Below are 56,747 nucleotides of genomic sequence, written 5' to 3'. Positions count from 1 at the left end.
AGCCGCTGGACGGCGCCCGCATGGCGCGCACGCTGCTGCGGCTGAAGGAGCGGCTGTCGCAGCCGCCCGCGGACCTGACCGGCATCGCGCGCGGCACGCCGCCGCCGCGCGTCGAGCCGCTGCGCTGGATCACCGTGCAGCTGGGCCGCGAGCTGCAGCTGATCGCCGTCGACGACATCGTCTACTTCCGCGCCGACAGCAAGTACGTCGCCGTCGTCACCGCGACGACGGAATCCTTGATCTCCATGCCGCTCAAGGACCTGATCGAGCGCCTGGACGGCGAGCACTTCTGGCAGGTTCACCGCTCCACCATCGTCAACGCGCATGCGATCAAGTCGGTGGTGCGGACGCTGAGCGGCAAGCTCAGCATCACGCTCAAACAGCGGCCGGAGACGCTGGCGGTCAGTCCCGCCCACGCCCACCGGTTCAAGCTGCTCTGAGCGTCGATCGGCCGCTCAAGCGATCGGCCGCTCAACCGGGCGACCGGTCACCCGATCACTTCAACCAGCGTTCGCCCGCTTCGCCGGGCTCGCCGCCCTGGCCGAAGAACACCAGCGCGGCCACCGAGCCGTCGGCGTTGCGCTCGACCTTGATGACGCCGATGGTGCCTTCCATGGCCAGGCTGTCCTTGCCGGTCGGCACCAGCGTGAGGATGGGACGCCCCTGGCGCAACCAACGCAGCTTGCCGTCGTGCAGCTGGAGCTCACGCTGCGCGGTGGCGTCGGCCTGCTGCTTGTAGCCGCCGGCGAAGGCTTGCAGCTGCTCGGTGCTCAGCGTCACCGGGACGATGTCCGGGTACGGCTTGCCGATGACGAAGGCCGCCAGCTTGCGCCCCGCCATGCCCAGGCTGAAGCCCGGACCGTCGGTGTTGCGCAGCAGAACCACGCTGACGCCGCTCTGCGGCAGATAGGTCAGGCCGCTGACGAAGCCGTGGATGCCGCCGCCGTGCTCCAGCTTGGGCTCGCCGCGCAGGGTTCCCACGGTGATGCCGTAGCCGTAGCCCGCCTCCTTGGCGGCACCTTCGGGCGTGATCATCTGCTGATACAGCGCGGGCGACAGCAGCTTGCCGCCGTGCAGCGCACGGTTCCAGCGCCACAGGTCCTGCGCGTCGGACACCAGCGCCCCCGCGGCCTGTGGCTGCGTCATGCTCAGCAGACCGGCCGTGGTCACCGCACCTGTTTCGCGGTCGACGCTGTAGCCCTCGACCATGCGCGGGACCAGTCGCTGCTCGCCCGGATAGACGACCTGCTGGAGGCCGGCCGGCGCCAGCACGAGCTCCTGCACCGCCTGGTGCCAGGTCTTGCCCGTGATGGCCTCGATCACCGCGCCGACCAGCACGTAGCCGGAGTTGTTGTAGGCGAAGCGCTCGCCGGGCGGGAAGTCGACCGGCAGGTCCTTGAACTCGGCGATCAGCGCTTTCGTGTCCAGATCGCGGCGGATCGGGTTGTGCATGTAGCCGCGGATGCCGGTGTAGCTCTTCACGCCCGAGGTGTGGTTCAGCAGCTGGCGCAGCGTGATGCCCTCGCCCTTCGGATAGTCGGGCAGGTACTTGGACAGCGGATCGTCGAGCTTGGCGCGGCCTTGATCGATCAGCTTGAGCAGCGTCGCGGACGCGAACTGCTTGGTCACCGAGCCGATGCGGAAGCGCATGTCCGTGGCGATGGGCACGCCGAGCTCGATGCTGGCCATGCCGCGCCCGCCCTGGTAGAGCAGCTGATCGCCGCGGGCCACCAAGACCACGACGCCGGGGCCGTCGGCGGTGAGCTTCTGCTCATCGAAGATCTTCTGCACGTAGGCGCCGATGCGGGCGCTGTCGGGCAAGGCGCCGGCGGTCGGCGTGGCGGCCGAGGTCGAGGTCGAGGCCGGAGTGGTGGCCGGGGCTGGGGCCGCGGCGGTCGCGGCCGCGGTCTGCGCGCTCACCATGAGCGGAACGGCCAGCAGGCCGGCGGTGAACAGGCGACGTGTCCAGTGCGTCATCGAGTCTTCTCCCTGAGAGGTGCTGGTCGCGGCGCGGGGCCGGGGCGCTCGTGCTTGTACTGCTTCTCGTGGCCGGTGAAGGCGCGCCACAGCATGCCGCGTCGCGATGACGATCGGCGCGGCGATTGCGACGGAACGCTGTCTCGCGGCGATGAACTGCAGCAGGGTGTCCGCGTGAACTGCTACACGGCGCCGGCACGCCAGGGCGATCTCCGCGTCTTGCGCGCGTTTCGAGGGCGTCGACTTCTGGTCTCGGTCACGCGCGGCGGCTACGCTCATCCGGCATATCCAATCACAGGCATCTGCCGGAGACACACATGTCCATTCGCTCCTCGCGCGCGCTGTCGCGCCGTACCGTCGTCGGCCTGGCCGCCGCGCTCTGCGGCGCCGCCGCCCTGCCCGCCTTCGCCGACGACGCCTTCCCGTCCAAGCCGATTCGCTTCATCGTCCCCTACGCGGCCGGCGGCACGACCGATCTGGTCGCACGCACGGTGGGCGCGCACATGTCGCAGACCCTGGGCCAGACGGTGGTCATCGAGAACCGCGGCGGCGCCGGCGGCAATCTGGGCATGGACGCGGTCGCCAAGTCCGCGCCCGACGGCTACACCGTGGGCATGGGCGCGATCTCGACGAATGCGCTGAACCCGCACATCTACCGCAAGATGTCCTTCGATCCGCGCAAGGACTTCAGCGCGATCGGGCTGCTGGGCAATTCGACCATCGTGCTCGAGGTCGGTGCCGCGGTGCCGGTGAAGAACGTGGCCGAGCTGCGCGCGTGGGCGGCGAAGAATCCGGGCTCGCCGTTCGGGACGGCGGGCGCGGGGACGTCGATGCATTTGGCGGGGGTGCTGTTCGGGCAGCTGAGCCACACGGAGTGGACCCATGTGCCGTACAAGGGCAGCGCGCCACTGATCACCGATCTGGTGGGCGGTCAGATCCCGGTGGCTTTCGACAACTTGCCGGCGTCGCTGCCGCATATCCAGGCGGGCAAGCTGCGCGCGCTGGCGGTGGCGGGGTCGCAGCGCTCGCCCGCGCTGCCGGATGTGCCGACGCTGGCGGAGGCGGGGCTGCCGGGGTACTCGGTGGAGCCGTGGTTCGGCGTGTATGGGCCGGCGCATCTGCCGGCACCGGTGGTGAAGAAGCTGCAGACCGCGCTGCAGGCGGCGCTGGCGGATCCGGGGGTGAAGGAGAAGCTGGCGGCGGCGGGGTTCTCGCCGAAGTCGTCCACGGCGGCAGAGCTGGAGGCGCTGAGCGCGCGGGAGTATGAGCGGCTCGGGAAGGTGGCGAAGAGCGCGAAGATGTCGGCGGATTGAGGCGGCGGGAGGGCTCCTGGACTGCGGGAGCTCTTGGACTGCGGGAGCTCCCACCCTCTCCCCCGCCCTCTCCCGCCCCGCGGGAGAGGGAGCAAGACCTGGCCCTCGGGAGAGGGAGTAAGACCTGCTCTGCGGGAGCGGGAACAGGAGGGCTCCGCAGTCAAGCGAAGGAAGCGAGCCTCACGGCTCCCTCTCCCGCTTGCGGGAGAGGGTGGGGGAGAGGGTCTTCGGGCTCAAAGCCGCTGACTCAACGTCAGCTTGACGTTCCGTCCCGGCGCATAAACCGCCTCAGCCAGATAAGGCTGCACGCTGCGATTGAACAGGTTGTCCACGCTCAGCATCACGCGCGTGTCCGCCAGCCTGCCACGCCCCTGCCACTGCGCAAAAAGCCCGTGCAGTCCATACCCCTTGGACTTCGGCAGCGCATAAGCCACGATCTCATCGTCCGGCACCTTGTTCTGCGCCGCGACGAACTTGCCCTGCCATCCGGCCGACAGCCCCAGCCCCGGCCACTTCGCGCCCAGCACCACCACCGCCTTGGGCGCGCCGATGTCGATCAGCGGCTGATTCTTCGTTGCCCACGGATCGCGGATCGAGCCGCGATGCTCGCCGCTCATCCACGCCATCGACACGCTGCCGAAGCCGCGGCGCTGCTCGTAATGCGTCTCCAGCTCCACGCCCTGGCTGCGATAGCCCGGCAGGTTGCGATAGAACGGCATATTGGGCGGCCGCTGGGTACCCGGCTCCACGAAGATGCCGAAGCGCTTGTGGATGTTGTCGTGCACCAGGTTGCGGAAGACGGTCAAGGTCGCCGCCAGCGCGTCCCCTTGCGCGAGCCAATCGGCGCGCTCGTACTTCGCGCCGCCGCGCAGCGCGGTGACCCGCTCCTTGCGCAGACCACGGCTCGTCGCGGGCGCGCTCGACGCGGCCGACTGCACCTCGAAGAGCTCGTCGATCACCGGCGCGCGCCAGGTTCGGCCCGCATCGAGGAAGAGCGTCGTGCTCGTCGTCGCCTGCCAGCTCGCCGACAGGTGGTGCGACCAGCCGCGGTGATAGACGGCGCTGTAGTCATGACCCGCCTTGGGGTCGTTGTAGCGCGGCGCGAAGTTGGGCTGACCCGCCGTGCGGACCTCGTCGTAGCGCAGGCCCGGCGTCAGCGTGAACGCGCCCCAGCGCAGCTCGTCCTCGATCCAGCCTGACACGGTGCGCTGCTCGCCGGAGGGCATGTAGTAGGGCTGGAACCAGCCGTAGTTGTAGCTCGCGTCCGTCGTCCGCGTCTGCAGAAACATCAGCGTGTCGCGGTCATGGCGCTGCGCCTGCAGGCCCGTGGCCAGCGCGTGGCGGATGCCGCCGGTCTCGAAGCGCTCGGTGTTGCTGATGTCGACCTGCCGATCGCGGTAGCTCGCATGGCTCTCCTTGCCCAGGCTGGCGGCGAAGTCGCTGGTGATGGAGTCCGGCCGAGAGTCGTCCTGCTTGCTGGTCGACTGCGTCAGCCGCACTTGCAGATCGATCAACGGCTGCGCGCTCGGCGCCCAGGTCCACAGCAGCGCTTGCGTGCGATCGGTCTGATCGCGCCACAGCACCTTGCGCAGCCAGGCCTCGCGCTCGCCGTACTTGGCGATCTCGGCGGGCGTGGGCGCGGGCACCTCGTCGCGCTTGGCGGCGAAGGGCGACCAGGCCTTGCTGCGGCCCTCGATGTGGGACAGCGTCAGCCGCGCCTCGCCGAAGCTCAACGTCAGCTTGGCCAGCGCCGAGCGGCTGTGCGTCTCGGAGAACTCGTAGACGCTGCCGTCGGCGCGCTTCTGATCGCCGGAGTCGCGGCCGGTGACGTTCAGCAGGACCTGCCACGGGAGCGCGGTGCCCGCCTCCGAGCGCGCGAACAGGCTGCCTGAGCCGATGCGCTGGTCGTCGTTGCTGGCGTAGCCCAGCTTGACCAGACCGCCCAGGCGCTCGTCCGGACGCAGCAGGTCCTCGGCGTCCTTGCTCTCGACGCGGATGGTCCCGCCGAAGCCGCCGTTGCCGTAGCGCACCGAGTGGGCGCCCTTGTCGACGGTGATGCGCCTGATCAGCTCGGGCTCGATGAAGATCGATCCCTGCCGGTACTTCTCAAAGCCCTTGTTGGCGCCGTCCAGCTGCACGCGGATGTCCTCGACGTCGCCGAAGCCCCACATGTTCAGGCTCTGGCCGCCGGGACGGAAGGTGCCGTTCAGGTCCACGCCGGGCAGGTTGTCCAGCAGCTGCTGCACGGTCAGGGCCTGCTGGCGCTCGATCTCGTTGGGCGTGATGCTGGTCTTGCCCGGGGCGACGCTGCGCACGCCGTAGATGGTGACCTTGCCGAGGTCGGTGGCGGCGTCCTGGGCGGCCTTCGCGGCGGCGGTGCTGGCTGTCGTGCTGGCGCCGGAAGAGGCTGGGGAGGAGGCGCTCGGCGCCGAGGCCGGTGCGGCGGGCGCTGCGGGATCAGCGGCCCAGGCGGCGCCGCCGATCAAAGCGCTGAGGAGAGGAAGGAGTTGGAAGGGGCCGAAATTGACGGTTCGAGGTGTTCTATTTTCTTTATGCACGACAGGGACTTACAGCACAGATGCGAATAATTCGCAAAAAGTGTAGCAGTGCTTGTCGGGTCTGTGAACAGGACGTGAAGAAAGACCCTCTCCCCCGCCCTCTCCCGCAAGCGGGAGAGGGAGCAAGACCTGGCCCCTTACACCGCCACCATCCTGCGCATCGCTACCAGCTCCGTCGGCGGCGCGACGAAGGCGCTGAGCCGATCCGCTGTCGCGGCGACCGCGGTCGCCGTTTCCAAATTGCGACGCGAGGCTCCTTCCGAATCCAACGTCGCGCGATTGACCTCGTTGAGCGCCGTCTCCAACTGCTGCGCCGCGGTGGACTGCTGCAGCGTGGCCATGCGGATCTCGCGGCTGGCGGTGTCAGAAGCGACGACGCGCGCCGCGATCAGATCCAGCGCCGCATCGACTTCTCCGAACAACGCGGAGCTCGCCTCGACCGCCTTGAATCCCGCCTCGGTCGACATGATGGTTGCGTTGGACGAGTTGCGGATGGACTCGAGCTGCGACTTGATGTCCATCGCGTCGGTGCGCATCTTCTCGGCCAGACGCCGGATCTCTTCGGCCACGACCTGGAAGCGCTGGCCCGCGTCGCCGGCGGCGAAGGCCTCGATGGTGGCGTTGATCGCGAGGATGTTGGTGCGCTCGGCCAGCTCCTCGACGGTGGTCAGCACCGTGGCGGCGCCCTGCACTTCTCGGCCCAGCGCGGTCATGTGCTCGACGACACGGTCGATCTGCCCGCGCATCGCGCCGACGGTCTCCCGAGCGCGCAGCATCGCCTGGCTGCCGGCCTGCGCGGCCCGGGTGCTGGCAGCGGCGATCTCCTCGACCTCGGACGAGCGCTGCGCGATCTGCTTGGCCGCCGCCTGGACCTCGTGCATGGTCGACGACAGCTGGATCGCCGCGGAGGCGGTCTCCTTGGCCGCGCCCGCCTGCTGCTGCGACGAAGCGCGCAGCTCCTTGGCCTGCTGGGTGAGCTCGACCGCCGCGCCGCCGATGGTCGTCATCAGGCGGCGCTGCAAGGCGACGCCGATCCACGCCACCAGCGCGAGGCCCGCGACCACACCCCCGATGGACACGCGCTTCACGAGCCGCGTCGTGTCGGTCATCTCGGTGGTGCGTGCGTTCAGCACGGCGACCTCGGACGCTTCCAGCTCCGACAGCCGCTTGCGCAGCGTCTCCAGGCGGCGCCGGCTCTCAGCGGCCTTGGGATGGCGGGTGACCTCCTCCAGCGGCATCGTGGCGCGCTGCGCGATGCGCTCGCGGTAGATCCCGATCAGGCCGGGGACATCGTCCTCGATGTCACGGAGCACCGCGGCGCGTTCCATCCAGACCGGCGATGCGTTCAACATGGCGAGGCGATCGCGCACGTCGATCACGGCCTTCTCGAAGGGCTCGATGTAGGCGCGGTCGTTGGAGAGCAGGTAGGAACGCTGGGCGGTGTCCGCGACGGTGAGCGCCTCGCCGAAGCTGTTGAGCTCGCGCAGGGCCTGTTGGCTCTGATTGGCGCGCGTACCGGCGTGCTCCATCAGGAAGGCGCTGCGTATCGCCAAGCCCCCGACGACGCACAGGATCGCGAAAGCAAGCGCAAAGCCGATGGCCAGGCTGCGACCGTATGTCTGCATGGGACTCTCCATTCGGACACCTCCCTGACGGTGCCGGGGTCGAGGTGGACTCTAAGGGAGATACTCGCCCAATGTCCACGATCCGCCGCATCCCCCCGCCCACCGACAGCCGCCTGGCGGCGGACTACGCGGCCGCGTCGCACACCGACGCCTTCGCCATCCGCTTGAAGGACGAGGCGCCGGACGATGCGGTGGCGCTCTCCCGCGCGGTGCTGGAGCAGCCGCCCGGATGGTTCCGCGTGCTGCTGGGGATTCGCGACGCGGCGGTCAAGCCGCTCGGGCTGAAGACGAGCTCGGCGATGCGGGCCCACCTCGCGGCCAACGGCATCGCGCACGTGGGCATGTTCCGCGTGCTGTCGTCCACGCCCGAGGAAGTCGTCTTCGGGGAGCAGGACAGGCACCTGGACTTCAAGCTCTCCATCCTGATCCGGCGACCGGCCGGCGCCGCGCATCGCGAGGCGGTCGCGACCACGACGGTGCGCTGCCACAACCTGCTGGGGCGCTTCTATCTGGCGGCGATCATGCCGGGGCATGTGCTGGCGGTGAAGTCGCACCTCGCGGCGGCGGCGAGGCTGCATGGGATCCACGAACGAGGAGACGACGTCGGCCGCTGAGACCGGCCCTGCGACGGGGACGCTCCTCCGCGCGCATGGATCGTCACTGCGAACGAGCCGCCCGAGCTCGACCACTGGGACCGCTTTCCACTTCGAAGGACGGTCCGGTATGCCGGGTTCTCACGCTTCGTCGGCTCGAAGGCTGACGGCCTCGGTCGTGTTCACGACCTACAACCAGCCTGAATGGCTGCACAAGGTGCTGCTGGGTTTCGCCACACAGACCCGAAGCGACTTCGAGCTCATCGTGGCCGATGACGGCTCGGGGCCCGAGACGCGGGCCGTCGTCGAGTCCATGCGCGGCAGCTTGCGAGTGGAGGTGCAGCACCTGTGGCAAGCCGACGAAGGCTTTCGCAAATGCGCGATCCTGAACAAGGCGCTGTGCGCCGCTCGCGCCCCTTACGTGATCGTGACGGATGGCGACTGCATTCCACGCGCCGACTTCGTCGACACGCATCTGCGGCATCGCGCCCCGGGCCGCTTCCTGTCCGGCGGCTACTTCAAGCTGTCCATGTCGCTGAGCCGCGCCATCGCGCCCGCTGACATCACCTCGGGCCGCTGCTTCGAACTGGCATGGCTACGGGCGCACGGGCTGCCGAGCGATCTCCGGAGCCGGACGCGGCTCGGAATGGGGCGCTTTGGGGCCGCCGTGCTGGACCGGGTCATGCAGGCGCGCACGACCTGGAACGGTCACAACGCCTCGGGCTGGATGAAGGACCTGCGGGCCGTCAACGGCTTCGACGAGCGCATGGGATATGGCGGCGAGGACGTGGAACTCGGTGAGCGCCTGCAGCGTATCGGCGTGACCGGCAAGCGGATACGGTACCGCGCGCCGGTCCTGCACCTGGACCACCCGCGAGCCTACGACCAGCCGGAAGTCCGAGCGATCAATGAAGCGATCCGCGCCCGTGGACGTGACGAGCAGTCCATCTGGACGCCGCACGGGATCGAGAAGCGGGAGGCCTGACGCGGTCAGCCCGCTCGCCAGGCGTTGCTGCGCCTCATGCCCCCTGATGCGTGGCCCGTTCCTGTTCCTTGCGGCCCGCCGTGAGCCACAGGATCAGCGCGAACACCGCGCCCGCCACGCTGGCGATGCCGAAGAACAGCATCATCGATTCGTAGCCGGCGGGGTTCTGGGCGCTCGCGCCGGCGCGGTCGTTGAGCCAGCCGGCCACCACGTTGGCGCCGCCGATACCGGCGTTCTGCGCGACCCACATCAGGCCGATGGCCGTGCCGAAGCGCGCCGGCGCGACCAGCTTGCTGGTCAGCGGCCACATGACCGCCGGCACCAGCGAGAAGCTGATGCCAATCAGCGCCGTTGAAATCCACAGGCTGGCCGAGGTCAGCGCCATCGTCGCGATCGCGATCGGCAGCAGCAGCGCGCCGAAGGCCAGGAAAGGCGCGTAACGACCCACGCGGTCGCACAGCCAGCCGAAAGCCGGCGTGGCGAAGACCGCCGCCAGGAAGACGTAGCTGTTCATCGCGCCGGCGGCCGCGAGGTCCAGTCCGTGCACATGCTGGAAGTACTTGATCGAGAAGGTGCTGCGGAAGGCCAGGATCACCGAGTACCAGAGCACGCACAGCGCCAGCAGGTACCAGTAGCCCTTGCCGAAGTGCAGCAGGTCGCGCAGCACGAAGGGCTGGGCCTGGCGCTCGGCGGCGCCCTTGCCGGCGACGCGGCGATCGATCCACCAGTACAGCACCGCCGCCACGAAGGACGCAAAGCCCGCCGCGGCCGCGATCAGCAGCGGCGGCTGCCAGCCCGCCGCGTAGGCATGGGAGAACCAGGTCGGCGACATGTCCGAGGAGAAGGACCCCAGCCGGCCGATCGACAGCGTCAGGCCCATCGCGAAGGCGACGTTGCCGCCGACGAAGTACTGCGCCAGCACCGCCAAGGTGGCGATGCCGAAGGTCTCGGCGCCGATGCCGAACAGCAAGCGGCCCGCGGCCATGCCGGCGAAGCTGGGACTGAACGCCGTGAGCAGCGCGCCCGCGAAGCAGATGGCGGAGGTCCACACCGTGACGCGCGCGGCGCCGAAGCGGTCCACCAGCACGCCGCCGACCAGGATCAGCAGCACGTTGGGCAGGTTGTAGATCGCGTTGAGCAGACCGACCTGCGTGTCGGTGAAGCCGCGCTGGCTCTGCAGCGCGTCGGCCACCGGGCCGATCGAGTCGTAGACGTAGTAGTTGCCGTACAGCGCCGCGGCGACGAGGGCGCAGATCAGCCACGCGGTGGCGCGGCTCGGGGTCTTGTCGTTCATTCGGAACCCTTGGGATGCTCGCGGTCGTGGTCGGACCGAAGGGGCGGATTCTCGGCCAAGTGCCCCGCCCCGCCGGGCCGCCGGTCCCCGTGATTTCCCAGGATCGCCCCGCCGCGCGTGCTCGGCGTGAAGGGCGCGTGAGGGCGCGTGAGGGCGTCATTGCGGTAACCGCCGGTAAGAGCGGGCCCGACGAGCCGACATTCAGCGACGCATTCACCCTTCGGTGGGGGGCGGGTCGTCGCACATTTGCGCTATGGTCGCCGCCGTTTCCGGTGGATCGTCGCCGGCGCCAACAGGAGATCGACATGGCCATCGCGCGCTTCCCTGCTCACCTCGGCTCTTCCCTGCCTCGCGCGGGCTCGATGCTCGCGATCGCCGCGGCCGTGGGGCTCGCGGCGACGCTGCTCACCGGCTGCGGCAAGCAGGGCGCGACGCTGGGCGAAGGCAGCTCGGAGATCACGGGCTCTGCAGGCCCTGCGGGCGCGAGCAAGGCCAACCGCGAGTTGATGAAGTGCGACGCGCCGGTGGCCACGCTGGCGCTGGTCGAGAACCCGAACGGCTACACCATCACCGGCGCCAACGGCCTGCCCAACACGCCGCTGCCGCTGGTGCGCTTGCTCGCGCAGCAGAGCGGCTGCTTCCGGGTGGTGGACCGCAACTCGGGTTTGAAGGCAACGATCAAGGAACAGGAGCTCAAGGACGCCGGCGTGCTGCGCAGCGAGGGCAACACGGTGCGCAAGGGCCGCGGCTATGAAGCGCAGTACACGCTGATCCCCAGCCTCACGTTCAGCGAGCAGGACGCGGGTCGGCAAGTGGGCGGCATCCTGGGGATGATTCCGGTGCTCAACAAGCTCGTGGGCGCGGCGGAGCAGATCAAGCTCAAGGAGGCGCAGGTGGCCTTGCTGCTCACGGACAACGAGACGACCGAGCAGGTGGCCGCGGCGACGGGCTCGGTGCGGGTGACCGACCTGGGCATGGGCGGCTTGGTGCTGGGCAAGCTGGGCGGCGCCGCGGGCGCGGGCTGGGCCAACAGCAATGAGGGCAAGGTGATTGCGGCGGCTTTCCTGGATGCGCACAACCAGCTGGTCACGCAGGCGAGGATGCTGCAGGCGAAGGAACTGCCGGAGCCGGTGCCGATGAAGAAGGCGGGACCGGTGGAGAAGAAGGCGGCGGGGGCTTGAGAGGCGAAGGGGGCTTGAGCGCGGAAGACCCTCTCCCCCGCCCTCTCCCGCAAGCGGGAGAGGGAGTGACGCCGGGCACTACGCAGCCAGCCTCGACCTCGCGCCGATTGGCCCCTCTCCCGCTCGCGGGAGAGGGGTTGGGGTGAGGGTCGTTGAAGTCAGCGAGCCCGCATGACTCCCTCTCCCGCTTGCGGGAGAGGGCGGGGGAGAGGGTCTTCGGGCTCTGCCACGACGCCGCCCGACTTCAGGCCCGCTCGAAGCTCAGATACCCAAACGCCTCCGGCACATGGAAATTCGCCACCGGCGTATTCGTCGGACTCCATGACGAGAACTGCCGCGTCTCCTTGTTCCCCTCGATGCGGAACAGATTGATCCGCCACCCCTCCAGCGCCTCCCGACGCTTCGCCGCCAACGCCGGCATGGGAATGCTCAACTCCGCCATCCACAGGCGGTGATGCTCATCCCGCGACACCCGCGCCTGGCACGCATCGATCAGCCGCTTGCGCCCCTGCCCGTCCACCTCCAAGTCCATCACGAACCCATTCGGCGCCACCTCGATCTCGCGATAGCGCCGCGTCCCCACGTCCCGCGGGGCTTGGAGGAACACCTCCACCACGTCACGCTCCCACAGCGGCCAGATCGCCGTCGACGACACCTCGCGGTCGTAGACGTTGATCGCGTTGTAGCGGCTCAGGAAGCGCAGATGCAGCATGCCGTCGCCGTGCAGCATCTGCACCCGCGTCGACTGCGTCCCCTTCAGCGGCTGCCCCCGCCAGTCATGCGCGAAGAAGCTGGACGGCGCGTCCTCCCAGGCCGAGGCCACCGGGAAGCGATCCCGCCCCAGCAACCGGGCCGGCAAGCGCGCCGCGCGCGCCATCGGCAGCGTGCCCGTGCTCTCCAGCACCGCCTCGATCAGCAGGTGCTCCTTGAACGCCACCTTCAGCGTCGGCCTCGCCGCATCGACGCGACCCAGATCCACGCCGTTCACGTAGTCCCGGATCCTCCACACCCCCGGCCCCAGGCCCCGCAGGCTGACCGTGCCGTCGAAGGCCGGCGCATAGAACGCGTAATGCATCGCGCCGTTCTTCTCGACGACGTGCGTCTCGGGCTTGTCGAAGGCGATGTCGTAGAGCTCGCCGCGATAGGTCCCATCGGACAGGCCCTTGGCGTTGTGCGCCGAGATCCACTTGCGCCAATGCGTCTCGCGCTCCGGCGTCAGCAGGAAGGAGTCCTTGGGCTTGGGATCCTCCGGCCAGGTGAACTTGGTCGACACCACCGCGCCCAGGCCCACCGAGGAGGCGAAGTCCATCCCACCGGTCGACAGCTCGACGTGATCGCCCGCGTAAGCCGACCAGCGCCCCATCTGCGCCTTCAGCGCCTTGCCCTTGTGCCGCACCTGCCAGCTCGACAGCGGGTCCGAGGCCGGCGCCTGGTCGATCCAGGGCATGTTGTGGAAGGCATAGCTCGTGCCGCAGGGGCAGACCTCGACCACCGCTTCCGGATTCACCGCATGCGCCGATTCCCACATCACGCGGTAGAACTCGGCCATCTGCTCGTACGAGTCTTCCGGCTTGGCGTGATGGTGCTTGGGGTTGAAGCACGGCGCCACCGCGTTCAGATGCTGGCCGTCGATCTTCAGACCGTCGAAGCCCCACTCGCCGATGATCTTGCGGAACATCGCCGCCGTGCGCTCCTGCGTGCCCTTCGCGCCCGGGCAGAGGTAGAAGCAATTCCACCAGGTGATGGCCTGCGGCGCGCCGTCCTTGTCCAGCAGCAGCAGGTCGGTGTGCGCATGCAGCTCGTCGCTGCCCGGCGCCACCGCCAGCGGCGCGATCCACAAGCGCGCCTTCATGCCGCGCGCATGGATGTCGGCGACCAGCGCCTTCATGTCCTCCTCGCCGCGCGGGAACTTCGCCAGGTCGATGTCGAACCAGTCGCCCGTCGCGCGCTGCCAGCCGTCGTCCAGCACGGCCCACTTCAGCCCCAGCTCCTGCGCCTTCGGCAAGGTCGCGCGAACACGGTCCAGCGAAAAGTCGCGCTCATAGCCCCAGGCGCACCAGACCGAGTCGTGCGCGCTGCGCGGCGGCTCCGGCGCGATCAGGCCTTGGGCATTCATCAGCCGACGGTAGCGATCCAGCGGCACGAAGCAGTCGCCCTCATGCACCGCGATGAAAGCCAGCGGCAGCGTCAGCGATTCACCCGGCGCGAGCGTGCGTGCGACGTCGCCGCGCATGCCGATGTCGACCTGGTCGCCCACCGCCTTCACCGGCAACGACACCAGACGCGGCAGCTTGTCCAGATGGCCGACGGCCACGCCGACATCGCGGCGCCACACGTCGACCAGCGGCGTGCCGCCGCCGTAGTCCGACGAATCCATGCCGAAGAAGTTGCGCTGTTCGAAGCCGCGCTTGACCGGCTGCATCCAGTCGCGCCGGTCAGTGTGCGTCGAGCCCGAGTAGCTCCACCACCCGCCCGCATGCCGGGGAGAGGCCAGCAGCCGGTGCGAGGCCACGGTCCATCCCGCGATCTCGACGGGCTTGTCGGCGCGGTTGATGAAGGCCACCTCCATGAGCGCCAGGCCGGGATGCTCGTCCAGCAACGTGACCGCGACGATCTTCTCGACGGCCACGCCCTCGGCGCGGCCGCTCAGCGTCAGGCGCTGGCCGGGGCCGAAGGGCGTCCCGCCCGCCGGCGTCGCGGTGACGGGCGTCGCCGCACTCAGCGTGAAGCGATCGACGAGCTTGCCGCCCGCGAGGATCAATTGCTCGCCCGCGTCGAAGCCCGTGAGCGCCTGCGGACGCGGACCGTCGACGCGCACCACCCGACTGCGCATGCGATCGTCGAACTGCAGCGAGATCCGCTCATCCTGCAGCCGCACATGGCCGCGACCGAGGTCGGCAGCGCGGGCCGAAGCCGCCGCGCCCGCCGTCGCCGCGAGCGCGATGCGCGGCGTCATCGTCGCCACCGGCGCGGCCCCCAGCCATTGGAGGAAGGCGCGGCGCGCCGTCATCGCGCCGCCTTCCAGGCGGTCGGGAAGCTGCGCTCGGCGTTCAGGTAATAGAGCTTGTCGACCACCGCCCGCGGCAGTCCCAACCCTTGCACCGGTTGATCCAGGTCATCCACCTTGAAGCTCTCCTCCGTGTTGAAGTAGCGCCAATGCATGCGCCACACCGGCTCCACTTCGCGCAGCAGCTCGGCCCCGGATTGTTGCGGAGGCTGCGACACGTCGGTCCCGTACATCAGGCGGTCCTGATACTTGATCATGAAGCGCCGCACCTTTTCGCGGTCCTGCTGGCTCTGGTACTGCAACTGCCCGATGCGCGCCGCCAGATCGACCTTGGCCAGCGGGAAACGGTCCAGGAAGGCCGCGAGCTCGTCCACATTGCGCTCCAGCGAGGCCATGTGCATGCCGATGAACTTGAGCTTGGGATGGGCCGCCACCATGCGGTCGCGGGCGGCCATCTGGTCTTCCCAACTGGGCATCTCCGGATGCAGCGCCATGTGGTACTGCGGGTGATGCGCGAAGTACTCGCGGTCGTTGTTGACCGTCATCTTGTCCAGCGGCAGCCAGCAGTTGTGCGGCTCGCCCTGGTGGCCCAGCAGCGGGATGCCGCGCTGCTCGATCCACGAGAACAGCGGCGTGAAGCGCGCGTCGTCGATCATGACCAGCTGGCCATCGGGCTTGCGCAGGCTCATGCCGATGTTCTTCCAGACCTTCACGCCCACCGCGCCGGCTTTCATGCCCGCATCGATGCGCTGCTCGGTGGCCGCAAGCCAGCCGGGCTGGTCCGAGGTCTCCGAGGCGAAGCTCACCGCCCAGGCCACGTCCGCCGGGGCCGCCTTGCGCAGCGCGACGGCGGCGCGCTGCTGGTCGTCCAGCGGCGGGAAGTCCGGGTAGTCGACGTTGATCGTCAACACCTTGAAGCGCAGCTTGCGCGCCGCGTCGATGAAGGCCGGATCGGCGTTGTGCAGGTGCACGTGGGCGTCGATCTTGGTGACCTTGTCGAAGTCGGCCATCGTGTAGCGGGCTTCGGCGGCGGCGGCCTTGTCGCCGGACTGACCGGCGGCGAGCGCGTGGGTCGTGAGACCGGCGGCGCCCAGCGCCGCGATCAGCGTCGCCGCGCACAGCGTGGCGCGCGCGACTGCGGAGGCTTGGAAGCGCGTGTTCATCGCATGCATCGTTCGGGTGGTCCTCTTCACTGCGTGATCCCCAGACATCAGAACTTGATGCTCGCGCCGATCGTGAACGCGCGGCCCCAGCGGTTGTAGCCCTGCGGCAGCGTGATGTTGCCGTCGCCCAGCGTGTACTCCTGCTTCGCGTCCGTCAGGTTGCGGCCCTCGATCGAGACCTTGAGCCACTTGTTGAACTCGTACGAGGCCTGCGCCGTCAGCCAGGTCATGGCCTTGGCGCGCTCGTTGAAGCCGCGGCCCAGCACGTTGTTGGCGGTGACGAAGTCATCGGTGTGGTCGGCCGTGGCGCTCAGGCTCCACGGGCCCTTCTCGTACAGCAGACCCAGCGACGAGGTCGCGGGGGCGATGCCCTCCAGCGCGCGCTCCTCGCCGCCCACCCAGCTGCGCGAGTTGTTGCGGGTGTACTGCGCCCGCACGCCGAAGCCGTTGTCCCACAGATGCTGGAAGCCGACCTCCAGCCCTCGCACACGCGCCTTGTCGCCGTTGATGGGCTTGAGCACATTGAACAGGTGGCCCGGCACGCCGATGTCCACGCCGGTCTCCCAGCTGGTGGTGATCTGGTTCTTGATGTTCTTCTGGAACACCGCCAGTGTCAGCGCCGAGTTGCGCGCGTAGTACCACTCCAGCGAGGCGTCGAACTGGCGTGCGCTGTAGGGCTTCAGGTCGGCGTTGCCGCCGTAGACCTGGGTGAAGTCGCCCCACGCGACGCTGGCCGTGGTGCTGGTCGGCGCCAGCTGCTCCACCGACGGACGCGCCATGGTCTTGGCCGCGCCCAGGCGCAGCTGCAGCTTGTCGTCGAAGTGCCAGACGAAGTTGGCCGAGGGCAGGCCGTAGGTGTAGCTCGCGTTCTGGCCGATCTCGGTCGGGTCGGCATAGACCGCCGTGTAGTTGAAGGGGCCGTTCTCGGTCAGGCTGGCGATCTTGGCGTCCCAGGCCTTCGCGGAGGTCTTGGTGTTGACGATGCGCACGCCCACGTCGGCGTTCCACTTGTCGCCCGACAGGTCGGCCTGGATGAAGGCCGAGGTCGTTTTCTCCCGCACGCGGTAGCTCTGCAGCGGATTCCAGACCGGGCCGGCCTTGCTGAAGTCGTAGGTGCCGCCGTCCGGACGCGGCTTGCCGTTGTAGGCCTGCAGCGCCGCGAGATACGCCGGCACGTCGAAGCCCAGGAAGCTGCGCGGGAAGTTGCCCGACACGCCGCTCATGAAGTTGGGCAGGCTCAGGTGCTGGTCCAGCACGTTGCCGCCCAGCGCGCCGACGTTGATCGCGTTGCTGCCGGAGTAATAGTTCTCGCCGCCGTTGATGGCGTTGTCGACCAGGTCGCGGTTCTTGTTGCGCTTGGTGTACGAGACGCCGAACTGCAGCTGGTCGATGTTGAAGCGGTCCAGCGCGTAGCTGCCGGAGACGTTGACGCCGGTGATCTTGTCGTCGATGTTGTCGCCGGACAGGCCCAGGTAATGGGTGTTGAAGTCGCTGGGGCCGAACAGGCCGGCGGCCAGACCGCTGGTGAGATCGCGGCCGTCGGTCAGCGTGGTCTTGATGTCGGGCACGGCCGAGCCCGTCAGCGACACCGTGGTCACGTTGGGCTGATTCATGCGCAGCACCGTGTAGGTGTCCTGGCCGCCCGAGTGCCGGCGCGAGGTCGACTGGTAGACGTCGCCGACGAACTTCAGCTCGTTGGTCGCCTTCCATTCCGCGTTGGCGCCGTAGACCGCGCTGTCGACGACGCGGTGGACGGACTGGTTCAGCAGCTCCGGATTCAGGCGCAGCTCCGGATCCGTGTTGTTCATCGTGAAGCCGGTGACGACGCCGTTCTGCGTCTTGATGTCGGACCAGCGACCCGGCGAGAACAGCGTGTAGAAGGACTGCTGATAGCCGATCTGCGGCGAGTCCAGTCGCGTCTTGATCCCGTCGACGACGACCTTCAGGTTGTCGGTGGGCCGCCACTCGACCTTGCCCGACAGGGCCAGCCGCTTCTTCTGCTCCATGATCGAGCCGACCCGGAACTGGCCCGGTCCGATCAGACCCTCTTCATCGGGATCCAGCACGCCGTTGCCGTTCGGGTCGATGTTGCCGCCCCAGGCATTGCCGGTCCAGTTGGCCGCCGGATCGGAGATCGGGTTGCGCGTCCAGCCGCCGTCGTTGCCGGCGCTGTCGGTGCGCACCTTGCGATCGGCGTAGACCACGCCCAGCAGCACGCCGAACTCCTTGCCGAAGGTGTTGCTGTAGGTGCCGGAGATCTTGCCCCCGTTGAGCTTGCTCATCAGGTTGCGGTCGCCCTCGACGCGCAGCAGGCCGTGCTCGCCCGCCTGATCGAAGGGGCTGGCCGAGCGCAGATTGACCAGACCGCCGATGGCGCCTTCCATCGCCGAGGCCTGGGCGCTCTTGACCACATCCGCGCCGTTGATGATGTCCGAGGGCAGCACGTCGAAGGCGAAGTCGCGGCCCTCGCCGTCGGTGGCCAGGATGCGGTTGTTGAAGGTCGTCAGCGTGTAGCCGGGACCCAGGCCGCGCACGCTGACCTTCTGGCCTTCGCCGCCGGCCGTGCGGCTGATCGACACGCCGGTGATGTGGCTCAGCGAGTCCGCCACGTTGTCGTCCGGGAAGCGGCCCAGCTCGGTGGCGCTGATGCTGTCCTGCACGCCCGAGGCGTTGCGCTTGAGGTTCAGGGAGCGCTGCAGGCTGGCGCGGGTGCCGGAGATCTCGACGCGCTCCAGCGTCTGATCGGCGGCGTCCTGGGGGGCCTTGGCCTTGTCGGCCTCGGCGGGCGTGGTCTGCGCGGCCGATGCCGCGGCGGCCGGGGCTTGCACCTGGGCCTGAGCGAAGGCGCTCATCGCGACCAGCGCCGCGGCTGCCGCGACGGGTCGCGCCACGAAGCCCGGGGCAAGCGCGGGCAGAAGGGAAGACAGGGGAGCTCGCATCACAAGGTTCCTTTGTTGTCGTGTCCGCCGCGTCCCGGCTCGTCCGGGGCCGGCGGAGGCATCCGCATGGGGGCGCGCCGGGTCTCTCTCTCAGGCTGGCGCGGAGTGCCGGTTCCTGGACCTCGAACCGGCTTGCGGCAAGTCTACGAGTCCTTTCGATTGATTTCGCATATCGTTTTTACCGACGATTTCGCTTTCGATACGCCTATCGCCGAAAACGATCGGAATCGAAAGCAGCCTCACGATCGCGTCAAACAGCACCATGGACACGCCTGACGGACGCAATATGCATCGGGTTTTCCCGCGAAATGGCCGTGTTGGTGCGCTGTCACGGAAACTTCCGTTGTGTTTCCGATTTCATTGCCCTATTCTTTCGTACGAAAGTTAACTCGAAAGCTCTCGATGCAACGACATTGGCTGACCTACGCGCTCGTGACGACCCTGTTCTGGGGCGTCTGGGGTGCGCTGACCGGTCTTTCCGCCGAACGCGGCTTCCCCGACACGCTGGTCTACGTCGTGTGGGCGCTGACCATGCTGCCGCCGGCGCTGATCGTGCTGGCGCGCGCCGGCTGGCAACTGCAGCGCGACCGCCGCGCCGTCATCCAAGGCCTGACCGTGGGTCTGCTGGGCGCGGGCGGACAGATGCTGCTGTTCCGCGCGGTCGAGTCGGGTCCGGCCTATTTGATCTTTCCCATCGTGTCGCTGTCGCCAGGCGTGACCATCGCGCTGTCCTTCGGCCTGCTGCGCGAGCGCACCGGCAAGCTGGGCCTGGCGGGCATCGTGCTGGCGCTGATCGCGCTGCCGCTGTTCGACTACCAGCCCGGTCAGCAGGCGCAGGACCTGGGGCTGTGGTTCGTGCTGGCGCTCGTGGTCATGGCCGCCTGGGGCTTGCAGGCCTTCTTCCTGAAGACGGCCAACAGCGTCGCCAGCGCCGAGAGCATCTTCTTCTACATGGCCGTCAGCGCCGTGGCCTGCATCCCGGCCGCGCTGTGGATGACGGACTTCTCCCACCCGATTCCCTGGGGCTGGAACGGCCCCGGCCTGGCCGCGCTGATCCAGGTGCTGAACGCGGTGGGCGCGCTGACCCTGGTCTACGCCTTCCGCCACGGCAAGGCGCTGGTGGTGGCGCCGCTGGTCAACGCCGGCGCGCCGCTGCTGACCGCGCTGCTGTCGATGGCGCTGAGCGGCGCCTCGCCCAGCGGCACCAAGCTGGCCGGGGTCGCGCTGGCGCTGCTGGCCGCGCTGCTGCTGGCGCTGCAGCCGGAAACCCCCTCGCCCGCCTCTTCCGCCGAGCCCACCCCGGGCCCGGCCCGCGATCCGCTCGGCGACGGCAAGGCCTGACCCCAGGCCGCGCCCACCCAGCCACGCGCTCAACGCCTCATCAAGCCCAGGAAGGACATCGCTTGAAACTCATGCTCGATCTCGTGCGCCGCCACAAGCAGCCGGCGCCCCTCGGCGGCTCCACGGCCGTCGGCATCCCCTCGATGTGCTCGGCGCATCCGGTCGTCCTGGCGGCGACGCTGCGCGAGTGCGCGGCTCTGGGCCGCCCCGCGCTGATCGAGGCCACCTCCAACCAGGTCAACCAGGACGGCGGCTACACCGGCATGACGCCCATCGACTTCCGCCGTTTCGTGCGGACGCTCGCGGACAAGGAAGGCCTGGCGCCGGAGCTGCTCATCCTGGGCGGCGACCATCTCGGTCCCAACGCCTGGCGCAAGCTGCCCGCTGCACAGGCGATGGCCAAGGCCGAGATCATGGTCGCGCAGTACGTGGCGGCGGGCTTCCGCAAGATCCACCTGGACTGCTCGATGTCCTGCGCCGACGACCCGGTGCCGCTGCCCGAGCCCGAGATCGCGGCGCGCGCGGTGCGGCTGTGCCTGGCCGCCGAGCAAGCCTGGCGCGACGCGCCCGACCGCGGCGAGCCGCCGGTCTACGTCATCGGCACCGAAGTGCCGGTGCCGGGCGGCGCGCACGAGGATCTGGAGGAACTGGCCGTGACCTCGCCCGAGGCCGCCGACGCGACATTGGCGCTGCATCGCGAGGCCTTCGGCGCGGCCGGCCTGGAGGCCGCGTTCGAGCGCGTGATCGCGATGGTCGTGCAGCCGGGCGTGGAGTTCGACCACCACAAGGTCATCGACTACCGGCCGGAGAAGGCGCGCGCGTTGAGCGCCTTCATCGCCGCGCAGCCGGGTCTGGTCTTCGAGGCGCACTCCACCGATTACCAGACCGCGGATCACCTGGCGCAGCTGGCGCGGGACCACTTCGCCATCCTGAAGGTCGGCCCCGGCGCGACCTTCGCGCTGCGCGAGACGCTGTGGGCGCTGGCCGCCGTCGAGCGCGAATGGCTGGGCCGCGAGCGTGGCGGCGATCAGGGGCTGGTCGAGACCGTGCTGGGCGTGATGCGCGCCGAGCCCGAGCACTGGAAGCCCTATTACCAGGACTCGGCGCGGCTGGAGGTCGATCTGGCCTACAGCCTGAGCGACCGCATCCGCTACTACTGGGCCCATCCGGCGGTGCAGCGCGCCTGCGCCGGGATGCTGGACCGGCTGGAGCATTCGCCGCCGCCGCTGACGCTGCTGAGCCAGTTCCTGCCGCGCCAGTACGACGCGATCCGCGACGGCCGTCTGCGCAACCGCCCGGCCGAGCTGCTGCGCGACGGCGCGGCGCAGTCGCTGCGCCCCTACCTCGACGCCTGCGCGGCCTGAGCCGCCGGACCCACGCCAGCGACACCGCTGCGCTTCGACCCGTCGCCGACTTTCACCGACAGAACAAGACATGACCCTGCTTCATCTGACCTCCGCCGAGTTCGACCGCCGCGGCGCCCCGCACACGGCGCGCGAGATCGCCCAGCAACCCGCCGTTTGGGAGACCGTCCATGCGCTGGTGCAGTCGCAGCGCGCGGCGCTCGACGCCTTCCTGAAGCCGCTACTGGCCCTGCCCGATCTGCGCATCGTGCTGACGGGCGCCGGCAGCTCCGCCTTCATCGGGCAATGCCTGACCCCGGCGCTGCTGCAGCAGCTGGGCGCGCGGCCGGGCATCCGCGTCGAGGCCGTGGCCACCACCGACATCGTCTCCAATCCCGCGCAATGCCTGCAGCCTGGCGTGCCGACGCTGCTGGTGTCCTTCGCGCGCTCGGGCAACTCGCCAGAGAGCCTGGCCGCGGTGGAGCTGGCCGATGCCGTGGTCGGCGAGTGCCATCACCTGGCGGTGACCTGCGCCGCCGAGGGCACGCTGGCGCGCCGCCTGGGCGGGCGCGCGCGCGCCCAGGTGCTGCTGCTGCCCGACGAGACCCACGATCGCGCCTTCGCGATGACCTCCAGCTTCACCGGCATGCTGCTGGCCGCAGCCTGGGCCTTCGAGCTGCCGCTGCCGGCACCCGGGGTCCTGGGCGAGGCGGTGCAGCAGCTGCTGGCGACGCAAGGCCAGCGCCTGGCCGCGTTGAGCGAGCAGCCTTTCGAGCGCGTGGTCGTGCTGGGCAGCAACGGCCTGAAGGGCCTGGCCAATGAGGCGGCGCTCAAGATCCTGGAGCTGACCGACGGGCAGCTGGTGGCGCTGGCGGATTCGCCGCTGGGCTTCCGGCATGGTCCGAAGACGGTGCTCAACGAGCGCACGCTGGTGCTGATCCTGCTGTCCAACGACAGCTACACCCGCCGCTACGACCTGGACCTGCTGCGCGAGCTGCGCCGCCAAGGACGCGGCCGTGTGATCGCGCTGAGCACCGCGGCGCTCAACGGCGACGACGCGCTGGCCGAGGACGACGTGCTGCTGGACCTGCCGGCCAACGCGCCCGATCTGGCGCTGGCGCCGGTGGCGCTGGTCTTCGGCCAGTGCCTGGCGCTGCTGGCCTCGCTGAGGCTGGGTATCACGCCCGACAATCCCAGCGCCTCGGGCACCGTGACCCGCGTGGTCAGCGGCGTCATCATCCATCCGCATGCGCAGGGCTGAATCCCGATGAGTTCGATGACAGCGACGAACGCCAGCGTCGACGACCGCGATCGCGGTCACGATCGCGGCCATGACGGCGGGCAGGACCGCGACGCGGTCTACCTCGGCATCGACGGCGGCGGCACCAAGACCTCCTTCCTTCTGCTGGCCGGCGACGGCCGGCTGCTGGCGCGGCATGTGGCGCCGACCAGTTATTACCTGGAAATCGGCTTCGACGCGCTGCGTGCGCTGATTCGCGACGGCGTGGATGAGGCGTTGCGTCAGGCCGGGCTGACGACGGCGGCGCTGCGGTCGGCCTTCGCGGGCCTGCCCGCGCATGGCGAGGACAGCGCGCTGCTGGCGGACTTCGACGGGTTGCTCGCGCATCTGCCGCGGGCCAGGGTCGGGAACGACATGGTGTGCAGCTGGGCGGGCTCGCTGGGCGGGAACGACGGCATCAGCCTGGTCGCGGGCACCGGGTCCATCGCTTATGGCGAGTGGGAAGGTCGCGGCGCGCGAAGCGGCGGCTGGGGCGAGGTCTTCGGGGACGAGGGCTCGGCGTACTGGCTGGCGAGGGAGGGGCTGGCGCTGTTCTCGCGGATGGCGGATGGGCGCGCGGAAGCGGGGCCGCTGCTCGGGCTGGTGCGGGAGCACTTTGCGCTGAAGCACGACCTGGATGTCTGCGCGGCGATCAATGGCGCGGCGGCGCGGAGCCGGCTGGCGCAGTTGGCCAGGCTGGTGTCGGCGGCCGCGGCCGCGGGAGACGCGCAGGCGGCGGCACTGTTGGGGCGCGCGGGGGAGGAGCTGGCGTTGCTGGCGGCCGGGGTCGCGAGGCAGTTGGACCTGCCCGGGGATGCGGCGGTGGAGGTGTCGTACACCGGTGGCGTGTTTGAGGCCGGGGATGCGGTGACCGGCGCGTTGAGGGCGGCGATGGCGAGGACGCTGAAGAACGCAACGCTGGTGGCGCCGCGCTTCGGGCCGGAGCTGGGCGCGGCGATGTATGCGGCGCGGATCGTCGGAGCAAGGGTTCAGCCGGATTTGGATGCGAGGGGGTGATGGGCTCGCGGTGATCAACGGCCCTCACCCCAACCCCTCTCCCGCAAGCGGGCGAGGGGCTCTACACGGCGACGCGCACAGAAGCCCCTCGCCCACGAAGTGGGAGAGGGGTTGGGGTGAGGGCCGTCGCACCCCAGAGCCCCCTTAAGGCTTTCTCCCAGACTTACGAACGCAGCCCCATCGATATCATTCGAAAGTCCCCGACTTCCACATCCTCATGTCTTCCACCCGCACCCCGGGCGTCGCGCCCGCCGAGAAACCCGAGGCCTCGCTGCTGATCGACGAGCGCCGTCAGCTCATCCGCGACCAGGTGCAGGCGCAAGGCCGGGTCACGGTGGAGGAACTCGCGGAGCGCTTCGGCATCTCGGTGGTGACCATCCGCAGCGACCTCAACGCGCTGGCCTCCAGCGGCGCCCTGATGCGCACCCACGGCGGCGCCCTCGCCCATCGCGACAGCGAGGAAGTCCCGATCAGCGTCAAGCAGAAGCTGCGCCACGAGCAGAAGGTGCGCATCGCCGTCGAGGCCGCCAAGCTCATCAAGGACGGCGAGACCATCATGCTGGACTCGGGCTCCACCACCGAGGAGATCGCCAAGCAGATCCGCGGCATGCGCCTGCAGTCGCTCAACGTGATCACCAACGCGCTGAACATCGCCGTGCTGCTGGCCACCGTGCCGGGCATCAACGTCGTCATGCCCGGCGGCCTGCTGCGTCAGAACTCCTACTCGCTGTCCGGCCCGCAGGCGGTGACCGCGCTGCAGAGCCTCTATGCCGACCGCCTCTTCCTCGGCGTGGACAGCCTGGATCCCGACATCGGCCTGATGACGCCGCATCTGCTGGAAGCGCAGCTGAACGCGCAGATGATGAAGATCGCGCGTCAGGTCGTCGCCGTCGCCGACGCCTCCAAGCTGATGAAGCGCAACCTCTCGGTCATCGCGCCGGTCGAGCAGCTCGACATCCTCATCACCGACGACGAGGCCGACGCGGCCATCGTCGCGGAACTGCGCCGACGCGGCGTCGACGTGGTGCTGGCATGACCTGACCCCGCGAGGGGATCGCATTGACCCCGCGCGCTCAGCGCTCAGCGCTTGAAGACCGCGCAGGGATCCTCGCGCTTGGCCTCGGGCGCGCGCTCGACGCGGTCGTAGCCGCCGGACGGGACGCTGCTGCCCGGCTCCAGATACGCGATGGCGGCGATGTCCGCCGCCGGCACGCCGGCCGCCTGCAGATACACGGGCACCGCGACGTCGCGCCGCACATGGCCGTTGCCGGCGATCAGCACCACCCGTTTCGCGCCGGCCTGCTTCGCATCCAGCATCGCCTTGGCCATCGCGGCATCCCGCGCGCGCTGCGCCTGGACCATGCCGGGCAGCATCGACTCGGGCATCGCGCCGCAATGGCCGTCCTGGATGTCCTTGCCAAGCGTGGCCTGCTGCGTCGCGCTCCACGCGGTGCGGTCGCGCAGCGCCAGCAGATCGGCCGGCCAGGCGGTGTCGCCCTCGCGCACGATCTTGCGGACCTGATCGCGATCGATGTTGCCGCCGTGGGCCTCGGCGCCAGTGGCCAGCACCGCGTCGAAAAGGGGCTGATGCAGCGGCCAGCGCCAGTTCTTGCGGTCGAACTGGGCCGCGTCGATGACGGCGTCCACATCGCCCGGACGCGCGACGCGCGCCTGCGCCACCGCCGCGTCCCGCGTGCGGGAGAACTGCTCGAAGACGACGACCGTGCGCGGCTCCTGCGCGATCAGCTGACGCAGCTGCTCGGCGCGGGCGCGGTGGTGATCGGGGTTGTCGTGGAGCTCGCCGAGCAGGATGAACTCGGGCGGCGCGGCCTTGGGCCCTGTGGCGGTGGAAGCGCTGGAAGCGGTGCTCGATGCGCCGCTCGTTGATGAGTCAGGGACGGTGCAGGCGCCGAGCAAGGCCAGCAAGGGAGACAGCGCCAGCCAGGCGCCGCGGGAGGCAATGTTCATGGTGTCGGTCCTGGGATCAGGGAACGGGAACAGGCCTGGCGGCGGGCTGGGTCGGACGCGCATTGTCGCGCGTCCGACGGGCGGAGATGGCGCGGTCAGGCAGCGATCACGGCGTAGCGCTGCTCGAAGGGCTGGTCCAACGACGTGACGATCTGGACTTCCGCATCCAACATGGACTGATAGGGACGGACATCCTTCGTCCAGAACGATTCGCTGGAACCCTCCCGCCCGTCGGCCACGCCGTCGAGGACCGAAGAGAGGCGGAGCTCCGACACCGGCGGGACCTCGAAGTTGGACACGAACACGTTGTCCGGCGCGCGGTCCGCATCGCCCCCTGCGGACTTCCTGGCGTGGTCGGAGATCGAGCCGACCTCGAAGTCGCCCGCGACCAATTCGGGCAATCGGCTCGCGATCAAGTCGAGCCCGCCCGCACTGGGCGGCAGTGCCACAAAGACGTTCGAGTCCAGAGCATCAGCTCGCTCCACCATCTGCTGCTCCAGCTCGCCCAACCGGGCGATTCCTTCTTGCCCGCCCTGACGCCCCGTCACGAGGGTCCATATGGCGTCAAAGATCGCCTCGATCTCTTCATCCTTCGAGTCGACCAGGATGTCGCTCAGCTTCTCGTAGTCGATATAGCCCTGAACCCCACGTAGCTCGTACGGCTCGAGGCCGAAGGACTCCACCTCGATCTGAGTCCCCGTCCAAGTACTTCCCGGGGGCAGCGCCAACTCGTTGAGGGTGTCAGGCGGAGGAAAGAGGTAGGTGCCTTCGGTGTGAAACTCGTGGTCTCGTTTCATGGTCGCTCCTCGACGCGACACCCCGGGGCGCCGCGTGATGTCCCGCAACACCGGTGCGCGCCATCTGCGGCACCGGCTGCGGGTGCGCCGTAGTGGGGACGATCTCGGACGCATCCGAAAACGACGATGGGCCCGCAAGGGGCCCATCAGTCGATCGAGCGCACGAGCGATCACTCGAACACATGCGGCGCGGCGGGGCGCTCAGCGACAGCTCAGCGAATCGTCGCCATCGACTTCATCGACCGCACCGCGCCCTCGCCCATCGCGGCGCCGAAGCGCTTGGCCAGGCGCTCCGCGACGTTGTCGCGCGGCGTGTAGTCGACGACGTCCTCGGCCTTGATCACCTCGCGGGCGACGTAGTCCAGGTTGCCGGTGCCGTCGGCCAAGCCCAGTTGCACCGCCTGCTCGCCGTTCCAGAACAGGCCGGAGAAGGTCTCCGGCGTTTCCTTCAGACGCGCGCCGCGCCCTTCGCGCACGACGTGGATGAACTGCTGGTGGATCTGGTCCAGCATCGCCTGCGCATAGGCCTGCTGCTTGGGCGTCACCGGAGAGAACGGATCCAGCATGCCCTTGTTTTCGCCCGCGGTCATGAGGCGGCGCTCGACGCCGACCTTCTTCATGATCTCGGTGAAGCCGAAGCCGTCCATCAGCACGCCGATCGAGCCCACCACCGAGGCCTTGTCGACGTAGATCTCGTCGGCGCCCGCGGCGATGTAATAAGCGCCCGACGCGCAGATCTCCTCGACCACCGCGTAGACCTTCTTCTTGTGCAGCGCCTTGAGCCGCTTGAGCTCGTCGTTGACGATGCCCGCCTGCACCGGACTGCCGCCCGGCGAGTTGATGCGCAGCACCACCGCCGCCGAGTTCTGATCCTCGAAGGCCGCCTTGAGCGCGGACACGATCAGCTCGGCGCTGGCCTCCGTATCGGGTGCGATCTCGCCGCGCACCTCGACCAGCGCGGTGTGCGGTCCCACCGCCGTGCTGGCCGGATGCTTGCTCATGAACAGGATCCACACGAACAGCAGCGCCAGCGTCACCCAGATCAACCGGAAGAAGGTCTTCCAGCGCCGGTCGCTGCGGCGATCGCGCAGATAGTCATGCGCGAACTGCTCGATCACGTGCTCATATCGGCCGGTGGTCGGCGCGGCCGTCGGGGCGGTGGCCGCCGCGGCAGTCGCGGCAGCGGGACGGGAAGTGGACTCGGAGGCGGCCGGGGCCGCCGGGGCCGCCGGGGCCGCCTGCTTCAGCATGTCCTCCGGATGCGGCGTGGCATCGGGGATCGGAGGCGGCAGGTCGGAGGGGTTGTCGTGGCTCATTCAGTCCTCGAAGACGGGACGCGTGTCGCGGGAAGGATACCAAGTGACCTGTCCGTCGCTCTCGCGAACGTCCAGCTTGGTCAAGCCGATGCGGCCGCACATGCCGGTCACGCAGCGACCGTCCTGCGGGTGGTACACCGCGCCGTGGATGCTGCAGATGATGTACTCCTTGCGGCTGTCGAGGAACTCGCCCTCCTGCCAGTCCATCTCGGTGGGCACATGCGCGCAGCGGTTGAGGTAGCTCACCACCTGGCCGTCGAAGCGCAGCGCGAAGGCCGTCGCCGGCTGGCGGAAGTGCATGACGTCGAAGACATGCGCGCGGCCGCGCTCCTCGAGTTCAGCGGAGGCGCACAGCGGCACCGGGGGCAGGTCTTGCTCGGTCATCGGTCAGGGGAATGGAAATCAGGCGTTCGCCAGCAGCCAGTCGTGCAGCGTCTTCACGTCGTGCGCGACCAGCAGCGGCTCGAAGTCCAGCAGCGACTCGTGCGCATGGGCGCCGTAGGTCACCGCCACCGCGGGGCAGCCGGCATTGCGCGCCAACGCCAGGTCGTGCGTGGTGTCGCCGATCATCAGCGTGCGCTCAGGCTCGACGCCGAACTCGCGCATCAGCTCCAGCAGCATCATCGGATTGGGCTTGCTGGCGGTCTCGTCGGCGGTGCGGGTGCCGTCGAACAGCGTCTTCATGTCGACCGCCGCCAGCGCCTCGTCCAGACCGCGCCGGCTCTTGCCGGTGGCCACGGCCAGCCAGTGATGACGCGCCTTGAGGTCGCGCAGCAGCGCCGGCACGCCGTCGAACAGCGTCACCTCGTGCGCCGACGCGAAGTAGTGATGGCGGTAGCGCTGGCCCAGCTCCGGATAGCGCGAAGCCTCCAGATCCGGCATCGCATGGCGCAGCGCCTCGATCAGGCCCATGCCGATCACGTAGCTGGCGCGCTCGCGCGAGGGCGGCTCCAGGCCCAGGTCGACCGCCGCCGCCTGCATGCTGCGAACGATCAGCGCGGTGGAGTCGAACAGCGTGCCGTCCCAGTCGAAGGCGATCAGATCGAAGCGTTGAGGCATGGCGGGCTCGGCAGGGACGGCAAAGGGAAACGGGGTCGGACGCCGATCAGGCGGCAGTCCGGCGCAGCGCGGCCAGGAGTGTCTCGCACTCCGGCGGCAGCGGTGCCGTCAGGGTGATGGTCTCGCCGGTGGCCGGGTGGGTGAATCGAAGCTCGCGCGCGTGCAGGAACATGCGGTCGAAGCGCAGCACGCCGCGGGCCAGCGCGCGGTTGGCCTCGAAGTCACCATACTTGGGGTCGCCGACGATGGGATGCCCCTCATGCGCGAGGTGCACCCGGATCTGATGCGTGCGACCGGTCTTGATGGTCACGTCCAGCAGGCTGTAGCCGCCCTGCCCCGGCAGCCCTTCCGCCACCTTCACCAGGCTGATGGAGCGCTTGGCCTGGTCGGCCTGCGGATCCTTGGGATTCGTCACCGCGCGCACCCAGCGCTCGCCGTCGCTGCCGACGAACTTCAGCAGCGGCACATCCACGACCTTCTTGCTCTTGCTCCACACGCCCGACACCAGCGCCGCATAGGTCTTGCCGGTCTCGCGCTCGCGCAGTTGGTCCTGCAGGTGGGTCAGCGCGCTGCGCTTCTTGGCGATCATCAGCAGGCCGGAGGTCTCCTTGTCCAGCCGGTGCACCAGCTCCAGAAACTTGGCCTGCGGACGCGCGCGGCGCAGTTGCTCGATGACGCCGAAGCTCACTCCCGATCCGCCGTGCACCGCCACACCGGCGGGCTTGTCGACGACGATGAGATGCTCGTCCTCGAAGACGACGGGGAACTCGCGCGCGGGGATGGCGGGATCGGCGGGCTTCTCGGCCAGTCGAATCGGCGGGACGCGGACGACGTCGCCCACCTCCAGCCGCGAATCGGCGCTGCAGCGGCCCTTGTTGATGCGGACCTCGCCCGAGCGAATGATCCGGTAGACGAGGGTCTTGGGCGCGCCCTTGAGCTCGCGGATCAGGAAGTTGTCCAGGCGTTGACCGGCGGAGCCTTCGTCGACGGTCAGCATCCGGACCTGGGCCAACCCCTCCGCGGCGGGGGGGGCTGCCACCTTCTTGGGGGACGCCGGATCGCGCGTGGCACTGCGGGCAGTCCCTGGGGCGGGCTTGCGGGCTTTAGCCCCTATAATGCTGCTTGCCACGTTTTCGTTGTAAGTATTTGATTTTTCTCATTTTACTCGGGCGACAGCGCTCGAGTCAGACTTGAACGTGGCAGTGGATGGCAATTGTGAGTAGGCTGTCCATTACTTTTGGTGATGCAACGTCAGGTCATTGACGTCGGGCCGGCTACCCAAAGCGAGTCGGCAGGCGCGGTGGCGAGATGGCAGAGCAACGTCGTCAGAACCATGCTCACGCGGCCCAGGACGTCATGGACGTCGGCAGGCGGCGCGGGCAGCACAACAAGGTTTCACGACGACAGCGACAGGACGCGAGTCCCGGCGCTGTCGTCAGCACCAGGCTCCGATTCCGGATGTTTTCTCAAGTCCCTTCAACCCCCCGCCGCTTGCGAGCGCGTGATGGCTTCGTCCACACGCCGGGCTCCGGCCGTGGACGGGTCGCGCTCTCCGGAGCGCGCGCGCGGACAGGAACATGCGGCCCCGGACCCTTGGCGCACGCGCCAACGCTGCGATCCCGAACCGTCGATTGAACGGTTCGAATGGCAGTCCAGGGCGATTCCTTTCCTGGTTCTCTCGCGTTTCTCGTGCATCGGTCGAATCGCCCGCCGGTGAATCACCGACGGCGGTTCTGATGAACGCGCGTCAGCGGCAACGTCCCTGACGTGGAGGAGAACTGATGAAACGCATGCTGATCAATGCGACGCAGCAGGAAGAGCGTCGCCTGGCCATCGTCGATGGACAGAAACTGCTGGACTTCGAAACCGAGATCGAAGGCCGCGAACAGCGCAAGGGCAACATCTACAAGGCGGTCGTGACGCGCGTCGAGCCGTCGCTGGAAGCCTGCTTCGTGGATTACGGCGAGGACCGCCACGGCTTCCTCCCCTTCAAGGAAATCTCCCGCCAGTACTTCCGCGAAGGCGCGGACGTCCGCTCGGCCAAGATCCAGGACGCGATCAAGGAAGGCCAGGAACTGCTGGTCCAGGTCGAGAAGGAAGAGCGCGGCAACAAGGGCGCGGCGCTGACCACGTTCGTGTCGCTGGCCGGCCGCTACCTGGTGCTGATGCCCAACAACCCGCGCGGCGGCGGCGTCTCGCGCCGCATCGAGGGCGAGGACCGCGAAGAGCTCAAGGAAGCGCTGGACCAGCTGGAATACCCCAAGGGCATGTCGCTGATCGCGCGCACGGCCGGCATCGGCCGCAGCGCGGCCGAGCTGCAGTGGGACCTGAACTACATGCTCAAGCTGTGGACCGCCATTGACGAGGCGGCACGCGGCGGCAAGGGCGCGTTCCTGATCTATCAGGAGTCGTCGCTGGTGATCCGCGCGATCCGCGACTACTTCACCGCCGACATCGGCGAGATCCTGATCGACACGGACGACATCTTCGAGCAGGCCCACCAGTTCATGAGCCATGTGATGCCTGAAACGGCGCACAAGGTGAAGCGTTACCGCGATGACGCCCCGCTGTTCAGCCGCTTCCAGATCGAGCACCAGATCGAGACGGCCTTCAGCCGCACGGTGAACCTGCCCAGCGGCGGCGCCATCGTGATCGACCACACCGAGGCGCTGGTCTCGGTGGACGTGAACTCGGCGCGCGCCACCCGTGGCGGCGACATCGAGGAAACCGCCACCCGCACCAACCTGGAAGCCGCCGACGAGATCGCGCGCCAGATGCGTCTGCGGGACCTGGGCGGTCTGATCGTCGTGGACTTCATCGACATGGAGGAGTCCAAGAACCGCCGCGAGGTCGAACAGCGCCTGCGCGACGCGCTGCGCCAGGATCGCGCCCGCGTGCAGTTCAGCTCGATCAGCAAGTTCGGTCTGCTGGAACTGAGCCGCCAACGCCTGCGCCCGGCGCTGAGCGAAGGCAGCCACATCACCTGCCCGCGCTGCAACGGCACCGGCCACATCCGTGACACCGAGTCGTCCGCGCTGCAGATCCTGCGCATGGTCCAGGAAGAGTCCATGAAGGACAACACCGCGGCCGTGCACGTCCAGGTCCCGGTGGAAGTGACCAGCTTCCTGCTCAACGAGAAGCGCACCGAGATCACGAAGATCGAGCTCAAGCAGCGCGTGACCGTGCTGTTGGTGCCCAACAAGCATCTCGACACGCCCAACTACAAGCTGGAGCGCTTGCGCCACGACGACCCGCGTCTGGAGAACCTGCAAGCCAGCTACACCATGATGGAAGAGCCGCAGGACGAGGTGGGCATCACCCGTCGCGGCGCCGAGAAGAAGAACAAGCAGGAACCGGTGATCAAGGGCATCCTGCCCGAGCAACCGGCGCCCATGCCGACGCCGGCCCCCGCCCCCAAGGCGGCCGAGCCGGTTGCTGCGGCCCCCGTGTCGGCTCCGGCCGCGCCGGTGGCCGCCGGCGGTGGGTTCTTCGGCTGGATCAAGAGCCTGTTCGGCGGAGAGTCCGCGCCCGCGCCGGCCCCCGCTGCCGAGGCCAAGGCCGCCGAGCCGGCCAAGAAGGAACGTGGCGAGCGTAGCGAGCGCGACCGCAACGGCCGTGGCGACCGTGGCGACCGCAACCGTCGCGGCGAGCGTGGTGATCGCGCCGAACGTGGCGAACGTGGCGAACGTGGCGAACGTGGCGAACGCGGCGAACGCGGCGAACGCGGCGAACGCGGCGAGCGTTCCGAGCAGAAGGCTCGCGACGGCAAGCCGCGCGGTGAAGGCAAGCCGCAAGGCGAGCGCGGTGAGCGTCCGGAGCGCGGCGAGCGAGGAGAACGTGGCGAGCGCGGCGATCGTGATCGCAGCCGCCGCAACGAGCCGCGCGCGGACCGGCCGGAACAGGCTGCCGATGGCGTCCAGCGTCCGGAACGTGGCGACCGCGCCGAGCGTGGTGATCGCGCCGAGCGAGGCGAACGCGGTGACCGTGGCGAGCGTGGCGAAGGCCGCCGCCGCCGCGAGGAGCGTGCGCCGCGTGAAGGCGTCGTCGCCGAGAACGCGACCGAGCAACTGCTGCCGCTGGCCGGCACGGAAGCCGCCAACGTCGAGTCCCCGCTGGGATTCGCTGACACGCAACCCGCCGGCGAAGGCGCTGAAGAGCGCGCCGGTGACGAGCGTTCGGGGCGTCGTCGTCGTCGTCGCGGCAACCGCGGCGAACGTGCCGAGGGGGAGCAGGTCGAAGGCGCGCTGATCGAGGGCCAGGCCCCGGTCGATGGCGAGACCTCCTTCGCTGAAGGCGCGGAATCGGCCGAGGCCCCGGTGGTCCAGGGCGAAGGCGCTGAAGGCGTCGAGGCCGGTCGCGAAGGCGGCGAGGGCGAGGAAGGCCGTGAAGGCGGGCGTCGCCGTCGCGGTGGCCGTGACCGCTATCGTCGCGACCGCCGTGAAGGCGAGCCGGGCGCGGTCGGCGGCGAGCAATCGCCTGCAGCCGACGCTTCCGCTGCAATCGACGGTCTGGTGCTGGATGCCGGCGCCGCGCCGCGTCAGCTGGAACTGGGTGGCGAGCAGCCGGTGGAAACGCCGGTCGCGCTGGCCGCTCCGGTGGCGCCGGCCGCTCCGGCCCCGGCTCCGGTGGCTGCGCCTGTCGCCGCACCGGTGGCTGCTGCTCCGGCTCCGGCCGCTCCGGTCGCCGCCTCCGTGCCGCGCTTCGAGCTGCCGCTGGGCGAGCTGAGCGCTGTCGCCGAAGGCGCCGGTCTGGTGTGGGTCAACAGCGATGCCGACAAGATCGCCGCCGCTCAGGCTGCGATCGCCGCCGAGCCGGCCGGTCCGAAGCTGGGTCGCGAGCCCGCGCCGGTGGTCGTGCTGGACGAAGGTCCGCTGGTGCTGGTCGAGACCCGCAAGGATCTGAGCCAGTTCAAGCTTCCCTTCGAAGCCTGATCTCTCCGACTCCCTCTCCCGCTTGCGGGCGAGGGCGGGCGCTCTGACTCCCTCTCCCGCTTGCGGGAGAGGGCGGGGGAGAGGGTCTTTTCTACGGCAGTCGCACCTGCCACGCCCCCTCTCCCCCACCCTCTCCCCGCAAGCGGGGCGAGGGGGTCAATCGGGGCGACGGGCAAACCGGAGACGGCGCGGGCGATCCAACTCCCTCTCCCCCTGCGGAGAGGGGGTCAATCGGGGCGACGGAGCAAACCGGAGACCGCGCAGGGCGTTGAGCCCTGATCGCCACAGCCGCCGAGGCATCACCCGGCGGCTTTCCTTTTGGGGCGTCACGAGCGCCCGACGACGAGACGGAGACATTCGTTTGAACTCTTCCACCACCGCCGCCCATCCGGGCGGCGCGGCAGGCAACGCGGCCCAGACCGCGCCCAAGATGCCGCCGCAGATCCCCTACATCATCGCCAACGAGGGCTGCGAGCGCTTCAGCTTCTACGGGATGCGCAACATCCTGACGGTGTTCCTGATGACCAGCCTGCTGCTGGCCATTCCGGAACCGCTGCGCAAGGGCGAGGCCAAGGAGGTGTTCCACACCTTCGTGATCGGCGTCTACTTCTTCCCGCTGCTGGGCGGCTGGCTGTCCGACCGCTTCTTCGGCAAGTACAACACCATCCTCTGGCTGAGCCTGGTGTACTGCGCCGGCCACGCCTGTCTCGCGATCTTCGAGAACAACCTGAAGGGCTTCTACTTCGGCCTGTTCCTGATCGCACTGGGCTCGGGCGGCATCAAGCCCCTGGTGAGCTCCTTCATCGGCGACCAGTTCGACAAGAGCAATCGCTCGCTGGCGCAGAAGGTCTTCGACGCCTTCTACTGGATCATCAACTTCGGCTCGTTCTTCGCGTCGCTGCTGATGCCGATCTTCCTGAAGAAGTTCGGCGCCAGCGTGGCCTTCGGCATCCCGGGCGGGCTGATGTTCCTGGCCACCGTGATCTTCTGGAGCGGCCGCCGCAAGTACACCCACGTGCCGGCCGGCGTGTCGCACCGCGACCCGCACGGCTTCCTGAAGGTGGTCCGCACGGCGCTGCTGTCGCAGCGTCCGGGTGAAGGCCGCGCCGGCCTGATCGTCGCGGGTCTGGGCGTGGTGCTGGCCATCGGCGCGCTGACGCTGTCGACGGCGCCCGGCGTGGGCTTCGTGATCGCGTTCTGCTCCGCGCTGGTGCTCTTGCTGGGCTTCGGCGGCGCCGGCGCCTGGATGCAGCTGGAGCGCGCCGCCGCCGTCCATCCGCCCGAGGCGGTCGAGGGCGTGCGCACGGTGCTGCGTCTGCTGGTGCTGTTCGCGCTGGTCACGCCGTTCTGGTCCCTGTTCGACCAGAAGGCCTCGACCTGGGTGCTGCAGGCCGACCAGATGACCAAGCCGGCCTGGTTCGAGTCCTCGATGATGCAGGCGCTGAATCCGGCGCTGGTCATGATCCTGATCCCGTTCAACAACTTCGTGCTGTATCCGCTGCTGGAGCGCATGGGGCTGAAGCTGACCGCGCTGCGCCGCATGGGCGCGGGCATCGCCTTCGCCGGCGTGGCCTGGATCGTGGTGGGCGGCATCCAGCTGAGCATCGACGGCGGTCAATCGGTGTCGATCACCTGGCAGGTCCTGCCCTACGCGCTGCTGACGCTGGGCGAGGTGCTGGTCTCGACGACGGGGCTGGAGTTCGCCTACAGCCAGGCGCCGCTGCCGATGAAGGGCGTGATCACCAGCTTCTGGAATCTGTCGGTGACCATCGGCAACCTGTGGGTGCTCCTGGCCAACTCCAGCGTCAAGGGCGAGGCGGTGACCAGCTACATCCAATCCACCGGCACCAGCGTGACGGCCTTCCAGATGTTCTTCTTCGCCGGCTTCGCGCTGGTCGCGGCGCTGCTGTTCGCGCTCTACGCGCGGGGCTACCGGATGCAGAACAACTACCGCGGCTGACCCCGCCAGGAACGCATCCCCAGCAAGACCGCCTTCGGGCGGTCTTTTCGTTTGCGGAGCCCTTTCATCGACCCTATCTGCCCCTCTTCGGAGGGGGCCGTGAGCTCACGCCGCATCCCTATGATGTCGGCCATCGCCGCAGGAGCACGCGGCGCACGACCACACGATCCCCTCGGGAGACCTCCATGCTTCGCATCGCCCTCACGGCACACGCTGCGCGCACCGCACCGTCCGCCTCCTTCACCGCCCGCTCGCTGCCGCGTCCGCGCCTCGCGGCGCTGGCGCTGTCCTTCGCGATCGGTCTGCCGGGCGCCGCCATCGCCGCCGAGCCCGACAGCGTCACGATGAACCTGATGCCGCTGCCCGGCAGCCGTCAGCAACTGGACCTGAAGACGGACATGCGCATGGCGATGGCCATGGAGCTGGGCCCGGGCGCGCCGGAAAGCGCGCGCGCCAACGCCGACAAGCTGGCCGAGGCCGGCCGCTTCACCATGCAGAGCGAGATGCGTCAGACCGTCCTGACCACGCCCAAGGGCAAGGACGGCAGCTACACGATGCAGGCGGACATGGTCACGCTCAAGAGCGAGATGCGCGACGCCCAGGGCAACGTCAAGCCCATGCCCAGCATGGGCAAGGTCGTGTTCAAGGCGGGGCTGAAGGACGATCAGATCCAATCGATCAACGTCGAGATGGACCCGAACAGCCCGATGGCGCAGGCCTGGACGCAGGAGATGAGCCAGCAGATCTTCGACAAGTCCTTCGACTGGATGCGCAAGTTCAACGGCACGACGCTGAAGGTGGGCGAGTCGATCGAGCTGCCGATGGATGTGGCGCTGCCGGCGCAGGTGGCGGCGGGCATGGGCAAGGTCGTGGGCCGCTACACGCTGACCGATCTGACCAAAGGCGTCGCGAGCTTCGACGTCGGCGTGAAGATGGACATGTCCATGACGCTGCCGACGCCGGGGGCCTCCGCGGCTTCGGGCGCGGCACCCGCGCCGGCCGAATCGGCCTCGGCTGCGGATGGCGTGGGTCAGGCCAAGATGACCGGCGCTGGCGGCGGCAAGATGGTCATCCGCATGGCCGACCGCCTCATGCTGCGCAACGACATGGCGCTCACGCTGGACATGGACATCGGCGTGCAGCCGGGCGTGCGGATGAAGATGAAGATGGAGATGGACATGCAGGGCGTGGGCAAGACGCTCGCCGCGGCCAAGGGCTCGGCCCCTGCGAAGAAGACCAAGGGCTGATCAGCGCCCCGCGCAAACGCAGGACCGCCCGAGGGCGGTCCTTTTGCTTTCGGCATGCGCGTCAGTCGACGAACTTCAGCAGGGTGACGACGGCTATCAGCAACCCAACGCCGCCAAAGATTGATCCGATCGTCCATCTCTGCCCCTCAGCCATGGTCCGAGTCAGATCTGAACGCATGCCCGCCATCTCGACGCGCACCTTTCCGATCTCGACATCCAGGCGCGCGATGTCCATCTTCGTCGCCTGTTCCAGGCGTGCGATGTCGGATTTCGTCGCCTGTTCCAGGCGTGCGATATCGGATTTCGTCGCCTGTTCCATGCGCGCAATGTCGCTCTTCGTCGCCAGCTCTCGCTGCGACCCATCGATCAAGGTCTGCACGCCCCTCCTGATTTCCTGTGCCGCCAAACATGCTTCAGGCGGATCCACACCGCCTCGACTCAGGGCCAGATAGACCTCAATCTCCATGCTGCACCTCTCGCTTGACCATCCTTGCGCCGAAGGTGAGCAATCTACGCCGCCGAGGTCAGGCGCGCACTGACTTGTTCTCAGGTGAATGAGGCCCGATCCACGCGGATTTGCAGGGAGACTTCCCTCCTCCAGTCAGGACCTCAGACTTCGAGCGGCGACCCCAGTCCCACCAGCGTCTGACCCACGACCGCCCTCGCCTGCTCGAGCACCTGCCGCTTCCATTCATCGGTCTCGACGTAGAACGCCGCGCGCAGGTCTCGCTTGATGCGGCGTCGCGTCGCGTCGTCGGCTTCCGGATGGTTCTCCAGCCAGTGATCCGCGCGCAGCGCGTCCAGCACCGTGCGGCCGGGCAGCGTGCCGTACTCCAGCGTCAGGCCGTTGTACTGCGCCTGCGGACACTCCTGCATCACGCCTTGATCCAGCGTCCCGCCGAGCACGCTGGACGAGGAGTTCCCCTCCTCGCTGCTGGTCACGTCCTGACCCCACCAGCGCCGCGCGCGGGCGATCGAGGCCGCGTCGACGCGGCCCTTGTAGATGCGCTCGCCCACGCCCATCGGCCCGAGTCCGGTGTGGATGTCGATCCAGCCGATGCGCGCGCATTGCTGCGCCTGCTCGCGCAGGATCTCGCGCAGTCGCAGGTTGCTCCAGGTCGGCCCATGGCCGGCGAAGAACAGCCCCTTCGGATCGACCTGCTGACCGCGCGAGATCGCCGCCTGGATGGCCTTGCGGCCGCGCGTCAGCGCATGCCAGGTCAGACCCAGCGAGCTCCGCAAGGTCGGCGGGCAGCGCTCGGGCAACAGCAGCGGCGCGATGGCGAGGTAGTCGAGGTCCTCGCTCCAAGGCCGGCCAAAGTCGCGGAAGTTGCGATTCAGGTCGACGTTCTCGTTCGTGACCCGACGCTCCCACGAGAAGCCGTGCGGGTTCAGCGCATGCAGATAGAGCACCGCGAGATCCTGGCGATCGCAGGCGTGCTGAAAGGCCTGGTCGCGCAGCAGATCGATCTGCACCGCGGAGCCGCAGAAGCCCTCCACACCGTGGCATCCGCTGCTCACGACCAGCAGATTGAGGGCGTCCTCGCGACCGACACGCACGACGTCGATGGCCAGCCGCTCGCCGTCCCGGCCCTCGAGCGGATGCAGATGCGATCGCACCGCCAGCCCCAGCCGCGCAGTCGCGGCGAGGAACTTGTCGCGCGCCTCGGCATAGCTCGCCGAGAAGACGCTCAGGTCGAAGTCGGTGACCATGCTCAAGACCTCACCTCGATCACGACGCGTCCGAGGCTGCTCGTCTGACCGTCGACCTCGGTGGCCTCGATCTCGATGCGGGTGCCGAATTCCTCCGACAGCGTCTTCAGCCGCTCCAGGATGCGCCGCGCCTGATGGCCGTTGGCCTCGCTGTCAACGGCCATGCGCGGTATGCCGCGATCCGCGTCGCGACCGGCGAAACCCAGCTCGATCGGATGCAGCAGCAGCTCGCACAGCCGGCCGTCGGCGCCGAAACGGCACTCCGCGACCACGCTCTCGAACCAGATCGGCTCCGCGAAGATGCCCACCACGCGGCGCCATTCCATGAACTCGGCCGGCGTCGTCAGCTTGGGATTCGTGATGCCCTTGGGCCCGACGATGTGCTCGGCGGCGGCCCATTCGGGCTCCTCCCATTCATCACGGGCGATCACCTGCTGGCTGTTGTCCATGAAGCAGAAGTTGCCCAGCGAGTACAGCAGCGGCTTGCCCTGGTAGACCTCGATCCCGCGCAGCTGGTGCGGACCGTGGCCGCAGAGCATGTCGGCACCCTGGTCCACCAGCGCGTGAGCCAGCGCGGGCAGGTAGTCGGGCAGCTCGGTGGTGAAGTTGTCGGGCTCGTGCGTGTGCTGCGCGACGATGGTGAAGTCCGAGGTCTGCTTGGCCTGGCGCACGTGGCGCAGGATCTCGTGCTGATCGCGCTTGTCGCACTCGTGATGGATGCGCAGCGAACCGGGCGCGGCGTCCGGATCCACGCGGTAATGCAGCTTCATGCCCAGGTACACGCTGTGCTGGCCGTGCAGCGCCTTGAGCAGATGGTGGTCCTGGAAAGCCTCCTGATCGTTGAGCCGCTTGAGCACCGCGAAATCCTGCGGGCTGACCAGTCGATGCGGCGTCGTGCGCAACGGGTTCAGGCCCGGACGCGCGGGTACCTCGCCCAGACCATCGTTGGCGGGCGAGTTGGCTTCGAAGGTCGTTGCGTAGGAGATCAGCGAGGCGCGGCCGCGGTCAGTGGCGACAAAGGCCGGCGCGCGGGCGGCGCTCAGGCTGGCGCCGGTGCCGGCGTGCGCGATGCCGGCGTCGTCGAGCAGCTCATCGGTCATGCGCATGCCGGCCACGCCCCAGTCCAGCGCGTGATTGTTGGCCCGCGCCATCAGGTTGAAGCCCATGGACGCGAGGTCCCGCGGCGCATCCGGATCGCTGATCAGCCAGGCGAAGCCGGACTCCGCCTCGGGGTGACCGTCGTAGCGTTCAAGATCGATGGCCGAGCCCTCGTAGTTGCCGACCACCACGTCGCCGCGCGCGAGCAGCGCCAGCAGCGCCGGCGACTTGCGCGCGATCTGCTTGCGGATGGCGTGCGTGATGATGATGTCGCCCACGGCGATCACGGTGAAACCGTCGTCAACGGCGGCATCGCGCCAGGTGGCTTGGAGTTCAAGAGAGGCCGGGCGCTGCTGCGGCGCCGGGACGCGTTGATGACGCGAGGGCTTGTCGGACATGAGGATCTGCCCCGACCGCCTGCGCGGCCGGGTCTCGGAGTGGAGATGAAAGAGGAAGGCGAAGGGCCGAGGCGATGGCGATGGCGGTCGCGCCGGCGAGCGTTCAGCCCGAGGCGTCGCGGCGGCTGCGTTCGGGATCGATGAAGCGCCAGCCGACCAGGCCAGCGGCGATCAGTGCGATGCCGAAGCCGCCGAGGGCGAGTTCGAATCCGCGGGCGATGTCGCCGCCGAAGTGCGTCACCGCCACGCCGACGACGTGCGGCGCGAGCATGCCGGCGCTGGTCATCAGGCCGATGTGGATCGCCAGCATGCTGGCCCGCCGCGCCTGCGGCGCGATGAAGGCCACGATGCTGTTGCAGAAGGCCGGGAGCAGATTGACCAGCATGCTGCCGATGACGAACAGCGTCAGCGTCGCGGCCAAGGGACGCGCGGTGAAGCCGATGGCCGCGAGCGCCACGCCCGACAGCACGCAGGCGAGCATGGGCGGCACGACCATGGCCGTGCGCACCGAGACGCCCCGATGCAGCGCCCGCTGCGACAGCGCGGACACGATCAGGTTCAGCACGATCACACCGACGGTCGCGACCATCACCATCAGGCCCGACTGCGTCGGCGTCAGCCCGAGTCCGCGCTGCAGATACACCGGCACCCAGCTGTAGATCAGCGCGGTCGGCAGGTAGCTGCAAAAGCCCGCGAGCGTCACCACCAGGAAGCTGCGATTGAGCAGCAGGCGGCGATAAGAAGCGGACGCGAGGGCGGGCGCGGAAGTCGATGCGGGGGCAGACTCGTCGGTCGACTGCCGCGTGGCGGTCGAGCTCCGGTTCGCGGCCAAGGGCGGTACGTCATTGGCCTGCGCGTCGCCCTGCGTCCCCTCGCGTCCGAAGACCTGCCACAGCAGCAGCCATGCGAGGCCGACGCCCGCGAGGATCAGGTAGGCGTTGCGCCAGCCGAGCTTCTGGATCAGCAGCGGTAGCGAAAGCGCGCCCGCCACCGCGCCGAGCATGATCGCGACCTGGATCAGCGCGGCGGGCAGGACACGTTCGCGCGGGGCATACCACTTGAAGCAGGCGTGCTGCGTCACCGCGGTGCCCGGCCCGCAACCCGCGCCCAGCAGCATGCGGCTGGCCACCAGCGCGGCGAAGCTGCCGGCCGCCGCGGTCGCCAGCTGCGCCAGCATCCACACCAGCGACATGCCGCTGAGGATCCAGCGCGCCGGCCAGCGGTTGGCCAGGAAGCCCACCAGCAGGCCCGACACCGAGTACAGGAAGAAGAACGCGCTGCCGACGAAGCCGAACTGCTCCGGCGTCAGCGCGAGCTCGTCGATGATCTGCGGCCCGGCGAAGGCGAAGATGGATTTGTCCAGCACGCTGATGACCATCACGGCCATCAGCAGCGCCACGACGAGGGCGCGCCGCGGCGGCACGGCGATGCGGGACTCGGGGGAGACGGAAGAAGCCACGGTCGCGCTCATCGGATCAGAAGTGGACGTACATGCCCAGTGCCGCGGTCTGGGTCTCGATGCCCAGCTGCGCGTTGGTGGAGCCGGTCTGCAGCGGCAGCTGCGCGTTCTGGAACACCACCGTCGACGCGCCGAAGTTGCGGATCAGGCCGGCCCGAGCGTACAGGCCCACGCTCTTGGACAGCTCGTAGTCGTAGCCCGCCATCAGGCCCAGCGCGGCGCTGTCGGCCTCCTGCTTGGTGGTCTGGTTGCGCACGCCGCTGGTGTCGCGGTAGACGGCCGACACGCGCCACACATGTCGGCCGCACGGCACGATCAGGCCCAGCGAGTAGACCGTGGCCTTGCCGCCGTCGGTGATCTTGACCTCGTTCTGATTGACCGCGGCGGAGAGCACCAGGTCGCCCGCGTCGTAGATGCCGGCCAGCCCGGTGACGTCGGTGCGCACGGCCGCGCCGGTCACCGTGTTGTTGCCGAAGACCTGGTTGTAGCTGGCGGCCGCGAACCAGGGGCCGTTGATGTAGGTCGTCACCACGGCCTTGTTGTAGACCTTGTTGAACGCCGTCGTGTTCGCACCCGTCGCGTACATGAGCTTGGCGTCAAAACCGGCGACGCGCGGCGTCTGATAACTGACGGCACGCGGCACCCGCGTCGTGACCTGCGAGGCGCCGTTGCCCAGGTCGCTGTTCAGGCCGATCGATGAGATGCCCGAGGTGTAGGCGCTTTTCTGCACGATGGCGCTGGCCAGCCAGTAGCTGACCGAGTTGGTCGTGACCACGCCGAAGACGTCGACGAACAGCGGCAGCGTCGCACCGAGCTGATTGCCCAGGCGCAGCGTGCCCCAGTCCTTGGACTTCAGCCCGACCCAGGCGGCGCGATCCCAGAACTGCGTCGCGGTGACGGTGCCGGTGTCGGCCTTGAGGCTGGCCTCGAGGTTGAACTCGGCCTTCAGTCCGCCTCCCAGATCCTCGCGGCCGTAGATGCCCAGCTTGGAGGTGTAGTCGCCGCCGCTTTGCAGGGTCTTGGATGCGGGAGCGCCCTCGGTCTTGGTCCAGTTGGCGCCCAGGTCAACGGTGCCGTACATCGAAACTTTATTGTCGCCGCTGCTGAATTCGGGCCAGCGGGCCAAGTGCTTGTACAGATAGGGCTCGGCGGCGCAGGCGCTGCCGGCGGACAGCAACGCGCACAGGGCCAGGGCCGGACGGACGAGGCGCTCGATGCGCGTGGTGCGGTCGGTGCGCTCGGCGTTCGGCGTGGGGGTCATCAGGGTCACGGGATCTCTCTTGTCTCTGGGGGGAGGGACTGTGCGGTGGGGGACTGCTCTGGACCGCTTCTGGGGCGCCGTACAGCTCGTGGCGGGACGGACTCTGATGACGAAATCAAGAACCGGCAATTGACCGGTGGTTATGTCGATAACCAACGCTTATTGATCGGTTTCCCGGGTTGCCCGACACTCGCAGCCCGTTGCAGCGGGCTTTCGGGCCCGTGGCGACGGGCTTGCGCGGCGTCCGTGCGGGCCCCTCCTCCACCACGTCCGCTCCCTTGTCGTGAAGCAGCATCAACTCATCGCCCTTGTGGCCGTGGCCGATCACGGCGGCATCAACGCCGCCGCGCGCGCGCTCCATCTGACCCAGCCGGCGGTGACCAAGGCCATCAAGGATCTGGAGGCGGAACTGGGCCTGCGGCTGCTGGTGCGGCAGACCCGCGGGGTCAGTCTCACGGCCGAGGGGGAGATCGTGTTGCAGCGCGCACGGCTGATCGTCAGGGAAATGCAACGCGCGGAGGACGACATCCTGGCGCTCAAGGGCAGTCGCGGCGGCCGCCTGACGGTGGGGGTGACGCCGCTGGCGGGCCTGACCATCGTGCCGCGCGCTTTCGCGCGATTCCGTCAAGCCTGGCCGGATGTGGAGCTGAGCTTCATCGAGTACACCTCGGACCAGCTCAACGAGAACCTGCAGAGCGGCGAGCTGGATTTCGCGGTGGGCGCGGCCACCGGGCCGCAGGAGACCGGACCGGCGAAGTGGGAGCCACTGTTCTCGCTGCCGACCTCGCTGGCCGTGCATCGAGACAGCCCGCTGGCGGCCTGCACGACGCTGGCGCAGTTGCAGGATGCCGAGTGGATCCACACCGACATCACCGGCCGCTTCCCGACCTTCCTGGCCGAACTCTTCGGCGCGCAAGGCCTGACCCCGCCGCGACGGGTGACGCGCTGTACCTCGCAGGCCTTGTTCCACAGCCTGGCGATGCAGAACGACGTGGTGTTCTTCTGGTCGCTGCTGGCGATCGGCATGCCGCAGCTGCGGGAGCGCTTCACGCCGCTGCCTGTGGCGAAGGACCTGCCGCGGCTGAGCATGAGCCTGCTCGTGCGCGAGGATGGTCTGCTCACCCGCGCCGCGGAGTACTTCGTGCGCTGCATCCGCGAGGTGGCCGCGGAGGAATGGGCGGCGCTGGAGTGAGCCCTCCGATCAAAGCGCCTTGCTCAAGGTGACGATCGTGCCGCACAGGCCGAAGCCGCCGAAGACAACCTTGGATGCCGCGAGGTGCCAGGTCTTCACCGCCGCCGGATCTCGCGCATGCCGCGCATGGTCGGGATGACTTCGCGCATCACCTGCAGGAAGGCCCGCAGCCGCGCGGGCTGAAGACGCCGCGACGGATAGACCAGCGAGATCGGCAGCGGCGTCGCGCACCAGGACGGCAGCAGCCGCACGAGCCGGCCCTCGGCCAGGTCGTCCATCACCGCCCATTGCGACACCAGCGCCACGCCCAGTCCGCGCCGCGCGGACTCGACCAGCGCGAACAGGCTGTCAGTGCCCAGGCGCGGCTTGAACGGGATCTCGACGCGGCCATCGCCCTTCGCGCCCACCAGCTCGATGCCATCGCGATAGAAGGCCAGCAGCGCCAGCCAGGGCTGTGCGGCGAGCACCGCCGCGATCTCCTCCGGCGCCGCCTTGTCCAGGCCCTTGGGCAGCTTCCTCGCGATCGCCGGCGCGGCGACCAGCACGCGCGGCACCTCGGCCAGCTGCGTGGCGATCAGATTCGGCTGAGCGATCTCGCCCACCAGCAGCGAGCAGTCGACGTTCTCCCGGCTGAAGTCGGGGAGCTGGTCCTGCAGCATCCACTCGACGGACACGCGCGGATGCTTGGTCAGGAAGGCCGCGAGCGGCTCGATCAGCTGGCTCTGGCCGAAGGCATGCGGGACGCGCAATCTCAGCGTGCCGGAGAGCTCCTCGCCGCCGTCGATGTCCTCGGCCAGCGACTGCCAGCCGTCGATCAGCTCCTGCGCCTGCGCGGCGCAGCGCTCGCCCTCCTCGGTCAGACGCAGGCCCCGGGTGGAGCGCTCCACCAGGCGCGCGCCGAGCAGCGATTCCAGCAACTGCACCCGCCGGCTGACCGTGGGCTGGGTCGTGGCGAGTTGCTGCGCGGCGGCGGAAAAGCTGCCCGCCTCCGCGACGCGGAGAAAGGTCTGCAGCAGAGCGAGGCGGTCCTGGCCGCCGTCACGGAGAGCGTCGTTCATGGCCGGCTTTATACGCCGCGCGTATGGCCGCTGTGCACGCCGGCCAGCTTCCTGGGCGGGGGCTCGATCCGAAGAATGCTCATCCATACGACGCGCATCGCCCATCTCTCCATCACCGGCGCGCGCCGCGTTCCTCAAACCATTGCTTCCCTCTTCTCTTTCCTCTTCTCTCTCCTCTTCTCACTTCATCCGATTCAACGGGAGTCGCCATGTCCTCGCTGCCCTTCCCCGCTTCCTCATCGCCGTCTGCCGCGGCACATGCTCGCGACGGCGCGCCCTCGGCGCCGCTGATCGTGCTACTCGCCGCCTCGGCCGGTCTCGGCGCGGCGTCGCTGTACTACAGCCAGCCCATCCTGGCGCCGCTCGCCGACGACCTGCACGCTTCGACCGGCGGCATCGGCGCGGTGCCCATGCTCACGCAACTGGGCTACGCCGCCGGCATCCTGCTGCTGACGCCGCTGGGCGACCGCTTCGATCGCCGCAAGGTCATCCTGACCAAGTTCGTGCTGCTGATCGCGACGCTGCTGCTCAGCGGCTTCGCGCCCGGCTTCCCGGCCTTCCTCGCGGCCAGCGCGCTGCTGGGCTTGACCGCGACGCTCGCGCAGGACGTGGTGCCCATGGCCGCGGCGCTGAGCCCGCCGGATCATCGCGGCCGCATCGTCGGTCAGGTGATGACGGGCCTGCTGCTGGGCATCCTGCTGTCGCGGGTGATGAGCGGCGTCATCGCGGATCTGCTGGGCTGGCGCTGGGTCTACGGCCTGGCCGCGCTGGCGCTGAGCATCGCGGGCCTGGCGAGCTGGCGCTGGCTGCCGTCCTCGCCGCCGGCCACGCGCACCACCTACGGCGCGCTGCTGCGCTCGCTGGGCGGGCTGTGGCGCGCCTGGCCGACGCTGCGTCGCGCCACCGTTGCGCAAGCCCTGCTGGCGATGGCCTTCAGCGCCTTCTGGTCGACGCTGGCGGTGATGCTGCATCAGCGCTTCGGCATCGGCAGCGCGATCTCCGGCGCCTTCGGGCTGGCCGGCGCGGCGGGCGCGCTCGCAGCGCCGCTCGCGGGCCGCATCGCCGACAAGCGCGGGCCCGGCGTCGTGACCAAGCTGGGCGCGCTGCTGACCGCCGTGTCCTTCCTGGCGATGTCCGTCACGCCCTGGCTGGACAAGAGCGCCGCCATCGCCGTGCTGGTCGTGCTGGCCGTGGTCTTCGACTTCGGCGTGCAGGCGACGCTGGTGGCGCACCAAACCATCGTCTACGGCCTGGATCCGGCGGCGCGCAGCCGGCTCAACGCGCTGCTGTTCACCGGCATGTTCATCGGCATGGCCAGCGGCGCGGCGCTGGGCAGCGTCCTGCTGGCCTCATGGGGCTGGATCGCGGTCACGCTGATGGCCGCGGTGGCCAGCGTCGCGGCGCTCGTGATCCGTCTGCTGGCGGACGAGTGAGCGCCTGAGCGAGGGGAGCCGCTAGCGCGGCTCCTCATGGCAGACCACGCACAGCTTGTTCCCATCCGGATCCCGGAAATAGGCGCCGTAGTAGTGCTCGTAGTACTGGGGCCGAAGGCCGGGAGCGCCTTCGCAGACGCCGCCATGCGCGAGCGCCGCAGCATGCGCCTCGTCCACCGTCCCGCGGCTCGCCGCCAGGAAGGCTGTCATCTGGCCGTTGCCGGCCGTGGCGGCCATCGCGTCGAAGGGATGCGCGATAACGAACAGCGGTCGCGGCCCCGGCACCGACTGCCAGCCCGCCCAGGGCCGTGCCGGATCGCAGAAACGCTGCGGCAGATGCAGCGCCGCCATCAGCGGCGTGTAAAACGCCAGCGCCCGATCAAAGTCGGCGACGCCAAGAAAGACATGCGAGAACATGCGCGCCTCCCGCTCACGGCGTCCAGCCGCGCCAGCCGATCAGGCTGACTCCCAGCGAGCCCACCATGGCGCGACGCGGCGCGACGCTCAGCGAGTTCGAGATCGCCATCAGCACCGCCGGGCCCGGCGTGAAGGTGACAAACAGCGCCACGCTGACAAAGCCCAACCAAGCGGTCACATCCACGAGATCTCCAAGCGCACGACGACAGGAAGCGCCGATGTTAGCGGCGCTACGACCGCGGCTAGGATCCTCCGATCTCATGCCCCCTTCGCTCGATCCCCGTCGCCCTCGCGCCCGCGCGCTGCGCCGTGGCGGTTCGATGACCCCACGCCCATGAACGACGCCGTCGCCCTCGGACCGCTGGTCCTGCCCTGGACCTTCGTCCATCTGTGCCTGTCCGTCGCGGCCTCGCTGGCCGTGGCCGGCTTCATCGCGCGCCGCCGCCAGGTCGACGCCGGCCCGCTGCTGTGGCGCAGCCTGATCGTCGCGCTGGTCTTCGCGCGGCTGGGCTTCGTCTACCAGTACAAGGAGCTCTACGTCGCCCACCCGCTCAGCGTCTTCAATGTGCGCGACGGCGGCTGGTCGCCCGAGGTCGGCATCATCGCCCTGTGGATGTTCGCGACCTTCCGTTTGAGGAACACGCCCGCGCTGCGACTGCCGGTCTCAGTGCCGCTGGCGCTGGGGACCGCGCTCTTCATCGCGGGACAGATCCAGCTCGCGATGCGGCCTGCGGCGCAACCGCTGCCCGACCTCGCCTTCGAGCAGCTCGACGGCGGTCGGATCGAACTTGCCGCGCTGCGCGGCAAGCCGGTGCTGATCAACCTGTGGGCCACCTGGTGCGGGCCCTGTGTCCGCGAGATGCCCATGCTCTCCGACGCTCAGCGCGCCCGGCCGGAGGTCCAGTTCGTCTTCATCAACCAGGGTGAGGACCCCGCCCTCGTGGCGATGTGGTTGGCCGCGCAGCGGCTCACGCTGAACCACGTCGCCATCGACGAACGGCGCCAGGCCAGCGCGGCGTTCAAGCAGGCCGGCTATCCCACGACGCTGCTCTTCGACGGCACGGGGCGCCTCGTGGCCAAGCGGACCGGGGAACTGTCCCCACCGGCGCTGGAAGCGTTGCTCGGCCGCTTGCGCTGAGGCCGGGCTGGGCCTCGCCAAGGTCGGATCGGGTCGAAGTCCTCTAGCCCGACACGAGTTCCAGCTGATAGAGGCGCTCATCCGGGCCGAGTTCCGCAAGCTCCTTCACATGCGGCGGCGCCAGGTCGAAGCCCAGCCGGTCCAGCAGCGCGATGGAGCGCGCATTGCCGGCGTCCACGGTGGCGAGCAGCCGCCACACGTCGTGCGCGCGCACCAGGTACTCGATCATCGCGGCCACCGCGCGAGTCGCATGACCCTGCCCGCGCCCCTCGCGGCTCACGACGTAGCCGACCCAGCAGCGGTCGCGGGACTCGATCGTCGCCTGCACGTAACCGATCAGCCGGCCATCGTCGCGCCGCAGCATCCAGTTGAACCACTGCTCGGCGCCATCGGGCGAGCGACCGGCCGCGCGTCGCGCGTAGGCGGCTCGCAACCATTCCAGTGTCGGTGGCTCGTCCGACAGGAACTCGTAGATCGAGGGATCGGCCAGGACGGCGTGCATCTCCTCGGCATGCGCGATGGAGACGGGCTCCAGCGTCAGCGAGGGCGCGCTCAGCGCGGGAAACGGCGTGGAACCGGAGGGAGCTGTCATCTGCGCAGTATCAACATCCCGCGTCTGATCGCCATCCTCGTTTCTTCGGCCAAGAGACGCCGCGCCGAGTCGGTGCATCGCGGGCACGCACCTTGCCGCCGGATCGGCATGAACACGCCCATCCGCACCGTCCACCTCTACCTCTTCGAGGGCTTCGCCGACTGGGAGGCCGCTTACGCGGTCGCGGGCATCAACACGCCCGAGTTCCAGAAAGCGCCCGGTACTTGGCAGGTGAAGACCGTGGCGGCCGCGGGCGCGAATCTGGCGCGCTCCATGGGCGGGCTGTCGGTGATGCCGGACATCCGACTCTCGACCCTGTTCCCCTACGACAGCGAGCTGCTGATCCTTCCCGGCGGCGCCGGCTGGGACAAGGGCGAGCACCTGGAGGCGGCGAAGACGGCCAAGGCCTTCCTCGACGCCGGCAAGCGCGTGGCCGCGATCTGCGGCGCGACGGCGGGTCTGGCGCGACTCGGCGTGCTGGACGACAGGCAGCACACGAGCAACGCGCTCGCCTATCTGAAGGGGGTGCCCGAGTACGCCGGCAGCGACCGCTACGTCGACGAGCCGGTGGTCGTCGATCGCGGCCTGATCACGGCGGGCGGCATGTCCGCGCTGGACTTCGCCCGCGCGATCTTCGACACCCTCGACGTCTACGAGCCCGAGACGCTCGACGCCTGGTACCGGCTCAACAAGACCGGCCAGTCTGCGTGGTTCGCGAAGATGGCGCAGGGCGCGTCGGATTGACCCTGGCGCTCGCGCGCCTCGGGCCGGTCTCGCCGACGCGCACGGATCAGGGCAAGCGTGCCAGCGCCTCCAGGTAACGCGGCGCGAGCATCAGCTCATCCCAGGTCAGCGGCGCCGATTGCGGCACCAGCGCGGCGCGGCGCGCCTCGCCGTCGATGGCGGGCGTCCAGCGACCGTCGGCCGCCGCGGCGCTCAAGCCGTCGAGCAGCTCGTCGATGGCTCGGCCGCCGTCCTCCAGGCTCTGGTTGCACAGCAGCACCAGGTCGCAGCCCGCGTCCAGCGCGGCCAGCGCCGCTTCCGTGTAGCCGACCTCGCGGCCCTCGATGACGCGGGCGCCGGCCATGCTCAGATCGTCGCTGAAGACCGCGCCGGCGAAGCCCAGGCGCTCGCGCAGGATGTCCTGCAGCCAGCGGCGGCTGAAGCCCGCCGGTCGCGCATCGACCTTGCGGTAGATCACGTGCGCCGGCATCACCGCCGACAGGCTCAGGCTCAGCCATTCGAAGGGGCGTGCGTCCTCGGACAGGATGGCCTTGAGCGAGCGCGTGTCCACCGGCACGCCGACGTGCGAGTCCGTCGCCACATGGCCGTGTCCCGGGAAGTGCTTGCCGCAGCTGCCCATGCCGGCCAGCGCCAAGCCCTGCATCAGGCTCTGCGCCAGCAGGCTGACCACGCGCGGATCCGCATGGAAGCTGCGCGAGCCGATCACCGTGCTGCGCGATTGCCGGGTCTCGTCCTGATGGTCCAGATCCAGCACCGGCGCGAAGGTGAAGTCGACGCCGCAGGCGCGCAGCTCCAGCGCCAGCACCAGGCCGGTCGCGGTGGCCGCCTGCACGGCGCGCATCGCGTCCTCCATCCACAGCTCGCCGAGGGCGCGCATCGCCGGCAGCGCGGTGAAGCCGTCGGTGCGGAAGCGCTGCACGCGACCGCCCTCCTGATCCACCGCGATCAGCAGATCGGGCCGGATCGCCTTGGCCTCGGCGCACAGCGCGGTCAGTTGGGCGCGGCTCTCGAAGTGGCGCGCGAACAGGATCATCCCGCCCGTCAGCGGATGCGCCAGACGGCGGCGATCGGCGTCGGTCAGCGCGGTGCCGGCGATGTCCAGGATCACCGGGGCGTGCAGGGATTCGGTCATGTCTCTCTCCGTGAATTCAGTGGAAGGGGCGACGCGCGGGCGATGCCGCGGCCAGCCCCGGCGCTCAGTCGCGCGTTTCGACCACGACGAAAGCCGTGGCGTAATCGGTCTCGTCGCTGACGCTGACGTGGGCCTTCAGGCCCTTGGCCTCGAACCACTCGGCCAGCGCGCCGTGCAGCCGGATCTCGGGCTTGCCGCTGGGCGCCTTGACGACCTCGCAGGACCGCCAGGTCATGGGCATGCGCATGCCCATGCCGACGGCCTTGGAAAAAGCTTCCTTGGCCGAGAAACGCGTCGCCAGATACGCGATGCCGCGCGCCTGGACCTTGTCGTAGCGCGACTGGAACACCGCCATCTCATGCGGCCCGAGCACCTTCTCGGCGAAGCGCACGCCGCGCCGAGCGAAGGTCTCCCGGATGCGCCGGATGTCGCAGACGTCGGTGCCGATGCCATAGATCATCGCGGTCCTTTCAGGCGGGGCCGCCGGTCAGGCGTAGGCGCGCTGGATGCAGCGCTGGTAGTCGCGCACGGTCTCGGCATAGCCCAGCTCCAGCGCGTCCGCGATCAGCGCGTGGCCGATCGAGACCTCGGCCACGCCGGGCACCTCGCGCAGGAAGCGCGTCAGGTTGTCGCGGTTCAGATCGTGGCCGGCGTTGATCGCCAGGCCCTGCGCCAGCGCGGCGCACGCGGTGGCGGTGAACTCGGCCAGGACTTCGGCCTCGCGTTCGGTGCCGAAGGCGCTCGCCCAGGTCTCGGTGTAGAGCTCGATGCGCTCGGCGCCCAGCGCCGCAACCTGCGCCATCGCGGCAGGAATCGGATCCATGAACAGGCTCACCCGCACGCCCAGCGACTTGCACTCGGCGATCAGGGGCCGCAGCCGCTCGGCGTCCTTGGGCAGGTTCCAGCCGTGGTCGGAGGTGAACTGGTCCTCGCTGTCCGGAACGAAGGTCGCCTGATGCGGACGGACCTCGCGGATGAAGTCCATCAGGTTCTGCGTCGGGTTGCCCTCGATGTTGTATTCCGCCTGCGGCCAGGCCTTCATCAGCGCGGCCAAATCACGCACGTCGGCGGCGCGGATGTGGCGCTCGTCCGGGCGGGGGTGCACCGTGATGCCCTGCGCGCCGGCCTCCAGGCAGAGCTGCGCGGCCCGCGTCACACTGGGGATGCCCAGGTGCCGGGTGTTGCGCAGCAGCGCGACCTTGTTGACGTTGACCGACAGCGCGCAGCGCGGGTCATGACGGCCGGACTCGGGGGCGATCAGCGGATTCATGTGAGCAGCTTCTGGACGTCGAGCAGCACCTGCCGCGTCCGCAGAGGACGATGACCAAGATGATAGTGAAGCAGCGCCCGCAGCAGCGGCTTCAAGGGCGGTCCTGCGATCTCGCAGGCTTGGCGCAGCGCCGGCAGGCTGCCGTGCATCAGCGCCGCCTGCAGCTGGATGAAGGCCATGCCGCTGAGCTGCGGCGCGTCGTGCGTGGGAACGATGACGCCGGATTCGGGCGCCAGCATGTAGAGCCGCTCCGGATCCAGCGGGGCCTGCGTGGTGGCCAGCACGCTCAGGTCGGGCAGCAGGCCGCAGGTCGCCAGCAGGCGCAGCTCGAAGGCGCGCAGCGCGGCTTGGGCGTCGTCCACCGATTGCAGCTGCGGCAGCAGCGCGGCGTAGGCGTCGAAGAGCTCGGGCTGCGCGTCTTGTCGTGGAAGGAATTTGAGCAGCAGCTCGTTGACGTAATAGCCGCTGAACAGCGCCGCGCCGCCGGGCAGCGTCTGGCCGCCGACCCACTCCGCGCCGCGCAGCGATTGCACTTCGGCGGCGCCGTCCTCGTTCATCTTGGACGGCTTGGACAGCGTCACCTGCAGCCGCAGAAACGGGAGCAGCACCGATCGCAGCTGCGAGTAGGGCCGCTTCGCCCCCTTGGCGACGACCGCCAGCCGGCCCTGCTCACGCGTGAACAGGTCCAGCACCAGGCTGGTCTCGCTCCAGTCGTAGTGATGCAGAACGAAGGCCGCCTGGGTGCCAGGCGGCTTGGCGGCGCGAGGCGGCATGCCCGCTTACTCGTAGCCGTAGGAGCGCAGATGCTCTTCCGAATCCGCCCAGCCCGAGCGGACCTTGACCCACAGCTCCAGGAACACGCGCGCTTCCATCAGCGTCTCCAGCTCCTGACGAGCCTCCGAGCCGATGCGCTTGAGCCGCTCGCCGCCCTGGCCGATGACCATGCCTTTCTGGTTGTCGCGCTCGACCACGATGGTCGCGGCGATGCGGCGCAGATTGCCCTCTTCCTCCCAGCGGTCGATGACCACCGTGGCTTCGTAGGGGAGCTCGTCGCCGGTCAGACGGAAGAGCTTCTCGCGGATCATTTCCGCGGCCATGAACTTCTCGCTGCGATCGGTCAGCGCGTCTTCCTCGTAGAACCATTCCTGGTTGGGGAGATACGGCTTGAGGATCTGGAACAAGCGCTGGACGTCCGAATCCTTCTTGGCCGAGAGCGGGACGAACTCGGTGAAGTTGCGGCGCTCCTGCATGCTCTTGAGCCAGGGCATCAGCTCGGCGCGGCGATGCACCGCATCCAGCTTGTTGGCGATCAGCACGACCGGCTTGTCCTGCGGGAGCAGCGACAGCACCTTCGCATCGTCCAGACCGAACTTGCCGGCCTCGACGACGAAGAGCACCAGGTCCACATCGGACAGCACGCCCTGCACCGTGCGGTTCAGGTTGCGGTTCAGCGCGGTGCTGTGCTTGGTCTGGAAGCCGGGCGTGTCGACGAAGACAAACTGGGCCTCATCGACGGTGCGCACGCCGGTGATGCGGTGGCGCGTGGTCTGCGCCTTTTTCGAGGTGATCGAGACCTTCTGTCCCACCAGGGCGTTCAGCAGCGTGGACTTTCCGACGTTGGGCCGGCCCACGATGGCGATCAGGCCGCAGCGGGCGTCGCCTTCATAGGGGATCGCGCCGATGCCGCCGAGAACCTCGGGCAGCTCGCCCTCCTCGCCCTCCTCGCCGTCGTCGACCTCCTCCTCGATCTCGCCGTCGAGCAGGTCCTCGCGCGCGTGCGCGGCATCGATGCCGGCCCGTGCCTCGGGTTCCAGGGTCTCAGGGGGGGTCACGGGGGTCTCGGGCGTGTCAGACGTGACGGAGGAGTCGTGCGGGGCGTTCAGAACAAGGTCCTTGGATTCAGAGAGAAGGTCGGAAGAAGACGAGGACGCCGTCGCGGGCGTCCTCGGGGTTTTCGGTGCGTTCATCGCGAACTCCGCGTCAGTGGCGCGTCAATCGCGCAGGCCGGTGCCGGGTCGATCGCCGGCGAGCAACTCATCGAGCACTTGCCGGGCGGCTTCCTGCTCGGCGATGCGCCGCGAGCGGCCCTCGCCGCGCCGGGACAGCGTCAGCGCCGCCACCTCGCATTCGACGGTGAAGGTCTGAGCATGCGCCTGACCGCGCGTCTCGGCAATGCGATAGGACGGGACCGGCAGCTTGCGCGCCTGCAGCCATTCCTGCAGCGCGGTCTTGGCGTCCTTGGCCCACTGCTCGATGCCGCTGGCGGCGATGGTCTCGCCCAGCAAGCGACGGACGATCTCCCGGGCGGCCTCGTAGCCGCCGTCCTGGAAGGCGGCGCCGATCACGGCCTCCAGCGCGTCGGCCAGGATGGACGGGCGCTGGGCGCCGCCGCCGCGGGCTTCGCCCTCGCTCATGCGCAGGCACTCGGGCATCTGCAGTTGCAGCGCCAACCGGTGCAGGCTGTCCTCGCGCACCAGGTGCGCACGGATGCGGGTCAGGTCGCCCTCGTCCGAGCCGGCGAAGCGTTCGAACAGCAGCGTCGACACGGTCAGGTTGAGCACCGCGTCGCCCAGGAATTCCAGACGTTCGTTGTGCTGCTGGCCGAAGCTGCGGTGCGTCAGCGCGCGCTGCAGCAGTCCCGCTTGGGTGAAGCGGTAGCCGAGGCGTTGCTGGAGCGATTCGAGCGCTTGCGGGGTCATGAGAGGGTCCTGCTAGCCCGTCGCCGCGCCATCGACGATGGCCGTGCTGCGACGGGGCGGCGCGTCAGTGTGACTCGCCTTTGTACTTGATGACCAGGAACACCGGCCCGAACAGGGGGACTTCCTTGTCGTACGCGAAGCTGATCTTCACCTTGTCGTCGGACTTGGTGATGACGAGATCCTTGGGCTCGATGCTGACGATGGAGTACTCGATCGCCTTCGTCCGCGCGAACGAGTCGCGCGCCGCGGGCACGGTGGGCGGGCTGTCCTTGGCGATCTTGTCCACGGCTTTCTGGATGGTGTAGTACTCCATCACCGTCGGCACCACGCGCAGCAGCACGACCGCGCCGCCGCCGATGATCACGGCCCAGAACAGCAGGCCCAGCAGGCTGATGCCGCGTTGTTTGTTGCGTGCCGTCATTGCGCGTCGCTCCCCTTGTGATGCCCGATGTTTACTTGATGCTGCCGATGCGCTTGAGGTTGCCGAAGTTCATCCAGACCACGAAGGCGCGGCCCACGATGTTCTCGTCCGGCACGAAGCCCCAGAAGCGCGAATCCTGCGAGTTGTCGCGGTTGTCGCCCATCATGAAGTAATGGCCGGCCGGCACCTTGCAGGTCACACCTTCGATCGTGTACGTGCAGTTCTCGTTGTACGGGAAGTCATACAGCTTGCCGATGCGGCCTTGCGCGTTCGGGTCGACCAGGATCTGGTGGTCGACATCGCCCAGCTTCTCGGTGAAGCGGGGACGGAAGCGCATCGAGTTGGGGCTGGGATCGTCGTCGAAGAACTCACCCTCGGCGATGGTCGGGACCAGCTTGCCGTTCAGGTAGAGCTTCTGGTTCAGATACGCGACCTCGTCGCCCGGCAGGCCGACGGCGCGCTTGATGTAGTCGACGCTGGGGTTCTGCGGATAGCGGAACACGACCACGTCGCCGCGTTTGACGTCGTTGTTGCTGATGATCTTCTTGTTGATCACCGGCAGACGGATGCCGTAGTGGTACTTGTTGACCAGGATCAGGTCGCCGATCAGCAGCGTCGGGACCATGGATCCGGACGGGATCTTGAAGGGCTCGAACATGAACGAGCGCAGCAGGAAGACGATCAGGATCACCGGGAACAGACCCGCGGTCCAGTCCAGCCACCAGGGCTGGCGCAGGATCTCCTGGCGGGCGCCCTCGACGTCGCCGTCCACGCGCTGGATGCCTTGCGCGGCCAGCGACTCGCGGCGCTTGACGTCGTTCGCCGCCAGCGTCGCGGCGGCGCGCTCGCGCGCCGGCTGGAAGTGCAGGCGCTCGGCCAGCCAGTAAGCCAGCGTCACCGTCGTCAGGACGAACAGCAACAGCGAGAAGTTGCCGTTCCAGTAACCCTTGTACCAGCCGCCCAGGTAGGCGATCAGGGCGGCGTACAGCAGCCCGGTCAGTGCGCTCATGGCTTTCATTCTTGGAGGATCACTCGTCGACTTGGAGGATGGCCAGGAAGGCTTCTTGCGGCACCTCCACCGAACCGATCTGCTTCATGCGCTTCTTGCCGGCCTTTTGCTTTTCGAGCAGCTTGCGCTTGCGGGTGATGTCACCGCCATAGCATTTTGCCAGCACGTTCTTGCGCAGCGCCTTGATGTTCTCCCGCGAGATGATGTTCGCGCCGATCGCGGCCTGGATGGCCACGTCGTACATCTGGCGCGGGATGATCTCGCGCATCTTGGCCGCGACCTGGCGGCCGCGGAACTGCGACTGCGAGCGGTGCACGATCAGCGACAGCGCATCGATGCGGTCGCCGTTGATCAGCATGTCGACCTTCACGACGTCGGACGCGCGGTACTCCTTGAACTCATAGTCCATGGACGCGTAACCGCGCGAGACCGACTTCAGCTTGTCGAAGAAGTCCAGCACGATCTCCGCCAGCGGGATCTCGTAGGTCAGCATGACCTGGCGGCCGTGATAGGCCATGTTCAGCTGCACGCCGCGCTTCTGGTTGGCCAGCGTCATCACCGGGCCGACGTACTCCTGCGGCATGTAGAGATGCACTGTCACGATGGGCTCGCGGATCTCGGCGATCTTGCTCTGCTCGGGCATCTTGGACGGGTTCTCGACCTCGATGACCTCCCCGTCGCCCAGCTGCACCTCGTAGACCACGCTGGGCGCGGTCGTGATCAGGTCCTGGTCGAACTCGCGCTCCAGGCGCTCCTGCACGATCTCCATGTGCAGCAGGCCCAGGAAGCCGCAGCGGAAGCCGAAGCCCAGCGCCTGCGA

47 protein-coding genes and 1 pseudogene (1 of these 48 running past the window's edge) are annotated in these 56,747 nt (G+C 68.7%); 17 read left to right on the top strand and 31 right to left on the bottom strand.

Annotation, left to right across the window (positions count from 1 at the left end; translation table 11 throughout):
• Positions 1-440: the 3' portion of a LytTR family DNA-binding domain-containing protein gene (locus tag ABDW59_RS15890; protein ID WP_343630807.1), read on the top strand. Its footprint begins 298 nt before the window's first position; the window shows 440 of its 738 coding nt (coding positions 299-738); the start codon falls outside the window, past its left edge; it ends in the stop codon at positions 438-440.
• Positions 441-495: 55 nt separating this feature from the next.
• Here the strand turns inward: ABDW59_RS15890 and ABDW59_RS15885 are convergent, their stop codons facing one another.
• On the bottom strand, positions 496-1,977 hold the full coding sequence (locus ABDW59_RS15885) for a serine hydrolase domain-containing protein (RefSeq protein WP_343630806.1): 1,482 nt from the start codon (positions 1,975-1,977) through the stop codon (positions 496-498).
• Positions 1,978-2,294: 317 nt separating this feature from the next.
• Between ABDW59_RS15885 and ABDW59_RS15880 the strand changes: the two genes are divergently transcribed.
• Positions 2,295-3,290 (top strand): tripartite tricarboxylate transporter substrate binding protein, encoded by a 996-nt coding sequence (locus tag ABDW59_RS15880; protein WP_343630805.1) that lies wholly within the window; start codon positions 2,295-2,297, stop codon positions 3,288-3,290.
• 233 nt (positions 3,291-3,523) lie between these two features.
• Here the strand turns inward: ABDW59_RS15880 and ABDW59_RS15875 are convergent, their stop codons facing one another.
• Entirely contained in the window at positions 3,524-5,776 is a 2,253-nt protein-coding gene (locus tag ABDW59_RS15875) for a TonB-dependent receptor (protein WP_343630804.1), read from the bottom strand.
• 209 nt (positions 5,777-5,985) lie between these two features.
• On the bottom strand, positions 5,986-7,473 hold the full coding sequence (locus tag ABDW59_RS15870; protein ID WP_343630803.1) for a methyl-accepting chemotaxis protein: 1,488 nt from the start codon (positions 7,471-7,473) through the stop codon (positions 5,986-5,988).
• Positions 7,474-7,544: 71 nt separating this feature from the next.
• On the opposite strand from ABDW59_RS15870, the gene ABDW59_RS15865 reads away from it, so the two are divergent.
• On the top strand, positions 7,545-8,087 hold the full coding sequence (locus tag ABDW59_RS15865; RefSeq protein ID WP_343630802.1) for a DUF2867 domain-containing protein: 543 nt from the start codon (positions 7,545-7,547) through the stop codon (positions 8,085-8,087).
• A 109-nt stretch (positions 8,088-8,196) separates the two neighbouring features.
• Positions 8,197-9,051: a glycosyltransferase family 2 protein gene (locus tag ABDW59_RS15860; protein ID WP_343630801.1), complete on the top strand. Its 855-nt coding sequence runs from the start codon at positions 8,197-8,199 to the stop codon at positions 9,049-9,051.
• 34 nt (positions 9,052-9,085) lie between these two features.
• Here the strand turns inward: ABDW59_RS15860 and ABDW59_RS15855 are convergent, their stop codons facing one another.
• Positions 9,086-10,345, bottom strand: a complete 1,260-nt coding sequence (locus tag ABDW59_RS15855) for an MFS transporter (RefSeq protein WP_343630800.1) — start codon at positions 10,343-10,345, stop codon at positions 9,086-9,088.
• A gap of 362 nt (positions 10,346-10,707) precedes the next feature.
• Between ABDW59_RS15855 and ABDW59_RS15850 the strand changes: the two genes are divergently transcribed.
• On the top strand, positions 10,708-11,526 hold the full coding sequence (locus ABDW59_RS15850) for a CsgG/HfaB family protein (RefSeq protein ID WP_343630842.1): 819 nt from the start codon (positions 10,708-10,710) through the stop codon (positions 11,524-11,526).
• 244 nt (positions 11,527-11,770) lie between these two features.
• Here ABDW59_RS15850 and ABDW59_RS15845 read toward each other — a convergent pair whose 3' ends face one another.
• Genes ABDW59_RS15845 through ABDW59_RS15835 form a run of 3 tightly spaced genes read right to left on the bottom strand, consistent with a single transcriptional unit; the run spans position 11,771 to position 18,635 of the window.
• Positions 11,771-14,536 (bottom strand): alpha-galactosidase, encoded by a 2,766-nt coding sequence (locus ABDW59_RS15845; RefSeq protein WP_343630799.1) that lies wholly within the window; start codon positions 14,534-14,536, stop codon positions 11,771-11,773.
• Positions 14,533-15,696 (bottom strand): amidohydrolase family protein, encoded by a 1,164-nt coding sequence (locus tag ABDW59_RS15840; protein WP_343630798.1) that lies wholly within the window; start codon positions 15,694-15,696, stop codon positions 14,533-14,535. Before ABDW59_RS15840 ends, ABDW59_RS15845 begins: the two co-directional genes overlap by 4 nt.
• Before the next feature lie 47 nt (positions 15,697-15,743).
• Positions 15,744-18,635 carry a TonB-dependent receptor gene (locus tag ABDW59_RS15835; protein ID WP_343630797.1) on the bottom strand — a complete coding sequence of 964 codons (2,892 nt, stop codon included), beginning with the start codon at positions 18,633-18,635 and terminating at the stop codon, positions 15,744-15,746.
• A 402-nt stretch (positions 18,636-19,037) separates the two neighbouring features.
• On the opposite strand from ABDW59_RS15835, the gene ABDW59_RS15830 reads away from it, so the two are divergent.
• From ABDW59_RS15830 to ABDW59_RS15810, 5 genes are all read left to right on the top strand, one after another.
• Positions 19,038-19,976, top strand: coding sequence for a DMT family transporter (locus ABDW59_RS15830; protein ID WP_343630796.1), 939 nt, complete (start codon positions 19,038-19,040; stop codon positions 19,974-19,976).
• Between the two features lie 71 nt (positions 19,977-20,047).
• The gene (locus ABDW59_RS15825) at positions 20,048-21,340 is read left to right on the top strand and encodes a D-tagatose-bisphosphate aldolase, class II, non-catalytic subunit (protein ID WP_343630841.1); all 1,293 of its coding nucleotides are present in this window, start codon (positions 20,048-20,050) and stop codon (positions 21,338-21,340) included.
• Between the two features lie 70 nt (positions 21,341-21,410).
• Entirely contained in the window at positions 21,411-22,580 is a 1,170-nt protein-coding gene (locus ABDW59_RS15820; protein WP_343630795.1) for an SIS domain-containing protein, read from the top strand.
• Between the two features lie 6 nt (positions 22,581-22,586).
• Positions 22,587-23,615 (top strand): BadF/BadG/BcrA/BcrD ATPase family protein, encoded by a 1,029-nt coding sequence (locus ABDW59_RS15815; RefSeq protein WP_343630794.1) that lies wholly within the window; start codon positions 22,587-22,589, stop codon positions 23,613-23,615.
• Between the two features lie 217 nt (positions 23,616-23,832).
• Positions 23,833-24,651: a DeoR/GlpR family DNA-binding transcription regulator gene (locus ABDW59_RS15810; RefSeq protein ID WP_343630793.1), complete on the top strand. Its 819-nt coding sequence runs from the start codon at positions 23,833-23,835 to the stop codon at positions 24,649-24,651.
• Between the two features lie 44 nt (positions 24,652-24,695).
• Here the strand turns inward: ABDW59_RS15810 and ABDW59_RS15805 are convergent, their stop codons facing one another.
• From ABDW59_RS15805 to ABDW59_RS15780, 6 genes are all read right to left on the bottom strand, one after another.
• A complete protein-coding gene (locus ABDW59_RS15805) occupies positions 24,696-25,583 on the bottom strand; it encodes a ChaN family lipoprotein (RefSeq protein ID WP_343630792.1) in 888 nt (295 codons plus the stop codon).
• Between the two features lie 95 nt (positions 25,584-25,678).
• A complete protein-coding gene (locus tag ABDW59_RS15800; protein ID WP_343630791.1) occupies positions 25,679-26,380 on the bottom strand; it encodes a hypothetical protein in 702 nt (233 codons plus the stop codon).
• 212 nt (positions 26,381-26,592) lie between these two features.
• The gene (locus tag ABDW59_RS15795; RefSeq protein ID WP_343630790.1) at positions 26,593-27,696 is read right to left on the bottom strand and encodes a S49 family peptidase; all 1,104 of its coding nucleotides are present in this window, start codon (positions 27,694-27,696) and stop codon (positions 26,593-26,595) included.
• On the bottom strand, positions 27,697-28,080 hold the full coding sequence (locus ABDW59_RS15790) for a Rieske 2Fe-2S domain-containing protein (RefSeq protein ID WP_343630789.1): 384 nt from the start codon (positions 28,078-28,080) through the stop codon (positions 27,697-27,699).
• Between the two features lie 18 nt (positions 28,081-28,098).
• The gene (locus ABDW59_RS15785) at positions 28,099-28,755 is read right to left on the bottom strand and encodes an HAD-IA family hydrolase (RefSeq protein WP_343630788.1); all 657 of its coding nucleotides are present in this window, start codon (positions 28,753-28,755) and stop codon (positions 28,099-28,101) included.
• A 46-nt stretch (positions 28,756-28,801) separates the two neighbouring features.
• Complete coding sequence (locus ABDW59_RS15780; RefSeq protein ID WP_343630840.1) at positions 28,802-29,752, bottom strand: RluA family pseudouridine synthase; 951 nt, start codon at positions 29,750-29,752, stop codon at positions 28,802-28,804.
• Between the two features lie 784 nt (positions 29,753-30,536).
• Here ABDW59_RS15780 and ABDW59_RS15775 point away from each other — a divergent pair.
• From ABDW59_RS15775 to ABDW59_RS15765, 3 genes are all read left to right on the top strand, one after another.
• Positions 30,537-33,686, top strand: a complete 3,150-nt coding sequence (locus ABDW59_RS15775; protein WP_343630787.1) for an Rne/Rng family ribonuclease — start codon at positions 30,537-30,539, stop codon at positions 33,684-33,686.
• Between the two features lie 430 nt (positions 33,687-34,116).
• Complete coding sequence (locus tag ABDW59_RS15770) at positions 34,117-35,646, top strand: MFS transporter (protein WP_343630839.1); 1,530 nt, start codon at positions 34,117-34,119, stop codon at positions 35,644-35,646.
• A 185-nt stretch (positions 35,647-35,831) separates the two neighbouring features.
• A complete protein-coding gene (locus ABDW59_RS15765; protein ID WP_343630786.1) occupies positions 35,832-36,893 on the top strand; it encodes a hypothetical protein in 1,062 nt (353 codons plus the stop codon).
• Positions 36,894-36,954: 61 nt separating this feature from the next.
• Here the strand turns inward: ABDW59_RS15765 and ABDW59_RS15760 are convergent, their stop codons facing one another.
• From ABDW59_RS15760 to ABDW59_RS15740, 5 genes are all read right to left on the bottom strand, one after another.
• Positions 36,955-37,359: a hypothetical protein gene (locus ABDW59_RS15760; RefSeq protein ID WP_343630785.1), complete on the bottom strand. Its 405-nt coding sequence runs from the start codon at positions 37,357-37,359 to the stop codon at positions 36,955-36,957.
• A 143-nt stretch (positions 37,360-37,502) separates the two neighbouring features.
• Complete coding sequence (locus tag ABDW59_RS15755; RefSeq protein ID WP_343630838.1) at positions 37,503-38,606, bottom strand: M14 family metallopeptidase; 1,104 nt, start codon at positions 38,604-38,606, stop codon at positions 37,503-37,505.
• A gap of 2 nt (positions 38,607-38,608) precedes the next feature.
• The gene (locus ABDW59_RS15750) at positions 38,609-40,102 is read right to left on the bottom strand and encodes a CapA family protein (protein WP_343630784.1); all 1,494 of its coding nucleotides are present in this window, start codon (positions 40,100-40,102) and stop codon (positions 38,609-38,611) included.
• Positions 40,103-40,205: 103 nt separating this feature from the next.
• On the bottom strand, positions 40,206-41,561 hold the full coding sequence (locus ABDW59_RS15745) for an MFS transporter (RefSeq protein ID WP_343630783.1): 1,356 nt from the start codon (positions 41,559-41,561) through the stop codon (positions 40,206-40,208).
• Positions 41,562-41,577: 16 nt separating this feature from the next.
• Positions 41,578-42,822, bottom strand: coding sequence for a porin (locus tag ABDW59_RS15740; RefSeq protein WP_343630837.1), 1,245 nt, complete (start codon positions 42,820-42,822; stop codon positions 41,578-41,580).
• 283 nt (positions 42,823-43,105) lie between these two features.
• Here ABDW59_RS15740 and ABDW59_RS15735 point away from each other — a divergent pair, with 283 nt between their 5' ends.
• A complete protein-coding gene (locus ABDW59_RS15735) occupies positions 43,106-44,014 on the top strand; it encodes a LysR substrate-binding domain-containing protein (RefSeq protein ID WP_343630782.1) in 909 nt (302 codons plus the stop codon).
• Positions 44,015-44,109: 95 nt separating this feature from the next.
• Here ABDW59_RS15735 and ABDW59_RS15730 read toward each other — a convergent pair whose 3' ends face one another.
• Positions 44,110-45,072, bottom strand: coding sequence for a LysR substrate-binding domain-containing protein (locus ABDW59_RS15730; protein ID WP_343630781.1), 963 nt, complete (start codon positions 45,070-45,072; stop codon positions 44,110-44,112).
• Positions 45,073-45,281: 209 nt separating this feature from the next.
• On the opposite strand from ABDW59_RS15730, the gene ABDW59_RS15725 reads away from it, so the two are divergent.
• The gene (locus tag ABDW59_RS15725; protein ID WP_343630780.1) at positions 45,282-46,505 is read left to right on the top strand and encodes an MFS transporter; all 1,224 of its coding nucleotides are present in this window, start codon (positions 45,282-45,284) and stop codon (positions 46,503-46,505) included.
• A gap of 21 nt (positions 46,506-46,526) precedes the next feature.
• On the opposite strand, the gene ABDW59_RS15720 is transcribed toward ABDW59_RS15725, so the two are convergent.
• Both ABDW59_RS15720 and ABDW59_RS15715 read right to left on the bottom strand, forming a co-directional pair.
• Positions 46,527-46,922, bottom strand: coding sequence for a VOC family protein (locus tag ABDW59_RS15720; protein WP_343630779.1), 396 nt, complete (start codon positions 46,920-46,922; stop codon positions 46,527-46,529).
• 13 nt (positions 46,923-46,935) lie between these two features.
• Entirely contained in the window at positions 46,936-47,106 is a 171-nt protein-coding gene (locus tag ABDW59_RS15715) for a hypothetical protein (protein WP_343630778.1), read from the bottom strand.
• Between the two features lie 150 nt (positions 47,107-47,256).
• Between ABDW59_RS15715 and ABDW59_RS15710 the strand changes: the two genes are divergently transcribed.
• Positions 47,257-48,060 carry a TlpA disulfide reductase family protein gene (locus ABDW59_RS15710; protein ID WP_343630777.1) on the top strand — a complete coding sequence of 268 codons (804 nt, stop codon included), beginning with the start codon at positions 47,257-47,259 and terminating at the stop codon, positions 48,058-48,060.
• Positions 48,061-48,103: 43 nt separating this feature from the next.
• On the opposite strand, the gene ABDW59_RS15705 is transcribed toward ABDW59_RS15710, so the two are convergent.
• Positions 48,104-48,652 carry a GNAT family N-acetyltransferase gene (locus ABDW59_RS15705; RefSeq protein ID WP_343630776.1) on the bottom strand — a complete coding sequence of 183 codons (549 nt, stop codon included), beginning with the start codon at positions 48,650-48,652 and terminating at the stop codon, positions 48,104-48,106.
• 108 nt (positions 48,653-48,760) lie between these two features.
• On the opposite strand from ABDW59_RS15705, the gene ABDW59_RS15700 reads away from it, so the two are divergent.
• A complete protein-coding gene (locus tag ABDW59_RS15700) occupies positions 48,761-49,396 on the top strand; it encodes a DJ-1/PfpI family protein (protein ID WP_343630775.1) in 636 nt (211 codons plus the stop codon).
• A 46-nt stretch (positions 49,397-49,442) separates the two neighbouring features.
• Here the strand turns inward: ABDW59_RS15700 and nagZ are convergent, their stop codons facing one another.
• The 9 genes and pseudogenes from nagZ to ABDW59_RS15655 form a co-directional block, all read right to left on the bottom strand.
• Positions 49,443-50,528 carry a beta-N-acetylhexosaminidase gene (nagZ, locus tag ABDW59_RS15695; RefSeq protein WP_343630774.1) on the bottom strand — a complete coding sequence of 362 codons (1,086 nt, stop codon included), beginning with the start codon at positions 50,526-50,528 and terminating at the stop codon, positions 49,443-49,445.
• Positions 50,529-50,592: 64 nt separating this feature from the next.
• The gene (acpS, locus tag ABDW59_RS15690) at positions 50,593-50,988 is read right to left on the bottom strand and encodes a holo-ACP synthase (RefSeq protein WP_343630773.1); all 396 of its coding nucleotides are present in this window, start codon (positions 50,986-50,988) and stop codon (positions 50,593-50,595) included.
• A gap of 27 nt (positions 50,989-51,015) precedes the next feature.
• A complete protein-coding gene (locus tag ABDW59_RS15685; RefSeq protein ID WP_343630772.1) occupies positions 51,016-51,798 on the bottom strand; it encodes a pyridoxine 5'-phosphate synthase in 783 nt (260 codons plus the stop codon).
• Positions 51,795-52,571 carry a DNA repair protein RecO gene (gene recO / locus ABDW59_RS15680; protein WP_343630771.1) on the bottom strand — a complete coding sequence of 259 codons (777 nt, stop codon included), beginning with the start codon at positions 52,569-52,571 and terminating at the stop codon, positions 51,795-51,797. Before recO ends, ABDW59_RS15685 begins: the two co-directional genes overlap by 4 nt.
• A 6-nt stretch (positions 52,572-52,577) precedes the next feature.
• Positions 52,578-53,501: a GTPase Era gene (gene era / locus ABDW59_RS15675; protein WP_343630836.1), complete on the bottom strand. Its 924-nt coding sequence runs from the start codon at positions 53,499-53,501 to the stop codon at positions 52,578-52,580.
• Between the two features lie 288 nt (positions 53,502-53,789).
• Entirely contained in the window at positions 53,790-54,497 is a 708-nt protein-coding gene (rnc, locus tag ABDW59_RS15670) for a ribonuclease III (RefSeq protein ID WP_343630770.1), read from the bottom strand.
• A 64-nt stretch (positions 54,498-54,561) separates the two neighbouring features.
• A complete protein-coding gene (locus tag ABDW59_RS15665) occupies positions 54,562-54,918 on the bottom strand; it encodes a DUF4845 domain-containing protein (RefSeq protein WP_343630769.1) in 357 nt (118 codons plus the stop codon).
• A 31-nt stretch (positions 54,919-54,949) separates the two neighbouring features.
• Positions 54,950-55,927 (bottom strand): signal peptidase I, encoded by a 978-nt coding sequence (lepB, locus tag ABDW59_RS15660; RefSeq protein WP_343630768.1) that lies wholly within the window; start codon positions 55,925-55,927, stop codon positions 54,950-54,952.
• A gap of 19 nt (positions 55,928-55,946) precedes the next feature.
• Positions 55,947-56,747, bottom strand: a pseudogene (locus tag ABDW59_RS15655) (elongation factor 4); the annotation flags it as partial.

Source organism: Roseateles sp., assembly GCF_039595295.1.
GTDB lineage: Bacteria > Pseudomonadota > Gammaproteobacteria > Burkholderiales > Burkholderiaceae_C > Roseateles.
This window is presented reverse-complemented; position numbering and strand designations above follow the sequence as displayed.

Coding starts and splice junctions, on each gene's coding strand:
- ABDW59_RS15885 (WP_343630806.1), bottom strand. CDS start 1,977: ATGACGCACTGGACACGTCGCCTGTTCACCGCCGGCCTGCTGGCCGTT.
- ABDW59_RS15880 (WP_343630805.1), top strand. CDS start 2,295: ATGTCCATTCGCTCCTCGCGCGCGCTGTCGCGCCGTACCGTCGTCGGC.
- ABDW59_RS15870 (WP_343630803.1), bottom strand. CDS start 7,473: ATGCAGACATACGGTCGCAGCCTGGCCATCGGCTTTGCGCTTGCTTTC.
- ABDW59_RS15865 (WP_343630802.1), top strand. CDS start 7,545: ATGTCCACGATCCGCCGCATCCCCCCGCCCACCGACAGCCGCCTGGCG.
- ABDW59_RS15860 (WP_343630801.1), top strand. CDS start 8,197: ATGCCGGGTTCTCACGCTTCGTCGGCTCGAAGGCTGACGGCCTCGGTC.
- ABDW59_RS15855 (WP_343630800.1), bottom strand. CDS start 10,345: ATGAACGACAAGACCCCGAGCCGCGCCACCGCGTGGCTGATCTGCGCC.
- ABDW59_RS15850 (WP_343630842.1), top strand. CDS start 10,708: ATGCTCGCGATCGCCGCGGCCGTGGGGCTCGCGGCGACGCTGCTCACC.
- ABDW59_RS15845 (WP_343630799.1), bottom strand. CDS start 14,536: ATGACGGCGCGCCGCGCCTTCCTCCAATGGCTGGGGGCCGCGCCGGTG.
- ABDW59_RS15840 (WP_343630798.1), bottom strand. CDS start 15,696: ATGAACACGCGCTTCCAAGCCTCCGCAGTCGCGCGCGCCACGCTGTGC.
- ABDW59_RS15835 (WP_343630797.1), bottom strand. CDS start 18,635: ATGCGAGCTCCCCTGTCTTCCCTTCTGCCCGCGCTTGCCCCGGGCTTC.
- ABDW59_RS15830 (WP_343630796.1), top strand. CDS start 19,038: ATGCAACGACATTGGCTGACCTACGCGCTCGTGACGACCCTGTTCTGG.
- ABDW59_RS15825 (WP_343630841.1), top strand. CDS start 20,048: ATGCTCGATCTCGTGCGCCGCCACAAGCAGCCGGCGCCCCTCGGCGGC.
- ABDW59_RS15820 (WP_343630795.1), top strand. CDS start 21,411: ATGACCCTGCTTCATCTGACCTCCGCCGAGTTCGACCGCCGCGGCGCC.
- ABDW59_RS15815 (WP_343630794.1), top strand. CDS start 22,587: ATGAGTTCGATGACAGCGACGAACGCCAGCGTCGACGACCGCGATCGC.
- ABDW59_RS15810 (WP_343630793.1), top strand. CDS start 23,833: ATGTCTTCCACCCGCACCCCGGGCGTCGCGCCCGCCGAGAAACCCGAG.
- ABDW59_RS15805 (WP_343630792.1), bottom strand. CDS start 25,583: ATGAACATTGCCTCCCGCGGCGCCTGGCTGGCGCTGTCTCCCTTGCTG.
- ABDW59_RS15800 (WP_343630791.1), bottom strand. CDS start 26,380: ATGAAACGAGACCACGAGTTTCACACCGAAGGCACCTACCTCTTTCCT.
- ABDW59_RS15795 (WP_343630790.1), bottom strand. CDS start 27,696: ATGAGCCACGACAACCCCTCCGACCTGCCGCCTCCGATCCCCGATGCC.
- ABDW59_RS15790 (WP_343630789.1), bottom strand. CDS start 28,080: ATGACCGAGCAAGACCTGCCCCCGGTGCCGCTGTGCGCCTCCGCTGAA.
- ABDW59_RS15785 (WP_343630788.1), bottom strand. CDS start 28,755: ATGCCTCAACGCTTCGATCTGATCGCCTTCGACTGGGACGGCACGCTG.
- ABDW59_RS15780 (WP_343630840.1), bottom strand. CDS start 29,752: ATGCTGACCGTCGACGAAGGCTCCGCCGGTCAACGCCTGGACAACTTC.
- ABDW59_RS15775 (WP_343630787.1), top strand. CDS start 30,537: ATGAAACGCATGCTGATCAATGCGACGCAGCAGGAAGAGCGTCGCCTG.
- ABDW59_RS15770 (WP_343630839.1), top strand. CDS start 34,117: ATGCCGCCGCAGATCCCCTACATCATCGCCAACGAGGGCTGCGAGCGC.
- ABDW59_RS15765 (WP_343630786.1), top strand. CDS start 35,832: ATGCTTCGCATCGCCCTCACGGCACACGCTGCGCGCACCGCACCGTCC.
- ABDW59_RS15760 (WP_343630785.1), bottom strand. CDS start 37,359: ATGGAGATTGAGGTCTATCTGGCCCTGAGTCGAGGCGGTGTGGATCCG.
- ABDW59_RS15755 (WP_343630838.1), bottom strand. CDS start 38,606: ATGGTCACCGACTTCGACCTGAGCGTCTTCTCGGCGAGCTATGCCGAG.
- ABDW59_RS15750 (WP_343630784.1), bottom strand. CDS start 40,102: ATGTCCGACAAGCCCTCGCGTCATCAACGCGTCCCGGCGCCGCAGCAG.
- ABDW59_RS15740 (WP_343630837.1), bottom strand. CDS start 42,822: ATGACCCCCACGCCGAACGCCGAGCGCACCGACCGCACCACGCGCATC.
- ABDW59_RS15730 (WP_343630781.1), bottom strand. CDS start 45,072: ATGAACGACGCTCTCCGTGACGGCGGCCAGGACCGCCTCGCTCTGCTG.
- ABDW59_RS15725 (WP_343630780.1), top strand. CDS start 45,282: ATGTCCTCGCTGCCCTTCCCCGCTTCCTCATCGCCGTCTGCCGCGGCA.
- ABDW59_RS15720 (WP_343630779.1), bottom strand. CDS start 46,922: ATGTTCTCGCATGTCTTTCTTGGCGTCGCCGACTTTGATCGGGCGCTG.
- ABDW59_RS15710 (WP_343630777.1), top strand. CDS start 47,257: ATGAACGACGCCGTCGCCCTCGGACCGCTGGTCCTGCCCTGGACCTTC.
- ABDW59_RS15705 (WP_343630776.1), bottom strand. CDS start 48,652: ATGACAGCTCCCTCCGGTTCCACGCCGTTTCCCGCGCTGAGCGCGCCC.
- ABDW59_RS15700 (WP_343630775.1), top strand. CDS start 48,761: ATGAACACGCCCATCCGCACCGTCCACCTCTACCTCTTCGAGGGCTTC.
- nagZ (WP_343630774.1), bottom strand. CDS start 50,528: ATGACCGAATCCCTGCACGCCCCGGTGATCCTGGACATCGCCGGCACC.
- acpS (WP_343630773.1), bottom strand. CDS start 50,988: ATGATCTATGGCATCGGCACCGACGTCTGCGACATCCGGCGCATCCGG.
- ABDW59_RS15685 (WP_343630772.1), bottom strand. CDS start 51,798: ATGAATCCGCTGATCGCCCCCGAGTCCGGCCGTCATGACCCGCGCTGC.
- recO (WP_343630771.1), bottom strand. CDS start 52,571: ATGCCGCCTCGCGCCGCCAAGCCGCCTGGCACCCAGGCGGCCTTCGTT.
- rnc (WP_343630770.1), bottom strand. CDS start 54,497: ATGACCCCGCAAGCGCTCGAATCGCTCCAGCAACGCCTCGGCTACCGC.
- ABDW59_RS15665 (WP_343630769.1), bottom strand. CDS start 54,918: ATGACGGCACGCAACAAACAACGCGGCATCAGCCTGCTGGGCCTGCTG.
- lepB (WP_343630768.1), bottom strand. CDS start 55,927: ATGAGCGCACTGACCGGGCTGCTGTACGCCGCCCTGATCGCCTACCTG.